The sequence below is a fragment of the Streptomyces sp. CAU 1734 genome, assembly GCF_039888735.1.
Classification (GTDB): domain Bacteria; phylum Actinomycetota; class Actinomycetes; order Streptomycetales; family Streptomycetaceae; genus Streptomyces.
Window position 1 is genome coordinate 1 of record NZ_JBDQQP010000012.1, and the last position, 53507, is coordinate 53507.

Consider the following 53507-nt stretch of genomic DNA (forward strand, 5'->3'; position numbering starts at 1 on the left):
GAGCGGCGGCGCGCCCGGCGACGAGGCCGGCGCCGGCCAGGTCCGGGCAGGGCGGCGGCCCTGGAGCGCGCCAACCCCAGCCACACCGCCTCGCCGACGGCCACACCCGCGAACACCCCGGCCGGTGTGCGAACGCCTCCGCCAGCCCGCGGACCGCGGCGACACCATCACCCCGGCAGCCGCCGGCTCGGCCCACCAGACGGCGGGCACACCCAGCACGGCCGGACCCACCAGCAGCGCGGCCGCGGCACGCCCGGCCGCACCCTCCGCGAGACCGGCACCATCCCGCAGCGCACCGATCAGAGCCACACGGCCCAAGGACCGCGAACACCAACAAACCGAGCGAACCGATTGACACATAAAACTTGACATCAATCCACCCCGCAAGGTAGACTAATTAATACCGGGCGGGGCCGTACATCCGCCCGCCGATCACTCAGAGACGGAGACCCGCATGGCACATGAGGTCCTGGAGAGCTTCCCCGCCACCTCCGACGGCCTGCTTCAGGCCCGAAAGGCGCAGCGGCGCCACGCCGAGTCGCTGACCCGTAAGGGCCTCGGCAGGAAGTACGGCGTCGGTGTCGTCAAGCGGGGCGGCTCCTACTGGGTGACGCTCGTCAAGCGCTGAACCGCCCATGCCAGCGCCCCGCCCCCAAGGAAAGTGGGGGCGGGGCGCAGCGCTGACATGGTACGAACGTCGGCTCAGCCGGCCGCAGGCGCCTCCCCGTGGGCCCGCAGGTGCTCATCCAGCGCCGCCCGGCGCTGCGCCGTGGGCCAGGCGCGGAACTCCCAGGCCCGCAGCACGCCCTCCAGCTCCAGGCCGTCATGCGTAAGAATCTCGGCCACGGCCTTCAGGCGCAGAGCCCGCGGCAACGCCTCCTCCAGGCGCACGACACGCGCCGCCAGGGCCTCCTCGTCGACCGGGCCCGACGGCCCGACCGCGCCCGCCCCGGACTCGGTCCCGGCTCCCGCGCCCGCCGCGGTGTCGTCGGCGAGGTAGGCAGTCACCTGGTCGAGCGTCATCGTGTAACCACCCACACCGCTTCCCGCGATGACGGACCCCGTCTCGGCGTCCGCGATGCGGTACAGGCCATACCCGAGCGCCTGCGGATCACGCGCACGCGACCGCTGCAACACCATCCCCCGCCGGCGCGCGACACCCCGCAGGCGGGTCTCCTCGATCTTCCGGGCAGATGTCTTCGTCATGAGGAGAATCCTAGAACTATTCCCAGAATTATTCCAGGAAGCCTTCTGGGAAGTTACGCAGGCAACAAGGCCGGCGCCAGCTCCACTCACACCGCAGCGGAGCGGGGCGCGGGCCCGGTGAACGGCGAGGACTACGGGACGGGGCGAACGGGCCGGGCGCACGTGCGCGAACAGCCGGTACCGATACGCCGTCGCCGGTCACGGCGCGGGCGGCACGACGGCGAGCGGCGGAGGACAGAACCGCCGGCAGCGGGCAGGGCCGAGAGGGGCGGCACCCGGCAGCAGCCTCGGCGAGGCGGAACGCGCCAGGCTCCGGCAGCCTGAGAACGGCCAGGACGACGGAACGGACCGGCTGTCCGGGCGACCGGGTCGGCGGCCACGAGGCGGCGCAGGACCACCGCGCAGCCGTCATTGCCCGCGTCCCCGGCCAGCGCCACGGCGGCCGCGGGCGGCGGTCAGAGCGGCCCTCCCCCTGACCGGCACGAGGGCGGGGGCGGTGCGCGGGCCGGGCGGGCCGGCGGACTTCAGACGCCACACCGCATGAAGCACCGGCCCGCAGCCGGCCAGAACGCCCGCAGGCAGCACCGGCGACCAGTCCCACACCCGCAGCCACGAGACGAGCGGCCCCGCGAAGCCGTCCACCTGCCGACGTCGGCGGGAAGAACCTCCTCCACCCCGTCGGCCGCCGCCCGCGTCCACCTCCGCGGCATCGGCCGGGAGGTGGCGCGCGGAGCGGAGGCACAAATGGCGGCCGGTGCGGGGCAGGTGGTGAGGATCTACGGCTGCCGCGCGCCGTACTTGCGGTCGGTCTCCTCCACACGGGCGCTCAGGCGGGCGACGGTGTAGCGGGCGCTGTCGACGGCGTCGCGCACAACCTCCTCCATCGCCTCCCTCATGCTGTGGGCATCGCGCTCGTTCGCGAACGAGCGCGATGCGCCCACACCGACGCCTTCGAGCTCCACGGTGCCGGTCAGGACGACATCGTGTTCAACGTGATCCGTCGGCTTGCTGTAGTACCGGCCGTCATCGGGCTCGGCCCAGCGCACCTCGACCGTGACGGTGTAGCCCTCGTGAACGAAACGGGCGGTCCCGTCGAGGTCAAGACGAAAACCCGGATCAGCGGGAGTCCGAAGCTGATGCAGTTCCATGCGAAGTCTCCTAGTCGTAGGGGCGCCGTCGGCCGGTGGGTACGGGACGGACGGCAGAGCCGCGTCGGAGGGCATCCGGCGGACCGTGTGCGGGTCAGCGGTCCAGGAGCGGGCGCGGTTGGTGCCGACAGAGGCCGATGGCCTCGCGGACGCCGACCCCGGCGGATCCGCACCTCTCCGGCCTGAGCGTGACCGCCGGAGAAGCCGACGGCGATGTCCAGCAGGCCGTCGGAGTCGCGCGCGGCCGGGCGTGGCGGGCGAGTGCTCCTGCGCTCGAACCCCCGCCCCGGTTCGAAGGGCCTGTGCCCCGACGGACGCGGCCAGCGGTCACCCCGCGGTCTCGCGGCGCCACAGGCGGCCCTCGCGGCGCCTGGCTATGCGCTTGACCGTCCGGTCGTACGAGCGGCTGCCACGGCTCTTGTGACCGTAGTTCAACGTGCGGCTCCGGCGGATCACGATCGCCCCCTCTCCGATGAAACGGGGCCAGCGCAACCGCCAGGCACCTAAGCGACAACACCCCCGTTCATTCATTAATCTACCCCCAAAGGGGATACTTGTCAAGTCTTATGTGTCACGCCTGCCCAGGCGGAGCCGGAGGCCCGGCCCACGGGACGGACAACGAGCGGGAAGCCACAGGCCACGGCCGTGCACACGGCCACAGCAGATGCCGCAGAACGGAGAAAGACGTTCGGGCACCGCTACCGCAGCGCCCGAACGCCTCGAACTCTCACGCCTGGGCGGCACGACGCTCCCGCTTGACCTCGCGGGCATTGCGCCAAATCCCCACAACCTCCACAGGATGGGTCACCGCGAGGAGGGCGAACAGGATGTAGGTGCGGACACGGCTGCCGGTCCAGCGGTTCACGTTGCGCGGCGCGCACTGCTCGAACACCCATGCACCCAGCAGGTTCCACGGCCCAACGACCCCGATGCCATAGCCCAGGGCCAGAGCCGAGAGAACCAGGATGACCGTCATGGTGACTCCTTGAAGAGGGGTTGGGGTGGAAAGGCGTCGACAGCAAGCCACCACTAAGCATTAATCTACCGTTCAGGGTTATTGATGTCAAGCTATATGTGTCGCATGGCGAGTGCCCGCGCCGAACGAGGCCGCCGCACGAGCCCGCCGAGCCGCTGTGCGACACGCAAGGCGGCGGCGAGCCGGGCACGGAAGCGAGGAGCCGCCCGACCGGTACGGCCGGCCGGGGCCCGGGAAGCGATCCTCAGAGCGCGTCAGGGGTGAGATCGCGCAGGAACACCCTCGGGTAGCAGCCGAGGTCGTCGACGACCGAGATGACAGCCCGGCCGGTGTGGTGGCGGCAGGTGCCCCGGACCGTTCCGCTCTGCGTGAGGCCCGCGCCGCCGGTCCAGGTGATGCGCCTCGGCGTGCTCCGGCAGAAGCGCCAGCGGGCCCCGGGGTCCTTGTCGAGCCACGCGGCGGTGCCGGTGAAGTCCGTGAACTCCGCCTTCACCGCAGCCTCGGAGATGCGGCAGGCACACCGGACGTGCAGCACCAGGCGCTGTCGGCGAGCCTCCACACGGACCAGCGCACTGGGCTTCTCCGTGTGGAGGTAGGGGCTGGCTCCGTATACGGCGTCGCGGCGGGTCAGCGCGAGGGGGCCGTACTGGCGGCGGTCGCCGTCTACGCCCCGCACCGCCCAGCCCTGCCCCGAGGGTGTGTGCGTTCCGGGCAAGTGGAGCACGGCGAAGGCCCACGGCCGGGAGGCCGCAGCGGCGTCGGGGTCGAAGAACCAGCCGTCGACGCCGAAGACGTCCCGGACGGTCATCCGGGGCTGATCGCGCTCGCCCGCTGGGAGGGGGCGGTACTTCCTGAACGCGGGCAGAGAGGTGTGTCGTGTCTGCTGGTCGGTCGCGTTTCGCGTCAAAGGGGAAACTCCTCGCAGGTCAAGTGCCGATAGTCGGTCAGATGTGTTTCCGCCGCCCCGTGGCGGATGGGCGGGGCGGATCGGCAGGTGGGGAGACGAGTGGCCACCAGTCCCAGAACGGGCCGTAGCGGTGAAGGTAGAGGTCGATGCAGGCGAGGGCCTCCTATGGGGAGGCGTGGCCGTCGACGCCTCAGGTCGGTTGTGCAGCCGGGCGCGACCGAAGCGGTTCGGAATCCTTACCCCTACGGGCGTCGGGGACGCCCCCGGCTCCGGGTGCGAACGGCCCACAGTGGACCCGAAGGTGCTTCGCATCGTCCCGCCCCTTCCGCGACCCGCAGAGGTACGCGGATCCTGTCACCGTCGGCGGTGACGGCGGTGACGGGGCTGGACAGCTCGGCGAGACCGTCCACCCCGTCGGCGCGTGCGGGTGCCTACAGGTGCACGCACTCCGCGTTGCCCGCCTCCACACCGCTCAGCTCCGGGAGTCCGTAGGGGGAACTGGTGTGATCGGCTGAAGCCCGGATGCTGACACGCGCGCCAAGTTCACCGGCGATCCCGGCGAGCGTGCGGGCCATCGAGACGGGGTGGGTGCGAGACGGGAGGTTCGGCCGGTAGATGAGGACAACCCTGTAGCCGCAGTCGTCCACGGTGATCCCCTGCTCGGAGAAGCCGTAGCTCTTGGCGACTTCCTCGCGGTACGCGGCCGCAGCAGCTGCGGGATGGCCGCTGTAGGGCTCGCGCGTGACCAGGACATCGGTGACAGACGCCAGGGGAATCGCGCGGTAGGGCTTGGAGTTCAGCAGGTCGTCCAGGTCCGCCGCACGGGGAGTGGTGATGGTCCACACCTCGTCATCCGCCCACGGCCCACGGCTTCCGTCCCAGGCGGGCACCGGCGGGTGCCCGGGGCCGGGACGGAAACCCGCGATCACCCCGGTGCGGGTGCCGTCACCGTTGTCACGGTCCCAGTAGCGCCCGCTCCGGATGAAGCCGGGCCCAGGCGTCCAGCAGTTCACGGGCTCCGCCGCCCACTTGAGAGTGACCACGACGACGTGCGCGTTGGGGTTGAGCGAGAAGGGCACACAGGCGGCAACCCGCACAAGGCGACGCGTGAGACTGCGATTCACAGGCACTCCCATAAAAGTTCGAACAACAACACCTTTCATTCATTAATCTACTCTACAAGTTCCACTGAGTCAAGTTTTACGTGTCATACAGCCGCGCCGCCCGCAAGCGAGGCACCCCCGCCCGACAGGCGGGCGGCGACACCGAGAGGCGGGGAGCATGCCTGAGTACCGCAGGCGGGCCGCAGGGGCGGGCCGGCCCGGACCGAGCGACAGGCGGGTCCGAGGCTCGACACATAAAACTTGACCGATGAGAGCCCTTGAGATATATTAATGAATGAGGGCGGGCGCGCCGCCACCCTCCCCCGACAAGGAGCGCCGACTATGGCCGACTTCCTCGCCAGCCCAACGCACGTCCTCGCCCTGGTCAAGGGCACCGCCGAGGGCGACCCGATCAAGCACACCACCGCCTTGGGCCTGGGCACCCACCTCGGCGACGCCGTTACCTGCGGCCTGCTCACGACCACCGGCGAGTGGGACCCGGTCCTGACCGGCACCGGGCGCGCCCTGTACGAGACGCACCTCAGTAACCTCCCGGACGGCCGGGCCAACCACTGGGGCAACGCCGTCCCGGCAGCCGCCGTCGACCACGTGCGCCTGCTGCACTTGGAGGCCACCGGCCGCCTCGTCACCGTCGAAGCCGAACTGACCGGGTCGGGCCACGGCGTCGTGACCGTCCTCCGCGGCACCCGCCGCGCCCGGCCGCCCCAGGGCACCCTGGGGCGCACCCGCAACGCCGCAGGACGCGCCTCCGGCTGGTACGTGAACAACACCCTTACCCAGGGCACCCCCGCAGCAGACCGGGCAACCGGGCGTACTAAGAACGACGCCATCCGCCAGTACCTGCGCACCCTCGGCATCCGTCCCGACGCGATCACCTACGCCCGCATTCACTACACGGTGAAGCCCTGACAAGCAGCCCGGCTGACGGTCTGCCGGAGCGGAACCGGCAACAGCGGCGCAGGACGGGGACGATGCCGCGCTTAACAGCCTCGGCCACCCGTAGGCGACGCGGGCCCGGCGTCGTCACCGAGCCTGCGAACACCCCCGGCGCACCCCCAGAAGGCCACTCGCCCACGGGCCGCGCCGGATCAGACCCGGAGGACTCATGACCTGGCCCGTGGCATTGCACCCCGGCGTCGACATCCGTCTTGAGCGGCTGATCCTGCCCGACGAGGCACTGGCCGGCGGACGCCTCATCACCCCGCCCGACGTCGCTGCGGCCGCGCGCCAGCGCCGGGCTCTGCTCATGACCCTCACGGAGTGGCTCGGCCAAAACCCGTACGACGCCCGGCTGGGCACCGCGCCCGCCCGGCTTCCGGGCCACCGCGGCCCCGCGTACGCCTCCGTCGTCCAGGACAACAGCGCGGCCCTTCACGTCTGGTGGTGCTGGAGCGGCCTTCGCACATCCGTCGAGGTCCTCGACGTCGCCCTCACTCCCCGCTTGCCCTCAGCCCCGGAGCCGGGCCCGTGAGCCCCGATCCGGGCACGGGTGCGGCAAGCCTCTCTGTCGATCGGAGCGTTAGTTGAATCTCGTGCAGCAGTACGTCCACCTCGACCTCGACGCGGTTGCGGCGGTCACCCCCGAGCAGATCGACACCTACCTCTGCGGCGCCCGGTGGGTACGCGCTGAAGCGATCTCGCCGGACTTGCAGGCGTGGACGCGGCCCGCCAGCGAGCCTCTCCCCGGCCACCTCCAGGCCCTGTGCACGCTTCCGGCCCGCCAGGCACGGCTCATCTGGTCCGGGTACGTCTCCTCGCCCGTCCGCCGGCGACGCGACTATGCCGCCCGCGTGGAGGAGCTCCTTCTCGTCCTCGGCATGTTCGAGCGCCGCCTGGCCTCCGCCGTCCTCTCCGATATCGCCACCGTCCCCGTCGCCTGATCACTGCGGGGCGCCCCGCCGAGACTCCCAAGGGACATAAAACGCCCGTGTTTCCCGGCATCGCGGCACAGGTAACGAACCGGGACACGACAGACAGGCCACGTGGACGGGGCGGCCCGGACCGAGCGAATGCGACGGGTGGCCCGGGACGCGGCACCACAGCGACCGGAGCGCCGAGAACAACCTCAGCCACGGACCCGGGTCGGGGCCGGACGAAGACACGGGCGCAGCGGGAGCCGGGACGGACTGCGGAGTCACGAACGCAACGGCCGGACGGGCACGGAGACAGACCGAGCACAGCCGACGGGCACCGGCACAGCACAAACCCAGACGGCGCGGGCGGGCCCGGGGGCCGGACGGGACCAGGCGGCGCGAGCGCGTTCAAGGCAGGCCGAACGCTGCTCCACCGGTGTTCGACGCCACCAACCCCCGGGCCGCGGCTCACTTGCCGGAGACGACCAGGCGGCCGCCACCGGCGGGGTGGTCCTTCACGGTGAAGCGCTGCTCCAGATACTTCCGGACGGCGACCTGCCTCTCCTTCCGAAGCGAGCCGTCAGAGCCCCACGCCGCGCTGCACTCCACGTAGTCCACGATCACGCCGAGCACGTGCGAGGTGCGGACCTGGACACCTTCCGACCAGCGCTGCCCGGACCGGCGCCCGGTAGACGTCCTGCTCAAGGGGAACTCCTTGCCGAGGTAGTTGCGGACAGAGGCGTAAGTGGCGTTGGCCATGATCGGTTCCTTCTCTCGACGGGGGAAGCACGGCGGGCACAGACGGGCGAGACCCGGCGGACCGGGGCGGATCACGGCCGGGCCGGGCGCCGCAGGACGGCCCCGGCCCGAGGGGGCGGGTGATGCGGAGCGCGTCAACGGCGCCGCCCGGGAGTCAGAGGGTCTTGCCCCGGGGTGAGGGCTTGCAGCCGTGGGAAAGGACCGCGTCGAGCAGGCGGCGGGCGTTGTCGGGGTGATCAGTGATCTCCGCCTTCAGACCGCACCGGCCGCACGAGTACTCCATCGTCTGCATCTGGGCAGGAAGCCAGGCGCGGATCTGGCGGATCAAGTCGGTGAGCATCTCTTCCGAACTCCTCGCGTCGGCCGAATAACACAGCGACCGACGACGCGATCGCGCCACCCGCCCGCTCCATTCATTAATTTACCCTGCAAGACCTATAAATGTCAAGTTATATGTGTCACTTAGTGAGGAGTGCCCCTGTTGGTGACGCTGCACAGCGCGGCTGGCCGCGAGCGCCAGCAGGACGGGCGCCCCGGGCCGCGGCGGGCGGTGAACCGGCCGGCGCAGCAGACCCCGGCTGAGCCCAGCCGCCCCGGAAGGGGGAAGGCACTGGCAGCAGCGCGTGAACAAGAGCCCTCACGAGGGAGGCACACCTGGCATCCTGACGTCAGCCGGGCAGCCCGGCCTTCCGCCCCGCTCCCCGCCCGCCGACGAACGGACCGCGGTGCCGAGTAGCACGGAGTGGGCGTGACAGGGCCGGCCGCTGGAACCAGGCGTTCGCTGAAGTCCGTTACCGGACACCGTCGGTGCGGGGCGGGCGCACAGCCAGGCAAACGGCACGCCGGGGTCGGGAGCCCGCGGCCGGACAAGATCGGTGGGCAGGAGCGCGGGAGGAACGGACGCCGGCGACCGGAACGGCCGCGGGGCGCAGCGGCGACGCGGCCGGGAAGGAGAGGGCGGACGCGGACGGACGACCACGGGCGGGCGGATCCAAGACGCGACACCGCAAGGACCGGAGCCCGAGAACGGCAGGCACGCCGGGGGCTCCCACGCTCGGCCAGCGAACGCACAGTTCGTATGGGGACACCACTGCCCGGCGCGGGCAGACACGGACAGGCCGCTGTCGCGGCGGGCGGCCGATGGCCCGCCGGACCGGCCCCGGCGTACCGGTACTCCGAAGTGGCGCGGTGGGTGTGCGGTGCCGGAACGACGCACAGAAACGCGGCACGGCGGGCAACGGCCTCGCGGACCCCGGGGCAGGGACAACGGCCGCACTCGGCCGAGCGGGCGGTCAGGCCGGCCGGAGCGCGACGGGCGTGTTCACCCCTGCTCTCCCCCCTCTGACCGGGGCGGCGGGTGCGGGGCACCGGCCTCCTTGCTCGCCCATTCGTGGTCCCGGGCCGCACCGCACCAGCAGTGCTCCGGGCTGCCGATCGGGTAGCCGGGGAAGCCGACGCTTCCCCGTCCCCCGTCACTTCGGCGGCGGACGGCCGGGCGCCAAACGGCGAACTTGGCGGCCACCGCTCGGGCGGCACGCTCTCCTCTGGACGACGGCACGGGTGAACCTCCAGGTCGGATCTGCAACTGCGGGGCTGCGGCCCGGCGGGATAGCAGACGGTGCGGGCGGGCATCGGCCGAACCCGCGAGGCGCGGCAGGTTGCCCTGGTGGATCCCGTTGGGCAGCCGGCGCTTTCCAGGCGGGAGACCCTGAACGGAAGGGGACAGCGGGAGCGCAGCGGGGCAGACCCGCAGACACATCCGGCCGGTCCCCGGTCGGTAGAGCTCTACCAGGCCGCGACGCGTGCAATGTGCGCGAGCAGGGCGGCAGTGACGCCCTCTGAGGTCGGGACCTCCGCGTCGACGGTCATGACCGAGGCGCCGAATCCGCGGCTGGCCGCGTGCGTAATCACGGCCGTGCCGTCTTCCGGGGCCAGCGAGAAGGACGGCACACCGGGAAGGCGCTCGGGCAGCTCCGGTGCCGCAGCACCCCCGTTCGCGGGCGTCACGACGGCCGAGTCGGCCAGGTCGGCGGCGAGGTGGCGCAGGTGCCAGTCCTCGTGCGCGCACTCTCCGTGACACTTCACCCCGGCCAGGCGCCGGGCACCCGCCGCGTACAGCACGTGCCGGGTGTGGTCCCGGTACTTCTTCGTGCGCACAACCGTCTGCTCGGCACCGAGGCTGAGCCGGACGATCCAGAAGGCTTCCCCGCCCTGATCGTGGAACTGCCAGGTCATACGGATCCCGGTGGCGACTGCGAGATCCGGCCAGCCGACGACGATGCCGGTGTCCTGGCCCTGCCAGGTGTGCAGGTGGACGCTGCTTCGTCCGGCGGCCGGGTCGGCGATCCACATTCCGGGGGTACGCGGCCAGTCCCGTACCCGACCGAGCACCAGCGGAGTCCGGCCGGGCCACCTGGGCAGCGAAGGATCCGCGTGCGCGTTCTGGTGGACGGGGCAGGATCCGCACTGAACACGCGGCGTGTCCGGAGAGGCAGCCGGGGCGGGCCCCAGGGCGAGCTTGGGGTCTGCGCACCGCTCGAAGCCGCCCCAGCGCTGCCGCCCGGTACGGGCCTCGAAGAGCGAGGCGAACCGGACCGGCCGGAGCCCGCAGTGGGCAGGTGCGTCGAAGTGAGCGTTGATCGAGAGCCGGTTCCACCCCTCCCCGTCCGGCCCGCGCGAGCCGTAATCGTGGGGGTTGTCAAGGTAAACGGGCACAGGATCTCCAGTCACAGGGGTGGTTGAACCTCGGCGTCGTGCTCTCCGAGGACTGCGCCGAGACGGTCAGCGCGTCAGGATCGTCCGGGCCGTCACCGCTAGCGCGCCACAGGAGCGCTCCCCGGGAAGGGCCGCCAGGACCAGGACGCCGGGCCGGGATCATGCGGAGGCGCTGCCCACGAAGAGCCTGCCGCCGTCGTCCACCGGAATCGCCCCGGCGGGCCCCGCTTGTCGCGGATGCGCTCGCCGTCGGTTTCAGCAGGTGCACGGCGTCCTCCTCGGCGGCGTCGTTGCACGGGATTCCCCGGGCGGCCGTCCACTGAGGCTGCGCGGTGCCGGCGGGAACAGCGGGATGTCCGGCGCACCGGCGCCAGGGCTCTTCATCACGCACCGGCCCCGTCCTCGTCATCGTCATCGCCGTCCCCGGTGTCGTCGCCGGACCAGCAGCGTGCGCAGAACCAGGCCGAGGAGAGCAGCTCCGACGACCTGTTGCTCACGCCCGGATGGGTCTTCTGCGTTGCCTCGAAGAGCCGCTCGGTGCTGTGCGAACACGACTCGCACCGCGGGAGGGCGATCGACCGGTGGACCAGATTGCGACGGGTCATCTCGCGGCGCAGCGTCTGAGCGTACTCGTAGACGGCGCGGCTGTTGTCGCCCATGATCTCGATGAGCTGAAGGCCGCGAATCAGCGTTGCGCTGTCCATGCGCTCCCGGGCGGCACGGGTCATACCGTGCCGCGCGAACCGGGCCGCACTGGTGCGCAGTGCGGTGAACTCCCCTGCATCGGGAGCACGGTAGCCGTCCGGTGGCCAGAGCCGCACCCGGGGCGCGAACGTAGCCGCCTGCCGGGCCCAGGGCGCGAAGGGGTCGGCCATCACTTGGGCGTCCCGGGCATGGTCCGCCAGGGTCTGGCGCCGCGCGGCGGTCTTCGTGGTCACAGTCAAGGGGGTGGCTCCCGACAGCGTGGAGGGTGACGGTCAGCGGGCGGCGGGAAGGCTCACGCGGAGGCGTTGCCCACGAATATCCAGCTGCCGTCGTCCACGGGGATCGCCCCGGCGGGGCCCCGCTTGTCACGAATGCGCTCGTCGTCGGTGTTCAGCAGGTGCGTGGCGTACTCCTCGGCAGCGGCCAGGGACATGGGACGGTCCGCGACCAGTACGAAGCCATCCTTCTCGGCGATCGTGCCGGTGTACTGGCGGCGCCCGGACTCCAGGACCGCGTCCGCCTTGGCGTTGAAGAACGCGCGCTCGACGTCCCCGCTCGCACCAGGGGTGATGAATTCGTAGGCACCCATGAGTCGTGGCTCCTTCCAGCAGCACCGCAGTACATGGCCGCCCGCCGGCCCGGGTCCCGGACACACCGCCTGATGGCGGGGATTTCCGGGCCGGACCGGCAGACGGTGTTCATGAGGTCCGGCCTGCGGGGACGGGAAGCGAGTCAGCGCACGGCGTGGGGAATCCGTACGGCTCGCACGTCCCGCCCCGGCGGCCGGGGCACCGCTCCCCCAGGGGGGATGAGGTGAGCGGTGAGCGCTCCTGCGGGGACTTGAACCCCGTTTCCCGGACTGACAACCCGGTGTCCTACCGCATGGACGACAAGAGCCTGCGTGTGCGCTGCCCGCCGAGGAAAGCGCGGCAGGGCGGAAAGCTGAGAGCGGCGACCCCGAGGGGGTGGGGACGCCGCCGGTACCCCCGGCGGGATTCGAACCCGCGGTCTCCCCATCGAGAGTGGGGCGAGATAGCCGGACTACTCCACGAGGGCGTGGATTCCCGCCACCAGCCGGGGATCGGATCAGGTAGGGCCCGCGAAGGGTTTGCCCATCACCTTCCCCGGCCGGGGCGGGGTCGCGAAGGCCCCTCCCCAGGAGCCTTCGGCGACGCGTGCCAGCGGACCGGATCCGCCCGGGGAGGCACCACCACCCCGCTGACACATCGTGAACGAACGGGATTCGAACCCGTAACCAACCCCGCAAGGCCGCTCTGCCAATTGAGCTACCGCTCCAGAGGAAGCGTCCTCCCTCCTTCAACCCACCCGGGTGATCAACCGGGCAAGTCCGTACTGTCGTGCCGGTGCGCGCCCTCTCAATAGGGACAACGCCTCAGGAAAAACGCACACCGGCACGTCGCGATCCGAGGGGACTCGAACCCCTGCCCCTCCCCCGGCATGGGGGACGCTCTACCGAACTGAGCTACGGACCTGCCGAACAACGCGGACCGGCCGCTCCGCACCATTCGGCGCCAGCCGGGTCGATCACCCCTGCTGACACATAAAGACTAACATCAAACTCGCCTCACAGTCAAGCTATATGTGTCACGGGTCGGGGGGCGGCACACACCCACACACAAGAGGAGTCGCCCGTCACCCAGACGCCGGCTGACTGCACCCGGGGCGCTGGAGACCGGGCCGCCAATGGGCGGCGGGGGCCGGTAGGGACCGCGGAAGCGGCCCGGAAGGCGAGCAGCCGGGGTGCCCTCGGCTGGCAATCCCTTGCGGGGGCCGTTTCCCGCCCACAGCCAGGCCCCGAGGGCGAGTTCATCGGTCGCGGCGTCGCGAGCCTCCCGGGGCGATCCTTCCGAGGCGTCGTCGGCGTTAGACATCCGTCGGTCGACGGACGTGCGGGCGGCATCTCCATGAGGCGCGGTGTCACGCTGTCACGCCCGCCTGTGGCTTGCCCTGTTGAAGTCTTCTTCGCAGTTCAGGGCCACTATTGAGTCACCGTGACAGGCGGCGTGACACCAGGCTGGGAGGGACACCGCCCCTGGCTGCCGTTCGTCACTTCACGGGGGAGAACCGGTTCGTGGTCCGCTCGCGGCCTTGACGATCGCGGTAGGCGAAGGTCTGGGTGCTGCCGTCCACACGGGAGACCTTGCCGTCGTACTGCCACCGTCCCACCCGGGCGCGGATGTACTCAATCTCGATGGTGACAACCCGGTCCCCCGGGTGCAGCTTCGCCGCATTCGCAGCGTCCTCGGGCGTGGCATAGAGGACCGCAGACGTCGCAGCGTCCGGCCGGTAGACCTCCGCGAAGCGGTTGACGGACATCGCGCTGTGCGTGGTCGACGGGCTGTCCCGCCCGTCGGCGCCAAAGGCGTCGAAGGCCACGGCGGGCCCAGCCTCGGACGCCCAGATCCGCGTCACCTTGACGCGCAGCCAGCGTCCGGCATCGTTCGCACGCTCGTAGGTCAGACCCTCTTGGATGTCCTTGACGTACATGTGTTCCCTCAACTTCGGCGACAGTAGATGAGGCGCTGCGAGCGCCTGGCAGGTGAGCAGCGGTGCTTCCTACCCCGACAGGGACGAGTAGCGGATCGCCGCCCGCTTCGCTCCGCTGCGGTCGCGCTGCCGGTTGGTCCCGCCCGCGTGGAGGCCACTCGCGCCGGACCGCCGGAGGTTCTGGACCGCCAGCGCGCGGACGCGGTTCTTCGAGCTGGGGATGTGGCTGTTCTTCTGCTTCACCGATCTGCCTCCTTGTCAGGTGCTGTGCACTAATGCGAGGTGAGACGTGCGAAGACGCGGCGGCCTGCGGCCTCGTCGGGGTGCCGGTTTCCCGTGAGGGCGTCGAGCGCGATGTAAAGACCGGCGAGTTCGCCGTCGTTGCGAGCATCGGCGCACGCCGAACCGGTCCGTGCCCAGCCCTCGCGATCCCGGATGGTGTCCACAAGGGTGTTCACTGCGGTGGCGGGGTCGATCACGGTCGGCTCCTTCGTTCGGCACGCAGCAGGCCGGCAGGTGCCTGCATCGCCCGCCCCCTATTCACTAATCTACCCTCCAGGCCAGCATAAGTCAAGTTTTATGTGTCACTCAGCCGCGAGGAGCCCCGCTCCCGCGAGACACTCTCCCGCTTCATGCTGACACATAAAACTTGACTGCTATCCCTTCATGGGGTAGATTAATGAATACAGGCCGGGGTGATGCAAGCGCCCCGGACGACGCCACTACAGAACACCGCAGGACAGGAGTCGCCATGACCACCATGCTCGCCGAGGCCCCGGCCGCCACCCTCACCCGGCCCATGGAGGTCGTGGAGTTCGACAGGATCGCCTGCGACCAGTGCAACCGGAAGTCCGCCTTCCTCGACGACGAGGACGAGGGCACCGAGGCCGCGCACGACGCCGGATGGCACGTCTACAACCGGGACGACTGCGGCTGCCCCATCCTGTGCCGCGACTGCACCGAGGACTCGTGCGGCGTACGCGATGACTCGCCCCGCCTCTTCGGGATGAGAGTCATCTGACCACCCACACCGGCGGGCCGCACCTGGCGGCCCGCCCTCCACTCCCCTCCGCCGAGAAGCAAGGAGTCGACTTGCAGGCCGACCAGCGCCAACAGAGAATCCGCACGCTCATCCAGACCGCTTCCGCCGAGCAGCTCCGCACCGCACTGAAGGCCGTCCTGTCGGTCACGGCCACGGTCCAACGCGAGCGCGATCACTCCGACTTCCCCGACTTCCCCGACTACTCCGACTACGACCTGCCCGGCTCCCGATCGCAGGAAGACGGCGAGTTCAAGGCCCGCAGCTACGTAGGCCAAGACGTGGACGTCTTGGTCCTTGCAGCCCTTGAGGCTGGGACCGACTGCGGTTCCTGATCGGCCCTCCCGCCACCGCGTCCGCGCCGCGCTGGCCGCACACCGTCCACGGCTATCCGAGGAGTTCCATGTCGCACGAGACCACCAGCCCCGATCAGCCGGCTCACCCGGCAGCCGATACACGTCGCTCCACCGCGCTCGTCGGCGTGAGCGCGTCGTTCACGCCCGACGAACTGGAGTGCCTGGTCCGCACGGCGGCTGACGCGGTCTACGGGGAACCTGAAGACCTCAGCAGCCGCCAGCTCGACATGGCAGCGCGCGCCCGCGTTCTGATGGACCTGGAGATGGGGGCGGACGACGGCGAACTTCCTGAGTGAGCGGTGACGCCATTCTCACGAACGCGCTGCGTGCCCGGCCGTGCAGGAAGGCGGCGGGGTGGGCCTGTGCGCCGCCCGCTTCGCGATCTTCGAACTGCGTGCTCCCCTGTATCGCGCACCGCCTGGGCCGTCGGCGGCCGACGTGGTGGCGTTGCAGGGCATCACCGAGCGCGTGATCCACGACTCCCCCGGAACCGGCGATCAACCACCAACAACTGACACATAAAACTTGACTCCGCTTCACTGGTTGAGGTAGATTAATGATTGTCGGAACGGGGTGATGCAAGCGCCCCGAACGGCCGCTACAGAACCCATCGAAGGAGTCTCATGTCTCTCCCCGCCATCGCCCCCGAAGGCACCTACGACGTCCGCCTCCACGAGCCCGCGCCGTTCAACTACGCCGTGGAGACCAAGCGCGGCGTGCCCGGCTCCCAGGTGGTGGAGGTGGCCCGCGAGCTGATGAAGAAGGACGCGGTGGACCACGCGGCCACGTGGTCCGACGTTGAGCCCGCCTATGTCCCCTCGGCCTACCAGGTGAAGGTCTTCGATGTGAGCGGCAAGTGGCCGGTGCGAGTGGCCTTCCAGCTCTGACGGAGCGGGCCGCGCCCCAGACGGGGCGCGGCCCGGCCCCGCACACCGCTTGCCTCACCTCCTGGAGAGACTTTTCGATGGACACTCCCCGTGCCGCCCGCTCGTTCCCGCACCGCTGGTGCACCTCCGTCGGCCGCCCGGTCCTGGTCGCCGGGGTGCTGCCCGCCCTCTTCGGCGGGGCCACCTCGGTCATGCTTCTGGCGCTCGTCCTGGTCGGCGGCCTCGGTGCGCTGATGCTCACCTGCGCACTGCACGAGGGCCATACCGACCACCACCGGCCCGCACGGGCCGGGTTCGCACTGGCCACCGACGCGCTGCTAGTACTGGTGGCCGCCGGGCTTCTCCTCGGTGCCCTGCTCGCCAGCACAGGTACCGCGCCTCTCCTGTCAGCCGGTGACACCGTCATGTTCCTCGCGGGCTTCGCCATCCTGTGCGCGCTCCAGCACCTCAGCCACCGGCACTCGCACCGCCGCCGCTACCGCTGAACCACCTGCGGGTCCACCGGCAAGCACTCCTCCGACCACCCACACCGCGTGTGCCGCCTGCTCCACGGGGCGGTATCGGCAGACCTGCTCACCCTCGCCGCCCTCCTGTGTCGTGCGCACCTGGCTCGCCCCGGCCACGGCGGCCGTCCGTGTGCCGAGCCCTCCGGACTCTGCGCCGTGTTCTCGGTCCCCATCCTCGGCGCGCTGCACCACCTCGCCCACGGCCGCGCGGTGCGCTCCGTCGAGCCTGCAGCGGAGCAGGACGACGGCACCGGCACGGACCGCGTACGCGGCTCACACACCTTGACCCCGAAGGAATCCATGTCCCTCCCCACTCGCGCCCGCCAGTTCAACACGACCGCCGGCTATCTCCCGCCGGACCGTAGCGACCCCGACACCTTTCCCGTCGTCGTTCTGGCCGGGCTCCGGATCGGTGCCTTCATCACGGACGAGGGAAGCGTGTTCATCGGCGTGAGCAGCGAATTCGCCGACCCCGAGTTGCGCTCGCCCGACGCCATGATCCCCGTGGAGTTCCGCATCGACAGCCACCCCAGTCAATACGGCCGATGCGCCTGACCCTCCCCCAGGGCGACACATAAAACTTGACCAATGAGAGGATTTAAGGGTAGAATAATGATTGTTCAGGGGGTGGACCTTCCGGAGCGGAAGACCACCCGACCCCCAGGCGAAGGAGAATCGGTGCCCCATCTGCCCCGCGAAACCTCGACCGACACCGCCGAATACGTGTGGATCATGTCGCGCGGCGAGCATTACGAGGGCAGCGAAGTGGTTGAGGTGTTCACCGATCCCGCCTTCGCACTGGACGAATTCGCCGCCGAGGCGAAGCGGCAGGGCCTCCCGCGGGCGGAGAAGGTGCGCGTCATGCTCGAATTCCATCTCTTCGAGCGCGGCGTGCACTACCTGGAGCTGCGACGGCACCCGGTACGCCAGCGCACACCCCGCCCCGAGCGGGCCGAGCGAGGATAGAGCCGCAACCAGGGTTCCCCCCCTTCCCATATTTGACACATAAAACTTGCCTCCAATCCGACTCGCGCGATAGAATAATGTCAACTGATGGGGAGGCAAGCCCCGCCGGCGGACGCTACGGAAAGCCGAGAGAACGCTGTGCCGAGCACCCGACTAACCACCACCCACCTCCACGAGGCCCTGCACGAACTCCTGCTCGCCGCCCCCCTGCGGGCCGATGACGGGCATCCCGAGTTCCCCCTGTTCGTCTACCACGGCCGCCCGGCCTGCCTGAACGCCGAGCTGCTCGCCGGGTTCGGCGCGAACATCAACCAGCTCAAGTCCATGGCCGGAGCACTGGATGCCGCCGAGCAGGAATGGGAGAAGGTCAGGCATCCGCTCCGGCGCCGGTTCACCCCGCACGCTTGGTCGTGCCTGGGCCGTCTGGTCGGTGGCGGCACGGCGGGCGCGTGGGCGAACAGCCACCGCCTGGCGTTCGGGCCGACGCGGCGCTCGCTGAGCGCCGAACTTGAGTGGTCGATCGACCGGCGCAAGCGCCCCTGGCTGTACGACCCGGCGGAGGTCGAGCAGCCGAAGACCCTCCGGGAGCCCCACCCCGGCTGCTCCGAGTACGTCGTCCCTCCAACTGCACGCCGGGGTTGGATCTAGAGGTGCCCTGAGGCGCTCACGCCTCGAATCTCAGGCATCGACGCAGGTCAGAGGTGTCACGCCATTCACCGTGACACCCGCCGTGACACCCGGCGTGACACCCGGCGTGACACCCGGCGTGACACCTCTCGTGACAGTTCGGCGCCCTGCCCGGCCACCGTCGCCGGAAGGGGCCGGCCCGGCCGCGCCGCAGGCCCTGCTCCACGGCCGGACACGCTGGAGTGGTTCCCGCACCCTCAACGAGCCGGAGCGCCTCACCCGTTCGACGTCCTCTGCGCCGTCCGGCCTGTCAGACGGCGCACCCCTCTGTCCTATCTGCTGCGGCTCGGCCGGGCCGCAGCAGATAGGGCAGAGGGGTGGCCTCATCAACGCGCTGCATAGCGGCGTTTCGGAGCCGCTGGCTCGACGCGCTCCACAACCGGCGCACTCAGCCCGCTCAGACCTCGCCCGCTTCCGCGGGCGACACACCCCGTGTCCCTCCTCGGCGGCGCGGCCGGTGAGCCGGAGCGCCGTCCCAACACGGGTCTCCCGCGACCGCCGCCCCGATTCTGGCAGCCGGCGGTCCAGCTCGTTCCGCCATTCACCGCGCGCTCTCGCGCTGGAGTCTCCTGAGCACCACCACTTCCGACCCTCTTGCCAGATTAATGAATGCTGGGGCCGATCTCGGTATCCCCGCTTCCGGCACGCGCTCCCGGTCGCCGAGCCGAGGAGGATGTGTCTCGCGCCCGATCAGCGCCGCCCAGGTGACAGCTCTCGGCCGAGAGCCCCACCAATACCTTCGGCCCGGAACGGTCGAGGATCCACCCGGCCTGCTGGCAGACCTCCGACACCGTGAGGCTGTCGGGCACCGGGGACCGCTCGGACAGCCTCACGGTCACCGCCCGCCGGACCAGACGAAGACCTGCTTCAGCTTTTCGTCTGGGCAGCATCACCGCCGATCCGGAGGCGTTGCTGCCGTCCTGCGTGCCACGGTTCTCCTCGTGCAGCAGGCCGCCGCGAGTCGCCGTTCACTAAACGGCCGAGCCGGGCAGTCCCGCAGCACGACGCCCCGCACGCGACGGCAGCACGGCAGCAGCTGCACCCCCGGTGGTGCAGCTGCTGCCCGGCGAAAGTGCAGGTGAAGGGTGTGCAACACGCTGTGTTGCAGCGCGCTGCACACGCTCGCCGTACTGCCACTTCTGGTGCGCAGCATGACGAGAGCCTGCGGGCAGGAGTCCGCGTGCAGCGTGCTGCCAGCAGCGCTGCCCTGGCCCGGCGCTGCACGGCCAGCGCTGTGAGTCCGCGGCCGTGCAGCTGCTGCATGTCCGCAGCAGGCACTGCACGTCGGCCTCGCACGCGTCGACCGGGGGACACCGCGGCGGCAGCGGCTGCCGCTGGAGTCGCCTTCCACACGGCGCCGGCAAGGGCGCCGCGCTCGCGGGCCGCAGACTGCGCCCGTCATGGCACGCGAGCCCAGGCCCGGGGAGTCATCACATAGTGACACATAAAACTTGACTGCCGATCAGGCTTGGCGATAGAATAATGATCATTGAAAGGATGGGATTCTGTAGCTCCCACGCGTGCCGTACGAACTCTCGGAAAGTACGCGTTGGCCCCGCCTGTCTGCGCTCGACCGTCTCGTCCGGACCATCATGGAGAGGAACGCGTGACCAACACCGTCACCGAAACCAGCCCCGACCCCGGCTCGCTCCAGCACTACGTCCTGCGGGCTTCCACTGATCCGGTCAAGCACGACCTGGAGCTGATCCACACCACATGCGGCTCCCGCCTGTGCGACGCCGAGCACGACGACAGCCTTGACGTGCTGGTCCACGTGGCGGGTGCGCACGCCGCCAACTGCAATCGCCCCTGAGCCTCAGTCGGGCCTCCCGCGTCTCGGCCGCACCGAAGAGCGGATCACCGTTCGAGCTCTGCCAGCCGGGCCGCTCACCGACTACACCGCCGTCTGCTCGGTCCACGGCGACGTCGGCCTGCCCAACGAGCAAGAAGAGGCCATCTTCCGCCGCAAGGCCCACATCGTCGAGGCGCACACCGCGCGTCCGCTGCCCCTGGGCCGCTCAGCCTCCGCGCAGGCGCTCCCGCCAGTCGTACTGGGCCACCTGCGGGCCGCCACCGAACTGCGCCGCCTGAGCCTTTCCGACCCCACGGAGACGCTGCTGCAACTCGTCGTCGAACTGCTCGCCGACACGCGCCCTGACGCCTGACCATGCCTTCCCGGCCCGCCCACCACGCACCCGAAGGAGCAAGCACCCGTTGAGCGCCGAATGCCCCGATGAGGTCCCGGAGAAGGTCGAAGTGGACCTCCACGCGCTGACGCTGCGGGGGGACACCACGTTCCGCGACCTGCGCGAGGGCAGCATCATCCGCCTCGACCAGGACACCCTGGCAATCCCCGCCGGATGGTGGCGGGCCGGCTCCGTCTACAGCAACGGAGGAGGCAGCCACCGCTACCGCTGCCGGACCCTCACCCCCGCCGATGGCCAGCACGACGGCGCTCCGGTAGCCCGTGTCGCCGACGGCTGGTCCTCGCCCTGGCCGGTCCAGGTTCACGGCGTACGCCTGGGCGAGCTGCGGGCCAGGCTCGCCGACCTGGCCGATGTCGACGACGACGCGCTCGTCGTGCTCGCGCCGCCGGACCACTGCGCCGATGGCGGCGAGTTCTCCCCCGTGTCGTTCGTGCACACCGGCCTGTACGTCCCGGACATCACCGGCCGCGGCTCGGTCGGAGGGCTCTACGAAACGCATCCCCGCGACCCCGCCGACGCGGCGCCGCCCGGCGCGCTGCCGGCCGTCGCCCTCTACGCCTCCACCTGACCACGCAGGCACATAAAACTTGACAGTCAAGAACCTTGCGTATAGATTAATGAATATCAGGAGAGAGTGACCCGTCTTGCGTGGTCTCCCTCCACCCGCCCCCGCTACAGCTACTGGAGTCGCCATGAAGAGCCGTCAGGAGGTCATCAAGGCATTTGCCGAGCTTCCCGAGGACATCACGACCCGCGACATCGCGGGCGCCACGGGACGTGGCGTGCCCGGTGTGCAGAACTGGATCACGCATGACAAGACGTTCCCGGGCGAGTCGGCCCCGCCCCGGGGCCGCACGAAGTACCGCAGCAAGACCAAGGTGCTGGAGTGGTACCTGTCGCAGTCCTTCGCAGGGGATGACCGGCTCGGCCCGCGTGCGATGGGTGAGTCTGCCCGGCGGGTCCAGCCGGAGCTGGAGCGCATGAACATCAAGGAGCTCGCCGGCGTCCTGGGTGTCACTCCGGCCGCCGTGCGGCACCACATCACGGCCAACCAGCCGGGCGAGTGTGTAGACCCCTTCCCCGCATCTGGCGACGACGGCAGGCGGCCCTGGCCGCAGGTGCGTTCGTGGCTGCTGCGTCACGACGATCCGCTGCCCGGACCCGGTGAGTCGGGGGCGCCGGACTGGGCCGAGGTGCGCGGGTGGCTGCTGCGGAATGCCGCCGACGGCCTGGAGCATCCCGACGCGGAGGGTCTGACACTGGGGCAGCGCGACCTCATCGAGCGCGCCCGGGCAGCGAAGGCGGCCGGAGTGAAGATCCCGGCCGAGTGGCTGTCGGAGGTGCTCGGCATCGAGGACACCCGCAAGGTCGGCCGGCTCCTGCGGGGAGCTCCGGCACGCGCGCAGCCCGCGCGGCTGCGTCCTACGGCCCTGGCCCGGCACTTCGGCCTGACGGTGAGCCAGGTGAAGCATTTCGAGCGCCATTACGTCCCTGAGGAGTTCAGCGACGCCTTCCCCGGCAAGGACGAGAGCAGCACCCGGGACGTCGGGGACGTCCGGGCGTGGCTGGAGAGGAACAACAAGCTGCCCGCCGACAGCCGGTGATCGGGGCGGGGACCGTGTTCCCGCCCCGCCGTTCTCACGGCTCCAACCCCCCCGGGCTGTAGCGAGGGGTCAGGCGATCTTGCAGTCCGCTTCTCCGGAAGCGGAGGGCTTCGACCCTGTCGTCTGGCTCCGTCCTCATGTCCGCGCGTCCGCACCGTCCGCCCGCATCCGGCCGACGGTGCGTCAGCCGCGCTCGTCGGCGGCCCCGGTGGCCTTGGCCACCCGCTCCTGGTGGCGCCGGCGCCAGCCGTCCCGGGCAAGCCACACTGTGCAGACTGCCGTGCACGCCGCAGCCGCGAGGCTGAGTCCGCCCGCGTTCTTCGAGGCTGCCGCCAGGGCCGCGGCCAAGGCGAGAGTCCCCACCACGACGACTACTGAGGCGCGGGCGTTCGCCCGCTTCACAGCACGCTTGTCCATCTCTTGTCCTCCACTCGTCACGACTTGTCCGGGGGCGCGCACCCCATGCTGCGCCTGCGCATTCTCGCGAACCCCGGGCCACCCATCCATTATGACACATAAAACTTGACTCAGTCGACCCATCCGAGGTATATTATATGTGTCAGGAGGTCGGACGGGGCCTCCACTGGACGAGGGAGACGCTGTGACTGTTCTTGAGATCCCCAGCACTGAGGGAACCGCCCGCCGCGCGCCGGGCCGCCCCGACGCCTGGACCATTCTGGGCACCGACGTGTCGGCCGCCGACACCGCCCGCGAGGCCCTGGACATGGGTCACATGCGCAACTGGAACGTCCGGCTGTGGACGGACACCCGTGCCCGTCACGCGGACGAGTCCGGCGTAACCGAGCTGGCCATGCCCGACACCCGGGCGGCTATCCGCACCAACCCCTCCACGGGGGACGCCGAGTACATGGGCCGGGTCGGCAACCAGTACACCGCCGTCCAGGTAGAGGACCACGAGGAGATCCTTGACATGGTCCGCCGCGAGTCCGGCGCGACCTTCCACAAGCTCGGTGCCTACGGTCGCAACGGCAGCCGGTACTTCATCTCGATGACCCTGCCGCGCGTCGTACGCATCGGCGGCATCGACGAGCACAGGATGCACCTGACCCTCTTCGGCAGCCACAACGGCTCCTCATCCAACTCCCTGCACATCGGCTCAACCCGCCTGGACTGCGGCAACATGCAGCGCTTGATCATCTCCGGGGCCAAGCACAAGTATTCGATCCCGCACACCGCCTCGGCCCCGGTCAAGCTGCTCAAGGTCCAGCAGTCGCTCGCCACCCTCTTCGAGTGGCAGGACGCCTTCGAGCGCGAGGCACAGCGCCTGCTCGACACTCCGCTGACCCTCGGACAGTTCGAGAAGGTCGTCACCCGCGTCTTCGACGACCCGGCCCTCCCGAGCAAGACGCAGCACAAGAACATCGCCGTCCGGAACAACGCGCTGCGCGGCCTGTTCGAGGACGCCGCGACGCAGCAGACCATCCGGGGAACCGCCTGGGCGGGCTGGAACGCGATCGGCGAGTACCTGGACCACATCGCACCGGCGAAGTCCGGCTCCAGCCGCGCCGCCCGCTCACTGGCCGACTCCGGAGCCGTCACCGATCGCAAGACCGAGGCGTACAAGCTGCTGACTCTCGCCGCCTGACAGCCGACTCACCGGGGGCCGCTGCGCCCCCGGTGAGCCCGACCCACACGCAACCCGCTCCGAGAGGGTGCCGTGGCAGTCGAATCCGCTGGCCAGACAGTGGGGGCAACGCGCGGAGCTTGGACGAGATCCGGTTCGACGGTCCGCACACGGGCAAGGCGCCCGGACCGAACCAGGACCGGGGGTGTCGGAGCTACTGCCCGGCCAGCCTCCGTGACGCGCCCGCATGGGTGCGCAACCTCGCCGACGACCACGGCGTTCCCGATCCGCTGGCCGCCGGGCAGCGGCCCTGAACCGGCCGTGCGGCTGACCGGCCCGTCCCCGGAGGCCGTACGGCCCCGGTCCGGCCCGCCGTCTTCCCCCGGGGGGGCGGGACCGCTCCCGCCCCCCCTCTGCCCCTCCCTCACCCTGGAAGGACCCCGCTGCACGTGACCGCCATGCTCGCGCCCGACGAGGCGCCGCCGTCCCTCACCAAGGTCAACGGTCTTGAGGTCATCGAGGTCGAGTTCGCCGACACTCCCCTGAGCACCCCGGACCGGCCGGTGCGCTTCAAGCAGCTGGAACTGGCCCGGTCTGCCCAGATGCTGCACACCGAACTGGAGCGCACCACCCGCGAACGCGACCGCCTGACCAAGAGCCTCAATGAGGAGTGGAAGCCGCGCGCCCTGGCCGCCGAGCGGCAGCTGAACAACATTCAGCGTGCGCTGGCGCCCGTCAGGTGAACACCCCCGCTCCCCTGCCACCGACGAAAGGACACATCGTTTCCATGACGGCTTCGACCGTCCAGCTCATCACCGTGGACTCCACCGCCTACGGCCCATACCCCGGGCTGCTGCCGAAGGAACTCGGCGCTTACGACGCGCCGCTGTTCACCCGCCGCAGCACGCAGCACATCATCGACGACCTGCACCGAGACGCCTGCGGCCTGTCGGCCGTTTGGGAGGGCGAGAGCCTGCGCTTCACCTGGACGAAGGCCTACCGCGGTGACACCGGCACGGAGATCGTGCACCCCGACCGGCACGGGCGGTACGCCATCGGCGGCCTGTGGCCGTGGATGGTATGGGACGAGGCCCTGCCCCATACCGCCGGGCAGCGCGCGTTCGCCGACGGGGTACGCGAAGCCTGCTCCGCCGGTGTCCCCGTACCTCCGGAGGGGCTGCGGCACCTGTACGACCGGGGCCGCGCCGAGGCGCAGAGCCTGACGCTGCTGCCGCTGCTGACCGCCTCCCCTGCCGGGTGCGGGGAGGGGTGAGCTCACCCGCCCTCGCCAGCGCCGACGTCGAGCGCGTGGCCCGTCACTTCGGAGCCGCCGAGCACGAGGCAGCCGGCACCGGGTGGCGATTTCGCTGCCCGTCCTGCGCGGGGTGGGACTTCGGCCCCACCCTGCCGTTGGTCACCTACGTCCGCATCTGGCTGCAAGGCGGCCGGATGCCCGGCGGAGTCCTCGGCGGCGCCGCGTGCCTGGACTGCGAGTACATCACTTCGCCCGGCGCGGTGGATGTCCCGCTCCCCTGACAACCGTCCACGCGCCCCGTCTGCCCTCGACCTGTCCGACCGGCCGCTCCCCGTACCCGATCTGATCCCTCTGCCAAGGAGGCAACCGCTTCGTGTCCCCCGCTACCGTCACCGTGCCCGACGCCCCCGCCGCTCCGGTCGCCCTGGCCCCGGCCAGGCCGACCGCGCGCATGTTCCTCGACCACGGCCCGCTCACCCGCGCCCTGAAGATCGCCGAGTTTGGTGTCGGCATGAAGTCCCTCTCCGAGGCGCAGCGCGGGGTTTTCATTGAGACGGGACGCGGCCGGGCGACGCTCACCACGTTCGACTACAAGACGGCCGTGTCGGTCTCCGTGCCGGGGCGCGCCCGCAAGGGCGGCAGTCTGCTGCACTTCGGGCAGTTGCAGAAGGCGCTGGCGGCCATGGTCGCAGGGGAGACGAAGGCCCGGGCCGAGCGCACTTCGGTGTCCCTGTCCGGCGACCTGCTGTCCACTGAGCACCTGACCGTGCCCATCGCCGCGCTGGAGATGGAGGAGTTCACCCGGCCGCCAGAGCCGGTGCCCGCGATGGCGACGGTGGACGCCGGGGAGTTCTTCGCCGAGCTCAAGCGGGTCCTGCCGGCCGTCGGACGCGACGACACCCTGCCGGTCCTCACCACGGTCCATCTGACTCTGTCGGGCCAGACCCTCACCATGGCGGCGACCGACCGCTACCGCCTGGCCGAAGGCCACGTCCGGGCCGAGGCCACCGTCCGCCCGCAGGACGAGCCGCTGAGCGTCCTGTTCCCCGCCAGCGTCCTTGCCGCGCTGCTGAAGCGGTTCACGTCCTACGACGGCCCGGTCGGCATCGGCCTGCTGGACGCCGCCAGCAGCGACATCCCCCGCGCTACCCTGTCGCTGGGGGACACCACGGTCACAGTGCGCGCCGAGGAAGGGAAGTTCCCCACCTACGCCGGGTTCTTCCCGAGCAAGTTCGCCGCCAGCGTCCGCTTGGACCGGGCCACCCTGGTCAAGGCGGCCAAGAAGAGCCGGGCCATGGTGCAGGCCGTCGGCGGAACGCACAGCCCCGTCGCCCTGCGCTGGAGCGGCGAAGGTGCGCTCGTCCTCGCCCCCGTCATCGGCACCCCCGCCCAGCAGGCCCGTGTGAAGGGCATGGCCGTCCCCTTCGCTCTCGACCATGGCACTACCGCGGACGTCGCGGGGATGAGCGTCCACCTCAACCCCGCCTTCTTGCTCGCTGCGCTCGACGCCTTCGCCGGTCAGGACACGGTCACCCTGCGCATTCGCCAGTTCAAGGAGGGGCAGGCCCGCGGGCCGGTGCTGCTGGCCGACGACCCGGCCGCCAAGGACACCTACCGGCACCTGCTGGTGCCGGTCCGTATTGGCCCGCCCATGTAGCCCTGCACGGCTCCGGACCGGGGCGCCGCCCGTCCGCGGCGCCCCGGTCCGGGTCGGTGCCCGGGTGGCGGCGAGATTCTCCCCAACCCCCACGGGCTGTGCCCCGCCACCCGCGCTGCACCGGCCCCCAGGACCAGTTGGAGATCCGCCCCGACTGGACCAGCTACCGCGCCAGCCACGAGCTCTCCTCCCCCGATCTGCTCGCCGAGGACCAGGCGTCTGGAACGCACCTTCTCCCCCGGCGCGCCGCCCGCCTGAGCCAGCGCGGCAGCGGTCATCGGCCTTGGTCTCTGTCCACAGGACCCCGGACCCACCGTTTGGGACGAACGGCCGCAGCCGAGCGGCCCGGGGCGAGGAGGACCCGTGTGTAGATCGCAGGCCCAGGGCGGTCGCCGCTGCCGCGGCAGCAGCCTGGCGGTGCGGCGGGCGACATACGCCGTGAGATCCTCCGCCGCGTCCAAGGCGGTCAACAAGGCCCTCGCCGACGGCGAGCTCGACCAGAACTCCGATGCGTACCGTCAGTTCGCGCTGGCGCACTCGTCCGCGCTGCGGGCCCGGATCCTGGCCAAGGAGGGGGACCACGACGGGGCGGCAGATGCCGCACTGAACGCCAAGAACGACATGAACCGCGCCGCGCGGCTGCTCAAGGCGGACGTCGCGCGGCGGGCCGAGCAGCGTCCGCCCGCGCAGAGCGCCGACGAGCAGATCAAGGGGACGCTGGAGAGGATCAACACCAAGTACAACCGGGACGATCCGGCCTACTCCCACAACTGCACCAGCGTGGTGCAGGCCTACGAGCTATCGAGGCGCGGCCAGAGTGTGAAGGCCGGCCCGCTGGAGCCCGGCAAGACCGGGGGCCGACCGCTGTCGGTGATCGAGGAGGCCTGGGGGGCATCGTTCACCACGGCCTACAGTTCACTTCCGTCGGATTCCGACGGAGGGCGCGCCGAGGTGGAGGAGGCGTTCAAGGAGCCCGGCTCCCGGGGGGTCGTGTTCGTGGCGTGGCGGTCGGGCGGTGCGCACGTGTTCAACGTCGAGAACTCTGGCGGCACGGTGCGCTTCGTCGACGGCCAGCCCAACCCGCCGGTCACGAACGCCGGCTTCTACTTCCGCCGCAGCCTCGTCACGAAGTGGGTGCGGCTCGACGACAAGCCCACCCCCGCGCCCGGCGCGACAGCCCGCTACCTCGAGCCATGATCCACACCACACATCGACACATATAACTTGACAGTACGCACCCTCATAGTGTAGATTAATGAATAGCTGAACGATAGAGGATGGGGATTGCCATGACGCTTTCTTACGAGGACGCCCGCGCGCGGGTCATCGACACGGCCAAGCCCGGCTGGGACAACGGCACGTTCTGCCTGGACGACCGGGAGATCACGGAGAACGACGACATGTTCGTCTTCAACGTCGGGGCTCGGGAGTTCCTGGTGGACAACAACACCTCGTTCGCGGTCGTCGGCGGCGTCTGGGTGGTCTACAAGTCCGACGGGCGGGTGACCACCGTCCCCTCCGTGGAGGTGGCGATGGACCAGAGCATCCGGACCCGGCCGAACCCGGACCCGACGATGAGCTGAGGCCCCTCGAACGGGCTGTTCGAAGCGGCGGCCGTCCCCTGAACGGGACGGCCGCCGCGTTCGCCGTGGCCACCGCGCCGCTCCGTCTCTGCCTCTGTCCACTACCGGATGGCACTGTGCCGCCGGCACCTCTGGCTCGCCTGGTCCGGAGGGCAGCGGGCAGCGGGCAGGACACCGTCCGCTGAGGGACCGTCATCGACTTCCGCCCGTTCCGGCAGATCGTGGACAGCCATGCCGACACCTGGCTATGGCCCCGCGCCCAAGAGGCCCCGCAGGATCACGGCGACGACGTGGCGGCCGGTTTGCGGGCCGCGCACAGCAGTCTGCTGACCGGTCTGGCCTGGATCGAGCGGCGCCGTCCCGCGGAGATGGGGCACGCGCTGGCTGCGGCCCTCGACCACGCCGCCCGGCTCGCCGAGACGCTCGACGCCGCGGACCGCGGAGTGAACTGAGCCCCGGCGCCGGACGACCTGGCGACCGTACCTGCGCGGCGGCGGAGCACTGGTGGGGCCGCGCGCTTCTGCCGCAGCCCGCCGCGCCGGTGAGCGGGGGCCCGGCCCGCGTCCGGGCGGGGGCTGCTCGCGCAGCGTGGTGCCGCTGCGGGTCCCCTGCGCACCGCGGTTCGTGCCGTCCGTCGGGATGAGGGAGTCGGCTCTCGGCCCGACGCCTCACCCGGCGAAGGGCCCGCCGATCCGCGCAGCGACGATGCCGCCGTCCCCGCTCGCGCAGGCGCCGTGATCACTCTTCCGGCTGCGGGCCGTCGCCCTTGCCGAACCGCTGGTGCCAGCGCAGAGCGCCCAGGTTCTGCCACAGCACCCCGAGCTCGATCTGGGCCTGAGTGAGCCCGGTCTCCTCGGCCAGCTCCTCCGGGCTGATCTTTCCGGCGTGAGCGTCGATCGTTCGTCCGATCTGGCCTGCCCACAGCTCGGCGTCCACGAACTGCCGCTGTCTGTACTGCTCCACCAGCTCAGCGAGGTGTTCGCGCGAGCACCCGACGACCCAGCGCTTGCCATCGAATGTCGGTTCCACCGCGTGGATGAACGACGAGTCAGGGACGAGGGCGTACAGCTCCGAGCTGTCCGAGACCATCGCCCCGCACAGGTCACACAGCTCGGGTTGAGCCTCTTCCCCATCGCCGATTTCCGGCCGGCTGTCCGTCACCCTTCCTTCATACCGCTCAGCCGCGGCAACCGGGCACCACGACGCCCTGACCTTGGAGAAAGCACCCCGATACCGCAAACAGGTACTGGGGATTCCCCAAGTCCCAGCGCGCTGCTGACGGTGCGGGGACGGGTTCTGATGACCGGCCGTCTACTCCCTCGTGGCCCGCGCCCGGCGTCCCCGGCCGGGGCGCCGCGGGCGCGCCGTGTGGCCACTCGCCCCCCCTATGTATGACCGGCTTTCCCGCGATGAGAGGACTCACATGGACATCGACCCCGAGATCAGCACCGCCAACGGCTTCCACATCGAGGACATCCCGTCCCGGTTCGTCAGCGGCTTCACCCGGTGGATCGAGGAGCGCGCCGACCTGAGCTGCCCCGGCGCGGAGTTCCTGATCGAGATGTGCGGCTTCCTCGCCCGGACCGAGGGTCTCGACGAGGAGGCCCTGCGCATGGTCGCCGGTCTGACCGGTGCCGACCCGCAGGAGATCGTGCGCGTCTACCGCACGGACAACACGACCTGGGCACAGACGCAGGCCGTCCTGGACGCGCAGGGCCTGACCAGCCTCGACGAGCACCTCGACGAGATCGGCCGGTGGGGGTGACACCGACCCAGCGCCGGGCACACCGCCGTCAGGCGGGGTGCCCGGCGGCGCGGGCGCACCGGTCCGGCGAAGGAACGCAGCCGGACCGGGATGGGACGCGGACGGGTCAGCGGGGTCCGGCGCCCGGGCCGACGGAGAGGTGATCGGTCACGACGACGGCCAGCCGCGCGCCGGCGACGGCCTGCGGACCGCCCGCCTCGGCAAGGACGGCAGTGTTCCCGGGCAGTTCGGCCAGTTCGGCCAGCCGGGGAACGAACGTGACGCCCAGGCCGCCGCGTTCCCCCAGGACGTGGCCGACGTCGGCGAGCTGCTGCGGGTCGACGTCCCCTCGTACGCGGTTGAGGGTGATCAGCACGCGGTCTGCGGGCAGGCCGCGGTCGGGCCGTGGAAGAAGGTCCGCGACCTCGGCGGCCGGGCGCAGGACGTCGATGCGCTCGATGAGGTCCCCGTAGGGCTGCAGGAGGGGCCGGTTGGCCGCACGGGCCGTCACCCACGCGCGGCGGTGCTCCTGCCACAGTCCTGCACCCCACCGTGCGATCGCCTCGGTCTCGACGCTCTCCAGAAGCTCCTGGCACAGCTGTTCCTGTTCGGCGTCCTCCGGCTCGGTTGCCCGCAGTCCGGCCCGGTTACGGCGCCGGCTGTGGGCGGGCCAGGCGGAAGAGACCTCGGGCCAGAGGCCGGGATGGCGCCGTGTCCCCTCCGCGCCGGCGACGGTGAGGAACTCGGCTCGCCACCTGTCGAGGTCGGGTTCCTCGTCCTCGGCGGGCAGCTCCTCGATGTCGCGGGCATCCAGTTCGTCCAGCTCGGCCAGGAGGTCCCAGTCGGGTTCCCAGCCGGGGTCGCCATCGCCCCAGGTGCGCTGGAGGACCCAGTCGGCGAAGGCGACGTCGAGGAACGTGAGCAGTTCCGACGCCGGGCTCAGGTCACGGCGGGGCGGCTGCTGGAGATACTGCTGGTCGAGCCAGGCCCACATCTGGACGTGTCCGGGGCGACGGTCGATCGTCTCGGTGTCGGCAATCCAGTGCCGCTGGTCGTAGCGCGTGACCGCCAGGACGAGGTCCGCTTCCTCCGCCAGGTGCTGGTGCGGGTAGGCGCCGTTCCCGGTGTCGATGAGGACGACGTCGGCCCGCGTACGGGCGGCCTCGGCGAGGGCCCCGGCCTCCTGACGGTCCTGCGGCAGGGCGGCACCGCGCAGCGTGGGCAGGCCGGGTGCGACAGGGCGCCAGGGGGTTCCGTTCTCCCGGTCCTGACCACCGAGCGGAGACGACGGGTCGCTCGCGTCCGCCAGGAGCGCGACGCGGGTCCCGCCGCGGGCCAGGGCGGCGGCGAGCTGCAGGGCGACCGTGCTGCACCCGATGCCTCCCAGGCCGCCGGCCGGGGTGATCGCCACCGTGCCGCGGACGCTCCCGGCGAGGGGGCCGACGGCGCGGGGACGCAGCTGCCGGGGCTTGGGGCCTTCGAGTTCGGCGGCGAGCGGCGCACGGCTGGACCACGGGGCCGGATCTGCTGCGAGGGCGGGGCGGCGCAGGGCCCGGCTCCACAGCGCGCTCTCCCCCGGCGCGAAGCCGTCGGTCACCGCCTCCCAGGCGTGCCGCTCCCCCACGGCCGCGGCCTTCTGGTCCCACAGCGGTTCACGGCCGGCCGTGAGCGCTGCGGCGCGGGCCCGCTCGACATCGGCTCCGGTGGCGCGGACTGTGATGCGCGCGGCCCGGCCCAGGAGACGGACGACGAGGTCCTGGTAAGGGCCGGTGACCGCGCGCAGGGCGGGCAGTCCGGCGATGCCGTCGGCGGACCGGGTCGGCAGCAAGTGCAGCAGGAAGTCGGTCATGTGGTCCGGGTGCGGCCACAGCACAAGGCTCTCCACGCCGGGGGACGCGGCGCTCACGCCGAACGGGGCGCCGGGCGTGTGCAGCGGGCCGAGAGCCGAATGGGGGCGGGCCAGGGTGTGCAGCACGGCGGCCTCGAAAGCCTGCTGCTGCGGGTCGTTGGTGTCCGGGACGAGCCCGAAGTGCATTCCGTGGCGGCGGTAGAAGGCGAGCGCGGCCTGGCGGCCTTCGCCCGTGTACTGGCGGCGCAGCCGCACGGCGTGGCGTTCGGTGGACATGGGAGAGGTCCGTCCTGCGGCGCGACTGCCCGGACCGGCGCGCCGACAGACGCAGGTGAAGTCGGTGCGACTGACGTGGCGTTCGCCTCTTCCCGCCGGGTCGCATCCATGGGTCCGGGCCACACGATACGGACGGTGGCAGCAGTTCCTGCCGTGGGACACGATAGCGCGCCGCAGACCCGGGCCGTCACGCCGGCCGGACGGGCCGGGGCGGGAAACCCACCCCCATATTGACACATAAAACTTGACAGAAAGTGCCGCACAGAATAGACTAATGATCACAATGGCAGGCAGCGAGACCCGCAAGGAGCGCACCGGATGACCAGCAGGCGGATGCCTTTGGAGGCCAATGGCCACGTGCTCTCCCGGTCGGGAGAGGTGGAGGTCCGGCAGGTGTTCGACGACGCGGACCCCATGGTCTCGGGCGCGGCGTACGCCTGCCGGGTCTGCAACCGTCCGCCGGTCTACCGGTTCACCGATGACGCAGTCCACGTGCTGGAGCCGTGTCCCTACCCGGACGGGATCACCACGACGGTCACCATCGCCGTGCCGTCCGGGAAGCTGCTGGTCTCCGACAGCCTGCACCCCGTCTTCACCTGGGTCGACGCGGACCCGATGAGCTACGAGTCGACGTTCGGCAAGGCGGAGGCGATCCGGCAGATGGCCGACGCCGGGTGCGCCTTCGGGCCCGCCGACAACTGCGGCCTCGGCCTGTACCGCACCGGGCCGGACACCTACATCATCGCCAGCCCCCGCCTCGACGAGGACGACGAGCCCTCACTCCCGGAGAGCAACCGTCTGGCGGGCATCTGCACCGACGTGTGGGCCTACGCCTGCGCGGACTTCGAGCTCTGGAAGGACCGGGGCGGCGATCCCGGCACGCTCGGCTGGTCCGACACCGTGGTGGACGTGCCGCCCGGCACGTACCGCTTCGTCCACCGCTCCGGCGAGCGCGGCTTCGACCGCGACAGCACCGACACGGTGGTCTACGCCGACGTCGAGCGCGTCTGAGGTCGGCCCGGGGCGGCGCCCTGCGCCGCCCCGGCGGCAAGAGCCGGGTACACCGGAACGACGGCACCGACCAGTTCAGCGAGAGGTCCCCGGCGCCCTGCGGCGGGGACCACGGACGAGAGGAGCACAGGATGGGCGACAGGGTCGTCTCCGAGCAGCACGCGGGCCAGTACGTCATCGACGGCAGGCGCGTGGACGTCACGCGGCTGACCTGGCGGGACGCCAAGGGGCTGAGCTACGACATCACCGACGCCGAGACCGGCGAACTCCTGCGGGACGAGTCCTTCGACGAGTACCCCACCGAGGCACAGGTGCGCGAGGCGCTCGCCGAACACGAATAGCCGCCGCTTCCGTGGCCTCCGGCCACCTCCTGCACACTGCGCAAAGGGACCACCGAGCAGAGGAGCACGACCATGGCCAGCACCGAGTACGGCATCGCGTCCACGTCCCGTCCCGACGACATCGAACCCCTGGGGCGACTGAACCGCCGTGCCGCTGAGGCGGTCGTCGCGGACAGCCGCCTCTCATGGCCGGACGTCTACCTCGTCCGGCGCACGGGGTCCTCCTGGGCGCCCGCCGCCGGGCAGTAACCGCACAGGGCGGCGCCCCGGCTTGTGAGCACCCGCGAGTTCCGGGCCCTGATACTGCGGCGGCGGCCGGTAATCCCCGCCCGGGCCGGCACTCCCGGCCGCCGTTCATCCCGGGCGGACCCGAAGGACGCCCCCCGCTCCGTGTTCCCGGAAGGGGCGCGGACATCGAGAACACGAACGACATGAAGGAGCTCGAATGCCGTCCACCTCTTCCGCCACGCCCGGGTCCAGGCGGCCGCGCACCCGTACGGCGATGTGCGTCTCCTACGGCTACACCTCCCGGCGCGGCGGCTGCGGCCTCCCTGCCACCAAGCTGGTGACGGTCACCTTCGCCGAGCGCCGCACCGCGCGGTACCGGCTGTGCGACCGGCACGCCGCCGACGTGCACGAGGACGTGGCGAGCCCGGTGTTCGCCTACCTCCGCGCGACCGGGGTGACCGAAACCCCCATCGGCGGCGCCCCTCACACGGAGGCGGCCGACGTCGGCTGACGACCGGGCCGGGCCGTGACCGTCCGGGGAGGCCGAACACCCATCCACATGACACATAAAACTTGCCCTCTGGTACCCATTTCGGTAGAATAATGAACTATTCGGGGGTTGCTGCTCCACCCCCGGCCCGGCCGACGCCGGCATCTCCGGCCCCGCCGATGAGGCGACGGCCCGGCTTCCCCGCTTCCGCTGCTCCCGCCTCCCGGCGGGTCGCCCACTGCTGCCCCGAAGGGACATCCCTGCATGTACGAGAGCGCCACCGGCGATCACGAGGAGATCTACCGCCGCAGCCACATCCGCGTCACGACCATCCCGGGCTTCACGGTGGCCTCCGCCGCCAGCGTCGGCGCGCATCTGGCGCTGCGGGTGAACGGGCGGGCGGTCGTCACCCGGGCCCGTTCCGTCGAGGCGGCCGTGCACCGCGGGCGCCAGGCGGTCGACCGCACTCTGCTGGATGCCCGGATACTGCCGGTCCTGCGGCCTCTGGCCGCGATGCGGTCCAGTGCCGCCGGGCTGGTCGCCGCAGGCCGGGTCAGCGAGGGGGACACGGTGTGGGTCCGCAACCGGGGCATGTGGCGCCGGGGGCGGGTCACCCGCATCGTGCGGGTCAACGTGCTCGTCTCGTACGTCGACGCGTCCAGCGACGCGGTGCACCACAAGGCCGTGCCCGCTCCGAACCTGCGCCGCGACCCCTCCTCAACGCCGGCGGCCCCCGGGCCCTCCGAGGAGGAGGCCGCCGACGCCTGCCGCCGCTGCGGTGCACGCATCGGCCTGTTCGAGGGCCTGTGGTGGGGCGGGGACGACGACTTCATGTGCCCGGACAGCGAGAGCCAGCACGCTCCCCGCGGCCTGTGGGAGCAGGGCTCGGACCGCAGGCCGCCCGCCCGGACCAGCCCCGTGGAGGGCTCGTTCATGCGCTCGGTGAATGGCGGCACCCCTCAGCGCGTACCCGCCCGCGCGGCGCTGGGCGAGATCGAAGCGGCGCTCGGCGACGGCCTCCCGGTCCAGGATCTGCCCGGCGGCGGCGCCCTCCTCCCCTTCCGCGACCGGCGCGGCCGCATCACGCTGCGCCCGGCCACCGCCGAGGAGAACGCCGCGCCTGCCGTCGCCGACCACGAGGTCTACGGGCCCGGCAGCGAGGTCACCGTCCGGCCCGTGACGTGGGACCGCGCCGCGCGTCAGCACGTCGCCGGTGAGGAGTTCGCCGCGAAGGTGGCGCACGGCGTCAACGGCGGCCGCTACAAGGTGCGCGGCACCGGCGGCGAGAGCGGCGTCTTCACGCTGGACGAACTGCGCCCGGCGGGAGCCACTCGCCGGCCGGTCGAAGCGCTGCGGGCCGGGTCGCACGCGGTGTGGAACACCGGCGCCCGCACCGGGGACACCACGTCCCGGCGCTGGCCCTCCGCCCCATACGTGTACGCGTGCCGCGACTGCCGTCGGCGCGGCACCCGCGGCGACCTCGAAACCCTGCGGTGCACGCCCCGGGTCGAGACCGCCCTGTCGCTGGAACGGGCCGGAGGTCTGCTGCCGGAGGCGTTCACGCGGTGGGAGAGCCGGGTCACCACCGGCATCGGTACGGACAGCGGCGTCTTCAGCCGGGGTGTGGCGGTGGAGATGGCGGCGGCCGAGCTGCGCGCCGGTGCCTCACACGCCTGGGAAGACGACGGCCTAACGCTGCGCCGTGACGGCTTCACCACCGTCATGGAGCCCTACCGCAGCCCCCGGGAGCGCGCGGCCGAGGCTGCGGAGCGCGCCGCCGAGGACCTGCGCTGGCAGAAGATCCTCGCCGACACCGAGGACGTCGCGTTCGAGGACCTGACGGTGGGTGACGTGCTGGTGCGCGGCCACGGCGACGGGCGGCGCGCCCGGGTCGTACGGCCCGCCGAGGACTTCACCGACCGTTTCGGGCGGCCGATGCGCCGCCTGTGGTGCCGGGCCGTGGACGGCGGGGACCGTGTGGGCTGGGTCGAGTTCGGGCCCGGCGGGCGCACCCTGCGCCAGATCCCCGGCGACCGCCAGGACCCTCCGTCGCTGCCCGAGGACGGGCAGCTCTTCCGCTGCGGCCACTGCGGTGCGCCGGTCACCTGGTCCTGTGGGGACCCGGCGCCAGGCAGTGACAACGCCCTCGACGCCTGGGCGGACGGCAGCGGCGGCCAGGAGTGCCCGGCCCGCGAGGGTCTCGCGGATCCCGGCCACGTCCTGGCCGCTGCCGGGGCGCTGGGCCTCGGTGGCGTGCGGGCCCGGTTCCGTCGTGCCATGGACCGTCTCGCCTGCACCGGCTCCGACGACTCCGACGACCGTCTCGCGGACCTCCTGGTCCACGCGGCGGTGCTCTTCCCCGTGCTCGACGGCCGGGACGGCGCCGACGAGGTGCCCGAGCAGTTCCGCGCGGTGATGCACGCCGCCACCTCCGTTACGCACCCGCCGGTCCTGGCCGCGCTCGCCCGGCGCGCCGGGCGCCTGTGGCAGGGCGGCGCGGAGAGCGGCGAGGGGACCGGGGAGGCGTTCGTGGGCTGCCTGCCCGAGCACGCCGGGCACCCGGCGGTGCGGGCGGCGCTCGCACAGGCACGCGGGGCGGGCGTCCCGCTGGCGGTCATCGGCCGGGACTGGCGCTGGGGCTATGGGGAGCACGGCGCGCAGGGCCTGTTCGTCGTCCCCACCGGCGAGCGGTCCGTGAAGGGCACCTGGTTCATCGACGGGCGCAGTGAGGAGGGCGCGCTGCGGCCGGCGCAGGTCCGGCGTGTGCGCCCCGTGCGCAACGGTGCCCTCGCGGAGGTCCGTTCCGCCCTGGCGGGCGCGGGGTGGGGTGTGCTGACCACAGCCAGCCGCCGCACGCACACCCCGCGGAGGCTGAGTGTGCTGGCCGCCATGCCGGACCCGGACGGGCTGTGGGGCTGAACGGGGCCTTGGGCCCGGCAGCGGGCGGCAGCGGGTCCGGGGAGTTGTACGGCTCCCCGGACCCTGCTGGACCGGCCCGGGTCCGGTGGTGCCGAGTGGGCCGGTTCCGGCTCTTCCGTACCTGGTGAGAGGGCCTGTCGCCGGTGCCGCGTGAACCCCGTCAGCATGATTGCTCATAATTATTGACAGAGTACAGTTTTATGTGTCATCATAATTCTTGACGGCGTTCAGCAATAGGGGAGAACATGGCCAGCAAGAAGGACACCCGACAGCTCATCAAGAAACTGGAGAGCCAGGGTTTCGCCGTGACACTGCGCAACGGCCACTACCGCGTCTTCAAGGACGGCAAGTTCGTCCAGGTCATGCCGAGCACCCCCAGCGACTCGCGGGGCTTGAAGAACGCCATGGCCTACTTCAAGCGCGCGGGCTTCCAGCCCTGATCTGCCCGGGGGCGCCGGGGCAACCCGGCGCCCCGGCCGTCGCGCCGTCAACGCCCCCGAAGAAAAAGAGGAAGACATGACCGACTCCCCCTACACCGTGTACTCCGTCTATGTGGAGTTCGCGGTGCCCGACGCGGCGGCGGACCTCTACGACGCGCTGCTCGACACCCTTCTCGAGCGCCACCCGGACAGCGGGCCGGCGCTCGGCCCGGCCAGCAACGACAACCTCAGCATGCGCTTCTTCATCGACGCCGACAGCGCCCTCGACGCCGTCACCCGCGGCATCGAGTACGCCCAGGGCGCGGTCATGACCCACGGCATCCACCCCAGCACCGTCGTCGGGGCCGAGGTCGTCACCGAGGCCGAGCTGGAGCGCCGCAACGCCGCGCCGCTGGTGCCCGAGCTGGCCGGCGTCACCGAGGCCGCCGAGATCGTCGGCGTCACCAAGCAGCGCATCAGCGACCTGAGCGGGCCCCTGCGCAAGCACCTCGTCCAGGACCTCGCCGCCGGCCCCGTCTACCTCGCCGCCGGCGTCCGCGAGTACGCCGCCACCGAGCACAACGCGACCCGCGGCGTCCGCATCGCCGACCTCGGGCTCTCCCCCGCCGAGCGCGCGGTCCTGGAACTCCTGCACGCCATGACCGAGCACCTGCCCTGGTCGGCGGACACGCCCGCGCGGCAGACCGCCGACCGGGCGCTCCACGTCGAGGAGATCCTCACCGAGGGCCGTCTGCGCGTTCACCCGCGCAACGGGAGCGACTTCGACCTGGAGGCTGCCCTGGAGCGGCTGGTCACCCACCGGCTGCTGAAGACCCGCAAGCCCTACCGCGCCGAGCGGCTCGACGGCCACGACACCGACCTCGTCGTCACCATCACCGACAAGGGCCGTCGGCACGCCGGGGCGGGCACCGCCGGCAGCACCCGCTGACCCACCCACCACCGACTCCGTCCGAGGGGGACACCACACCGTGAAGGACGACACCAGGAGCGGCCGGCTCGTCGTGCCGCGGCTCACCATCGACCCGGACCTGCCCGTCGCGGCCAAGGAGATGCTGCGCGCGGCCAAGCCCGCCGAACTGCTCCGCGCCTACAGCCGCGTGGAGCGCTCCACCCTCACGAAGGCGACCGGCGACGAAGCCCGGCCCGTGCTCCAGGCCCGCCAGGCAGTCCTGCGGACCGCCCTGGACGGCATCGAACGGCGCGTGGCAGCGCTGGAGACCTACGCCGAGCAGACCGCCGAGGCCGATCGGCGCTACGCCGGACTCCTCCAGATCCAGAAGATCACCACCACCGGTGACGAACTGCTCGAACTGCTCGCCCACAGCGTCCGCGACGACCTGGCCGCGCCGGCTGCCGTCTGACCGATCGCCCCGTCCGCCGCTGATCAGCGGCGGTACACATCTCCTGAAGGAGGAAGCGAATGATCTACAAGCTGACCGCCGTCGAACTGACGGTCGTGCCCACGCGCATCGCCTCGGAGCTGAAGGGCCCGCTGTCCGTGCTCGACGGCACGGCGCCCGGCTGGAGCCCGCGTCTCCCGGGGCTCCGCCGGGCGCACACCGGCCGCGGCTCACAGACGGAGGGGTCCTCGTGACCAGGTCGGAGCCGCAGGACCCGCTCGACGAACTCGCCGTGCTCGTCAACGCGGCCGCGGCCTCGTCGCGCTCCATGGTGCTCCTGGTCGGTCCCCCGCTGTCCGGGATCACCCGGGCGATGTACGAAACCGCGATGAGCCAGCTGTCCCAGGCCCGCCTCGTCCAGTGGACCGCTGGCGAACTCGCCGAGGCCCACGCGCAGAAGCGGCTCGACGCCCGGTACGGAACCGGCCTCTTCCTCCAGTGGATGGACGACCTTTCCCCGGCGGACCTGGTCCTGCTCGGCCACGGCGCCCTCGCCGACGTCCTCCCGAGTGCGGTGGTCCTGGCCTCCGTCAACGCCGGCTGGTACGAGCGCCTCCTGGAACACCCCTCGGCCATCACGGCGCCGGCCCGCACCGTCCTGATGGAGTACGCCGACCGCGTCACGGTCCCGTTCGCCATGACATCGCGCGAGAGGTCCTGGCTCCGGGCCCAGGGCTACCTAGTCAGCAAGGGCATCGCGGAGTCCCTGGTCGGCGGCGAAGTCCTCGTCAAGCACTACCGGAAAGCGGCGCGCACCAACCCGCGCGGCCAGCTGCTGGTCCAGGCCGCGGTGGACGCGCGGCGCTGCGGAATCCACCGGCCGTTCTCCGAAGACGAGCTGATGGCCCTGTGGCTCGCGTGCGGAGGTGAGGACGCCGACGCCTTCCAGCAGGCCCTGGACTGGGCGAGCACGCCGCCCGAAGGCACCTCCACCGGTCTGATCTTCCCGGCCGGCGGTGACCCCAGCCGGGGATGGCGCCCGTTGGCCTACGCCGCCGGCGCGGACGACGGTGACCACGGCCACAAGCCGCGCCCGCTCACCAGCCGGCGGTGGCAGGAGGTCACGGGCGCTCTGTCGAAGAAGGCCGATCAGTACGCCCTGGGCATCGCTGCCCACCTGCACGGCGAGCAGGCCACCGCCGCATTCGCGTTGTGGCAGGCGGCTGGCGGGGCTGGCGCAGTGGCGCGTGCAGCCCTTCGCGCGCTGGACCGCATCGAAGACCTCGCGTGAACGCCCTGCTTCCGGCCTGATCCCCTACCCTCCGTCCGAAGGAGAATCCCGAATGCATGAAGAAGCCCTGTCGGTCACCTCGGTCGGCGACGTCCGCCTTCTCGCGGAGCGCGCCCACGCGGGCCAGACCGACAAGATCGGCGTGCCGTACATCGCCCACGTTCACGCGGTGGCCGCCGGACTCGCGCCGTTCGGCGACGAGCTCGTCATGGCAGGCCTGCTGCACGACGTCGTCGAGGACACCGGCTGGACCGCGGAGCATCTGCTCGCCGCCGGCGTGCCCGGCCCGGTGGTCGCGATCGTGGAGGTGGTGACCAACGAGGACGGCGTCCCCTACGAAGACAAGATCCGGCGCATCGCCCGCGATCCGCACGCAACGCTGGTCAAGATCGCCGACAACGCCCACAACTCCCGCGCCGACCGGGCCGCCCGGCTTCCGGCCGCCAAGCGGGAGCGCCTCGCGGCGAAGTACCGTGCCGCCCGCGGCGAGCTGTGGCCGGCCGCACGCCGCGAGGACATTGAGGCGATCGTGCGCATCGTCAATCCGGCGCTGCTCACCGAGCTCGACGATCACGGCCCGTACCGGTCGGTCAACGCCGCGGTGGTCCCGTCGGCTCCCACCGCGGCATCCACGGCCGTCACCTCGCAGAACCGGTAGAGAGGGGAGACGGTGGCCACGGTGGAGGCGGCACAGCTGCTGCGGATCGTCGAGGCGGTGCCCCCGCGCCGGGCGCGCGCGAGCGAAGGGGTGCGTCTCGTGTACGACCAGGCCCACCTGACGATGTCCGCCGAGGACCGGCCCGGGCAGACGCTCGCGCGGGCGCAGGTGCATGGGTATCGGACGGCCGCGTGGGAGCTGACCATGTACGCGGTCAGCACGATCGCCGTACGGGCCTGGCTGATGGAGATGCCCGGCACCACGCCGGTCGGCGTCAGCCCGTTCTGGAGAGGCCCCGGGCCCGTCCAGGTGGTCTTCACCGCGGGTGGTGCGTCCATGCAGTTCCCGGTCATTGCCTGCCCCTCTGCGCCCGCGTCCTGACCGGCCGGGTGTGCCGCCCATCCTCCATCCCCCCCGGTGGCGGGCAGTCGTTGGCGGCTCGGTAGACCTGCTAACCACCCGCCCGGCGCGGCGACCCGGACTCGCGTGGTGCTGAGACGGGGCAAGCGGGAGACCGCACAGCGCTTGATCGTTTTCCGCGCCAGTCCCGCAGGATCTGCCTCCTCTCTGCACCGGGCGTTCACTGACCGCCTGCGCCAGACCGGCTACGGCGACGTACCAGGCTGGAACGGGTGCGCGCGGTTCAGGAGGACCTGGCCGCTCTGGTCAACAGAGCACTCAAGAGCGTCGAAGTCGACCGAATGCCCCGCTGACCTGGGTGTCTCTCCCGCTGTAGGGGCGTCGTCAGTGCCCCGGCTGCGCTCCTCGTCTCGCCCGCAGGCCGACGGCCTCGCGGACCGGACGGCGGGCCGGGTGAACGCGCTTCGCGATCGCGAGGCTTGCTCCCTCAGTTTGAGGGCGCGACCCGGCCTGCCGACGGATGCCGGACGAAGGGAGGGTCACCGAGGGTCGGCGTGCTGGCCAGCGACGGTGGTGATCCATGCGGCGAGGTCCTGCTCGTAGCGGCGGCGGGCGACGATCGCTCCGCCGTGGAGCGCGGCCAGGGCTGGCTCGTGGGCGTGGATATCGGCGGCGAGCCAGTCGGGCATGACCGTGATGAGTTCGGCAACGGTGCGGCCGCGGCCGGGAGTCGCGCTGCGGGCGAGGCAGTTGGTGACGAGCTCGGCAAGAGCGTCGCGGTCGTGGCGGGGACTGCCTGCGACGGCCGCTGCTGCGGCGAGTTCGGCCAGGACCACGTCGTGCATGAGGCGGTTGTAGTGCGCGTCGTTCAGGGCGTGGTGCTGGGGGGTCTGCTGGTCGGGGATGGTGAGGTTGAAGTCCTCGATCAGGTCGGCGAGTTCGCGGGGCCGCCGGGGGACGCCGGCGGGCATGCGGCCCCAGTCGTGGCCCCACAGCTCGTGGATGCGGATAAGGTCGCCGGCCCCGAAGTAGGCCCACATCCGGGTGCCGGTCCGGGCGGCGTAGTAGGTGGCGATCTCCTGGCGGATATCGTCGGCCGGCTTGACGTCCGGGTGGGTCCGGTCGAGGGCGAGGTCGGCGGTGAGCGGCAGGAGCGGCCACACGTGCTGCCTGAGCCAGACGGCCGTCTCGTCGTCGGAGTGCCGGATGTACTGCTCGTCCATGTCGGCGTTGACGGCGTAGTAGTCACGGTCGGTTCGATCGGCGATGCCGACGGAGATCAGGCCATGGACGCTCATGTCGTGCCGGATGAACTCGCAGTCGGCGTAGGTGTCGTACGGGGTGGGAAGCACGGATCCTCCTTGGTCGTGGTGCTCGGGGCAGAATTCCGGACGGCACTGACGCCGACGGGCCGGCGCCGGTGAGGGCGCCGGCCCGGGCAGGGTCAGCTGGTGATGCGGCCGGTGGCGAGGTCGACGGTGAGGGTGTCGGAGTTCTCGGGGTGGTCGACGCTGGAGAGATCGGTGAGGTGGTCGGCAACCTTGTCGCCGCAGTCCAGAGCGCTGACAGTGCCGTCGGCGTGAACGAACTCGGCGTTCATCTCGGTGTAGAACACCCCGTTCTCCCAGATGCTGGTGCCGAAGCGCACCGAGGTGACGGGGCTCTTGCTCTCGCTGTCCCCGCTGGCGACGGCCAGGACAGCCTCCCAGCGGACGGACTCCAGCAGCCGGGAACTGAAGTGGCCGGACATCCGCCCCTCGCACAGGGTGCTCAGCGCGCACAGCCGGTCGACGTCCAGGGAGTTGAGCCAGGTGCCGAGCAGCCGCTCGAGTTCGCGCTGTGCTGCGAAGAACGGGTGGGGAGCGAGGACCGGGGGTTCCGGGGCCGTCGGGACGGGCGCGATGCTGGCGGGCGGGGCGGGGGCGAGGAGCGCGCAGGTGATGGGTGGGTCCTTCCTGACGGGGGCGGGAGTCAGCCGGGCCGGTCGGTGCGGTGGGAGAGCGTGCCGGGCTTGATGGGTCTGGTCCGGTGCGGTCCAGGTGGACCGGTCAGCAGTGGTGGTACACCGCCGGAAGTGGCGTCCTGGTCGAGGCGAGGCGGTGACGGCAAGCGGTCGGGCAGTCAGGAGCTGGTGGTGGCCAGCAGACGGGCCAGGGCGTCGGCGGCCTTGGCGCTGTCGGCGGCGCAGTCGTCGTCACCAAGGCCGTGTGCCAGCTCGGTCCAGTCGCCCTGATGGCTGGCGAATCCGTACCAGGCCGAGTTGTGCATCCATGCTGGGTGGTTGGCGCTGTTGCCCTTGCCGGGCCCGAGCAGCCGGTAGAACAGGGCCTCGAAGCCGGGGACGCGGTGGGCGACGTGGCTGTTGCCCGCCTCGTCGCTTTCCACCGACGCCTTCATCCCGCGTGTGGCGAGTGCCTCGATCAGCAGTTGAGAGGCCGGGCGTTCATCGACGGTCTGAAGCCCGGCTAGACGGCGGCCCAGCGCGCTGACGTAGGCGGGGTCGGCTGCGGTACCGGGGAGACCGTGGGCCGTGAGCCGGATGGCCAGGCCCTCGCGCAGCAGGGACTCCAGTGTCGGCCAGGCGACGGCGGGGGCGATGCAGCCGGTGGCCTCCGCGCCGAGCAGGGCGTTGAGCTTCGGTACGGTCAGCAGTGCGGCACGGCCCTCGGCGGTCAGGGAGTAGCGGGCCGGGCCCGGTACGCTGCCGTCCGGCTCGCGCTGAATCCACTCGCGCCGGGACATGTTGGCCAGTGACCGGGCGGGGATGTTGTCGGGCATCAGCAGGTCGGTGTCCCCGAGCGCGGTGAACATCCAGGCGCGCTGGCGGCTGTTGGGAGGTGCGGCGGTCATGTCCGTGAAAGTCCTCGCTGGTCAGTCGTGCAGGGCGACGCGCAGTACAGCGCCGAAGTCCGGTGCGCGCTCCAGCGCCTCCAGGAGTCCGGCGACCTCGGCGTCGGAGAAGTCGGCGGGGACGGTCCGGGCAGCGAAGTGGAGGGTCGCGAAGTGCGGGGCCCACTCCTTGAGCGAGTTGAGGGCGAAGGACACCGCGTCGGGGCTCTCTTCGCCGGTCGCCGTGAAGTGCCGGCGCAGGGTGATGAGGATCTCTTCGAGCTCGGCGGGGCTGACGAGGGGCGGCCTCAGGTCGCTGATGCGACGTCCGTCCGGCATATAGCCGCAGCCGTCGCACAGGTGGGTCCCGCGTGCGTTGTCGTCGCGGCAGCCGGGGTTCTTGCACTGCCACAGCAGGCCATCCCGGCGGAAGGCTTCCCGTACGACCGGTTCCTCCGGGTCGGTGGCGGCCGTCAGTGCTTCGTCGAGGACAGAGGCGAGAGTCAAGGGCGAGTCCTTCGCGAGAGTGTCACCGGTAGCCGCCACACCACCAGGCGACACATAAAGCATATCGCCAAGCGGGGATGTAAGTCAAGTTTTATGTGCATTTCTCCGTGAGGGCGAACCGGCGAGCGAAGCGGTGGATTCGCCTGCAGGACCCTCGCAAGGCTCTACGATGGCCCTCTGGCCAGACGCGTACTGCCACGGTCGCCAGCCGCTGCGTCCACATCCGCAGCGGCACTCGCGGCGGCGAGGGTTTGCGGACCCCGCGCAGTTGCCGGTGTACCTACGCTTCCGCCGCGGCACGATGTGGGCACCCCGCGCCGCGGCCGAGGAGCCGATCCTGATGACCAAACGACGGACCACAGCCCAGCAGCGCGCCCGCGAGATGCAGCACGCCCCCGGAGCCCGGATCACTTACGGCAAGGCTCTGGAGTCGGCCCGGCGGGTGCCGAGCCCGGACCAGGCGCGCTCAGTACTGCGTGAGCTCGCCGAGGCCGCCGGCGTCTCCGTCTCCTGGCGGGAGCGGATCCGTCACCACCTGGTTGGCGCGGACCGCGATGGCTGGCCAGGCCTGGTCCATGCCGCCGAACTGCGCGAGGACCTGTACCTTCTGGCCGGCGCCACCCCTCCGTCGCACGACGTGCCCGCCGTCCCCGCCGCGTTCGAGCACTTCCCGCTCGCCGTCCTGCACGAGGCCGCCCGCAGGAGCGGGGATGCCTTCGCGGCGGCGGCCCTGTGCGTTCTGGGTGGACCGCTGCGCCATCTGCTGCGGCACCCCTATGGACAGCCGCCGCGCCTGAACGATGTGGTCTACCGCTCCCGCACGGCCCCGACCACCGCGCCGCGCCGCCGGCTGACGGTCGAGAGTCCCGACGGGCTCCACATCCAGGACGTCTTCTACCCCAGGCCCTGGGGCACTCAGGACGTGGCTGGCTTCTACCGCGGCGACGAGGCCCGCGGAAGGCGCGAGGTGGCCCGGGCCGTCCTCGCTCATGCGCTGGGCGGCGCCGCGCCGTCGAGCCTGGCGGCCTGCCGGGCCTGCCAGGGCAACGGCTGGCTCCGCGCGCTGGACGGCGGCCACGAAGAGCACGCCCCGGCCTACCGTGCCGACGGCGGCCCGGTGTGCGTGTGCGCCGGCTGCCGCGGGACGGGCCTGCGCCCGCTGCCCGCGGCCAAGTTCGACGGGCTCTTCGGACGCCGACTTGAGGATGCGAGGCCCGGGACAGGCGTGACGCGCAGCGAGATCCTGGCGTGGGACGCTGCCCGGATCCCGGCCGGAGCGGGCGAGTCCGCCGGATGCGGCGAGGGCCTGCAGAGCGGGTACTCCGCCGCCGTGGTCGATGCCGTGCGGGCGGCCGGCTTCACGGTCGACACGGAGCTCTGTGGGCTCGACTTCGACGTCGACGGCGGACTGGGTGCCCACTTCTACGCCGGCGGCGAGGCCGCCGAGCGTCGGTTCGGCCGGGAGCGGGTCCTGGTCGCCTGGTATGACGACCGCGGCTGGAGCGTGACTGGCTTCGGCGGGCACCGCCCGCTCCTGCCCGGCGAACTCGTCCCCGCACCGCAGGATCTGGCCCGGGCGCTGACCGAGGGCGGCCGGGCCGGGGACGAGCGCGAGGAGCGCATCGCGCTGCGCCCGCGGGACGTCGACGTCTACACCGCGGTCCTGTCCTACCCGGTGTCGGCGGCCAGTTGACGGCGCGCGGCCCGCGCGGCGCCCGGGTTGGGGCGCGGCGCGGGCCGCAGGCGGTTCAGTGCGGGTCGTGGTCCGGCGCGCAGGCGCCGCACAGCCCGTCGGCCTCGTCCTCATCGTCGGTCAGGGCCGTGTTGCAGGAGTTGCACCAGCCTGCGGGCCAGGTGAAGCCGAGGTGGGCGAACCAGCTGGTGATCTCCATGTAGGCGTCGGCGCCGGAGAGGTTCTGGTCGGCGATGTGGACCAGGGTGACGCGGACGGCAGCGACGGGATTGGGCACGTCGCAGCGGCGGGTGACGTGGTCGGTGAGGGTGATCAGGAGCCGGGCGAGCGGGTTGAGCAGAGCACGGGTCGCGGTGTCCAGGAGGGTCGTCATCAGGCGGCCACCTCCGCGGTCTTGCCGCCGGTCGGCTGGCCGCCGAGGGAGTTGAGGAGGGGGCCGACCATGGAGCGGGCCACCGGCATGTCCGCGTCGCGCCAGGTCGGGTGGGAGTCGATCAGCTTCCACAGGGCCGGGCTCGTGGGGACGATGTCGAAGCGCTCCTCGGCGCGGACGTCCTGCGGGTCGTGGGCACCGTTGGCGTCGATGAGGTAGCCGTCGTGCGGGCGGACGGCGGCGAGGTGCGAGAGCTGGCAGATGCACAGGTCGTCGGCGACGGCGTTGCCCATGCCGCAGGTGTCGTACTCGTCGGCGCACTCGCGGTCGGCCAGGACCACGGTGGCCCAGCCGGTGGTCTCGGCGACGGCGCGGGCCAGCGCGTGGCACTGGCCTTCGGTGAACGCGGTGCGCGCGGTCTCATCGAGACTGCCGGGCGTGACCTGGAACTCGACTCCGCTGGCGCCGAGGACGGTCACGGGCCGGTCGTCGGGAAGTCCGAAGGCGTCGGTGAGGAGTTGGATGAAGGTCTCCAGCTTCTCGTCGGCTTCCAGGGCCGCGACGCGGCGGGCCTCCTCGTACGCGTCGAACTCGCCGTCCATCACGCCCTCGACGTCGCAGTGCTCCTTGAGCGCGGCGTGGTGGCGGGCGGCCATCTGGCGGTAGTCGGCGAGGATCTGGTGGACGACGGAGCGCGGGTCGGGCGTGGCGGGCAAAGGCGGTCCTCTCGGCAGCGAAGACGGCGCGGGTGCGCGTCTGCGGCGCCGGTGCCGGTGAATGGGCACGAAGACCTCCAGGTAGTAGTCGGGGTGACGGGCGGGACGTCGGGGTGCGGCAGCCGAACCTGCTCAGGCCGAGGTGGTGCTGGGGAGCGGCTGCTGTTCGTGTGTGCCTGTCGTCAAGGTTCCTGCGGAGCCTCGAAGCGTTTCAGCGCGCGGTCCCGGTCCCGGAGCAGGGATTGCCATCACGAGCTCCAGAGCCGGGACCATCACGCCTTGACACATATAATATACCACATGGGGTGGCGTTTTTCCAGGTCAGAGCCTGTCTGGGTCCGTAGTCAGCTCGGGTCGGGGGACTGCAGCAGCCTGTACGGCCGACCTTCGTCGTCGAACCCGTCCGGCTTCTCCGCCGGCGCGACCTTCCTGCGCTGCCCTCGCTTTTTCTTCTGCTCTTCAAGGGTTTCGCCGTACCAGAAGGGCCTGAACAGCTCGTCGTGCCCGTCCGGCTCCGGGATGGCACCCTTGGAGCGCATCTGTTCGAAGCTCTCGACGGTGGCGTAGCTCAGTTCCGTCGCGGCGTGCGGAACGTAGTACCGCAGCGTCGGCGTGCGGCCGCGGCTGGTCGGGTCCACGGTCGGCCGCACCGGCAGCCACCGGCCGCCGCCTTTCTGCTGGATCTCCTCCACCGGTGAACCGTCGGGGTTCATGTAGCCGACCGCCTTGAGGAAGGCCTCGACCACCCGGCGCGGATAGCGGGGGCGCTCCTCGAGAGCTTCGGGGACCTCGATCTCGAGGTCGGCCGCCACTTTTTGCAGCGCGGAGGGCAGCACCGCCTTTTTGTTCTTCGCGTGCTGCGGCGGCGCCTTGTGCCATCTCTGCGCGGTCTGCCGACTCACGCCGGCCAGTCTGCTGATCTCGGTTAGGCTGAGCAGCTCGTCGCCACGGGCCATCGAATTCTCCTGTCACTTAAAGTGTACCTCCATGAGCGTACCGGTAAGCTATACGTGTCGCGCAGTTTGTCGGTTGACCAGGCGGGCAGCAGTGCGGTGACATCCACCTGGCGACCGGGTTGCGCGGCCGCCGTCGAGTGACAGGCACAGCCGCTGCCCGGGAAGCGGGCCGGTGGGTTGAGCCTCGGCTGTCACGCCCGACTCCGAAAGGGTGATGGCCTCGGCCCGGTCCTCCAGTCCCGGCACACGGTTCGCAAGGGACACCACATCGTGGAGCATCGCGGCGGTTCGGGCACGACGGCGCTGCAGGGGCCGGGGTACTGCTGGGCGGAATCGGACAGTGACGAACTGCGGCCAACCCCGGGGCCGGCCGCAGATCTGGCGCAGCGGTTGACAGCAGCGGGGCGGCGAGCGTACAGCGCCGAGGGTGCTTGGGAGCGCCGGGCGGCTTCGAGTTCGGCGCGGTCGGCACCAGATCGCGGGTGCCAGCTCAGCGACGAGGCTGTGCACGCGCGCCTCGTCAAAAGCATGGTGACACCCAGCCGGTTCTCAGGTGGTCCTGCGCAACCGCTCGTCCCAGCAGCATGAGCCCACCCACCTGTTGTCGTGCCGGTGTGATCTGTTCCCGGACGAAGTACTGCTCCCCGCTACCTCGAACGGGTCGTGGTCGATACTACGGACGAGGACGGATCCGGGCCTTGGGGTGTTTCCCACAGCGACTACCGACTTCCCTGCCATGCCGAGGGCTGAAGCCCGTACGGCTACTGTGGGCGGTGGATGCGGTCATTCCGTTCTGCGAGGGCGCTCAGGCGGTCGACGGTGTGGCGCAGAACCTCTTCCAGCGCCTCCCTCATGCTGTGGGCGTCGCGCTGTTCGCGAAGGAGTCGGCCGCGCCCACATCGACGCCTTCGAGCGTCATGGTGCCGGTCATGACGACATCGTGAACGGCGTGATCCGTCGGCTCGGCGTAGTACCGGGTGTCCTCGGGCACGGCCCAGCACACCCGGGCCATGACGGTGTAGCCCTCGTGAACGAAACGGGCGGTCCCGTCGAGGTCAAGACGAGAACCCGGGTCAGCGGGAGTCCGGAGCTGATGCAGTTCCATACAGAACCTCTTGGGGCCTGGGGCACCGGCCCCACAATTCGTCCGGCTCGGTCTGAGGGGCAGCTCTGGTCAAGTGGCGTCGGCCGTGGTGGCCTCCGGGGCTGCGGGACGGCGACCGTCCCTGGCGCGTCCCTTGACCCGGTACATCGCGGTGTCGGCGGCCCGCATAGCGGCCTCCCGAGTCGGGGTGTCAAGCTCGGCGACCCGTACCGCACCGATGGAGGCACCGACGTTGACCTGTCCGCCCTGATAGTCGACGGGCTCACACAGGAGTGCCCGGAGCTCGTCCAGGTCGGCGGCAAGGCGGAGCCCGTCCCGGACGACCACGGCGAATTCGTCCCCGCCAAGCCGTCCGGGGACACCGCTCTCGCCGCACCAGGCAGCGAGCCGCTGACCAGCAGCCGCGATGACAGCGTCACCGGCCGCGTGACCCCAGGTGTCATTGACCGCCTTGAAGCCGTCCAGGTCGATGACCAGGACGGCCGCGCGGTCATGCCGCCGGATAATGCGGTCCGCTGCCCGATTCCAGCCGTGTCGGGTGAGCAGCCCGGAGAGCGGATCCCTGCGCACGCGGTGCAGACGCTGGTGGAGGAAGTGCGCGTGGACGATCCACCCCCCGGCCAGAGCAGGGGCCAGAAGCTGCGAGATCGAATCCTTGATGGGGGTCTCCATCTCTTCTCACGGACGAAAGGGCGTGCGCCCGGACGCGCGGGCGGGAGACCGGCGAGAGGCGCGGGAGGGCCGAGCGTGGATCAGTAGTCCCTGATCGGGCCGTAGTGGTGCTGGTGGATGTCGATGGCCTCGTGAATGTCGGCTTCGGTGAAGCCGCACGTCTCGGGCGTGAGGGTGCCGTCGGAGAAGTCGATAGAGATGTCCAGCAGGACGGCCAGCAGGTCGTTGAGGTCGCGCGGGGGCAGGGTCAGAGTGTGGCGGGGGCTGCCGGGAAAGAGCTGGGCGGTCACGAGGCGGGCCAGGTCGTGCCAGGCCGGATCACCCCAGCCGAGAAGGTCGGCGCACAGGTGGCGGGCGATCGCGGTGGGCAGGGTGACGATCGGCGCGGCGTACATGACGTTCGGCCGACAGCGGTAACGGGCCACCAGGGTGCTCCTCACATGCACGGCGAACGGGCGGGTCGCGGGTGGTGCTCCGGTAGGGGCGGCTGGCCGGGACGGGAAGCGAGCTGGTGCGCGGTGTGGGGAGCCGCGCGCTCGCGTGTCCGGTCTCGGCCAGCCGGGGTTGGGCGATCGCGTCCCGACGGGACCATCGCATCTGGGCACCGTGAGCGGCGCGGCAGCAGGGAGGAACGGCAACTGCCGCCCGCCCCGGGATCGAACCGGAGCGGGAGCAGCTCGGGCAGAGGTCCACCTCGCTCCGGGTCCGGAAGTCATAGGCCGACACCGGGCGCACCGCCTGAAAGGCGGGGAATTCCGGACCTCGGGGTCTGTAAAGACGTTCCGGGCTCGGACAGTGAAGCCGTCCGTCCGATGCCGTTCCTGGCACCGGACGGACCTGCCCGGGTGAGGCCGGGGCCGTACGACGCCGTGGGCTGGCGTGGCGCGATCCCACCCCACCAACAATTCAAGAATACTCCACTAGGCGGACTGCGTCAAATTAAAGACTCCACATGGAGGCGGGTGCCCAGCCCGACCGGGGCGGGCACCCCCTTGCCGGCGGCGGGGGGCGGCACGCGGCGGCCGCAGGGCCAAACTCTCCGGCCTGCCGGTGTCCGCCAGCGCAGCTGACCAGCAGCACTCCGGCCCGGGCGACGCGCAGACAGGCGCACTACGGAGGCGAGGGTCCGGCCGGCGCCGAAGTGACAGGCGGACAATCGGCGAATCCGGGAACGCGCCCCTGCGGCCAAGAAGGGCAGCACGCCACCCCCGGCATCCCCGGGCCTGCTCGGGCGCGGGGCACCTTCACCACCACGCACCGCCGGGACAAAGGCTCGCCCTTCGGCAAGTTCCCGCACAGCCCGGGGCAGTGGGCGGCGGGAGACCCCCACCCGGGCGAGCCTGCAGGCCAGTACCACTCCCCCGCGCCGCGCGAGCCCAGGGCCGGCCACCCCTCAAGCCCATCAAAGATTGACCAGGTCCACACATCTGAGTACACTAGAGTTTAATGAATTCAACGTCCGCCCCTCTACACCCTGAAGGAGTGCGCATGTCCGCCATGCCCCCCGCCGGAGCGCCTCCGGGCAAGCAGGCCGACGCTGACGACCGATGCCACGACCTGGTGGCGGGCTACAACGAGGACGGGCCCACCGCCTTCGAGTGCGGTGCCCCCGTGAGCCACACGGAGACGGGCTACGGATGTGCGCGCGGCCACTCCTACACCTACGCCGAGCACCGCCGGGCGGAAGGGTGGGACTACGCTAGCGACGCCGCCGAGGCCGAACTCCTGGGGCGCGCCGGAGTGATCGGTGTGCTTCCAGGCGACGGCCGCCCCTGGCTGTGACCTCCACACCCCACTGCAATTCGCTCGGCGGCCGAGTCGCAGGGCCTCCGCCCCCGCGACGAGGAAGATTCCCGACATTCGCCGGACCGTCATCGGCACCCGCTTCACGACTGGGTGCGGACACTCGTGAAAGCGCCGCCACCCCCGGTGGAGCGTCACGGAACCGAGTGGCGCAAGCACCGACTGCGGTGAGCCCCCTCGTCCCGCAGGAGCAGTTCCACGGACAGGCCGGCACCACCGTGCCCGCCGCCGTCCACGCACCACTGCTCCACAATCAGCTCGCCTTGAAAACGGACGGCGAGTAGCCCGCCGGCGGACGCAACATCTTCTGCATGTGCTTCACCACCGGCTGACGGTCACCGACCGGCAGAGCAACTCTCGGGAGGAGCCCCCCTCCTCGATGCGGGGCCGCCCGCGGCCCCGCTGGCGCCAGCACCCCTGAGACCGTGGACAGACCCGGCACTCAGACGGGGCCGGCCTGCCCCCGTCCACTCGGTGTGACGCCCTCTCTTCGTCGGGCCCTGATGCCGGTGGAGCCCGGAGAGAGTGCCCCGCCGGAGTAAGAGCACGGCGGATGCCCTGCGGTCCACCCGGGCGCCGGGGACGGTTTATCCTGCCCCGCGCCTCCAGGCGGCGGTGCGCCTGGCCATGGTGAACGGCTGCCCCGGACCGACCGCGCGCAGCTCTGGCGGGCGGCACCGGATCGCGTTCCGGGCAGCCGGGCGGCGCTGCGGGGCGAACTGCCGGGCGAGCCCGGGCCGTGAAACGGCGGGTCAGCGGGCCGGAAGGGACCACGGAGTCACGGTGCGCACTTGCCTGCGCGCTGCGGGCGGCACCTGGTGCTTACACGGCATCGACCAGCGGGTCAACGGTGCCCGGGACAACGCCGGATAACGCCGAACAACGCCCCCACCAGCGGAACCATCCCGAGCTTGCAACGACGTCCGGCAAGGCACCGGAGGCAAAGCCTCCAGGAAGGTGAGGGCGCCTCCAGACGAGGAGCACCTGGTCGAAGTCAGCCGGTGCCTGCGGTCCCGCAAGATGGCAATACCAGGTGTGACAAGCGGAGCCGGGTCGTGATCATCCGGCCCGCACCACCTCGCTGGGCTGAGGGAAGGTACGGCGGCCGCTCTCCAGGCGGATCGTCATCAGACCACCCGCGTGAACCTCCTCCACCACACCCGCCTCACCAGGTTGCGCGGTGTGTCCCAGAGCGGTCACCTCAGCCGTCAGCTTCACACCATCCCCCCGGACATAGACCCCCTTGACATGGGCGGCGTCCGAATCCCTGGCAACAACGGTGTTCATTCCAGATCCTTTCGACGTCGCACACCGCCCCTTGGAGCGGCCTTCCGGCGATCCCTCAACCATCTATTCTCTAATGTACTCCATTTGGGTTTTTTAGTCAATGATTAATCGGATCGCTGAGGGGGAAGCTGGAAACGAGAGTGTGGAGCCCGACTTGAGAGCGTGAGCCCCCAAGCGAGAGCGACAACGCCAGTGCGTCAGGGTTTGCGCTGACCTTGCAGGCTCGGCGGCTGGCGCACGAAGGGCCACGAAGGGCGGGGCGGACTCGTGGTCCCGCTCCGCTCTCAGCTCCGCTGACCCGCTTCTCCGCCTCGTCGACGAACGTCACGGTGATAGCGCGCAGGTCAGCGACCTGGTCAACTGTCGCCTTCGCTGTCGGCTCTCAA

At 71.0% G+C, this 53507-nt stretch carries 68 protein-coding genes and 4 tRNA genes; 41 read left to right on the plus strand and 31 right to left on the minus strand.

The features are described from left to right. Positions 1-454: 454 nt before the first annotated feature. The gene (locus tag AAFN69_RS22750) at positions 455-628 is read left to right on the plus strand and encodes a hypothetical protein (RefSeq protein WP_347730524.1); all 174 of its coding nucleotides are present in this window, start codon (positions 455-457) and stop codon (positions 626-628) included. Positions 629-702: 74 nt separating this feature from the next. Here AAFN69_RS22750 and AAFN69_RS22755 read toward each other — a convergent pair whose 3' ends face one another. The 5 genes from AAFN69_RS22755 to AAFN69_RS22775 all read right to left on the minus strand — a co-directional run bounded on the left by AAFN69_RS22755 (position 703) and on the right by AAFN69_RS22775 (position 5316). Continuing rightward, entirely contained in the window at positions 703-1206 is a 504-nt protein-coding gene (locus tag AAFN69_RS22755; RefSeq protein ID WP_347730525.1) for a hypothetical protein, read from the minus strand. Positions 1207-1982: 776 nt separating this feature from the next. Beyond that, on the minus strand, positions 1983-2354 hold the full coding sequence (locus tag AAFN69_RS22760; RefSeq protein ID WP_347730526.1) for a hypothetical protein: 372 nt from the start codon (positions 2352-2354) through the stop codon (positions 1983-1985). Positions 2355-3081: 727 nt separating this feature from the next. Further along, entirely contained in the window at positions 3082-3330 is a 249-nt protein-coding gene (locus AAFN69_RS22765; protein WP_347730527.1) for a hypothetical protein, read from the minus strand. A gap of 244 nt (positions 3331-3574) precedes the next feature. Then, entirely contained in the window at positions 3575-4237 is a 663-nt protein-coding gene (locus AAFN69_RS22770) for a hypothetical protein (RefSeq protein ID WP_347730528.1), read from the minus strand. 431 nt (positions 4238-4668) lie between these two features. Next, complete coding sequence (locus AAFN69_RS22775; protein ID WP_347730529.1) at positions 4669-5316, minus strand: hypothetical protein; 648 nt, start codon at positions 5314-5316, stop codon at positions 4669-4671. Between the two features lie 366 nt (positions 5317-5682). Between AAFN69_RS22775 and AAFN69_RS22780 the strand changes: the two genes are divergently transcribed. From AAFN69_RS22780 to AAFN69_RS22790, 3 genes are all read left to right on the plus strand, one after another. Continuing rightward, the gene (locus tag AAFN69_RS22780; protein ID WP_347730530.1) at positions 5683-6270 is read left to right on the plus strand and encodes a hypothetical protein; all 588 of its coding nucleotides are present in this window, start codon (positions 5683-5685) and stop codon (positions 6268-6270) included. A gap of 196 nt (positions 6271-6466) precedes the next feature. After that, on the plus strand, positions 6467-6832 hold the full coding sequence (locus AAFN69_RS22785) for a hypothetical protein (RefSeq protein ID WP_347730531.1): 366 nt from the start codon (positions 6467-6469) through the stop codon (positions 6830-6832). Between the two features lie 52 nt (positions 6833-6884). Further along, positions 6885-7241 (plus strand): hypothetical protein, encoded by a 357-nt coding sequence (locus AAFN69_RS22790; protein WP_347730532.1) that lies wholly within the window; start codon positions 6885-6887, stop codon positions 7239-7241. Between the two features lie 441 nt (positions 7242-7682). On the opposite strand, the gene AAFN69_RS22795 is transcribed toward AAFN69_RS22790, so the two are convergent. The 12 genes from AAFN69_RS22795 to AAFN69_RS22850 form a co-directional block, all read right to left on the minus strand. Further along, positions 7683-7973 (minus strand): hypothetical protein, encoded by a 291-nt coding sequence (locus tag AAFN69_RS22795; RefSeq protein ID WP_347730533.1) that lies wholly within the window; start codon positions 7971-7973, stop codon positions 7683-7685. A gap of 154 nt (positions 7974-8127) precedes the next feature. Then, positions 8128-8313, minus strand: a complete 186-nt coding sequence (locus AAFN69_RS22800; protein WP_347730534.1) for a hypothetical protein — start codon at positions 8311-8313, stop codon at positions 8128-8130. A 1445-nt stretch (positions 8314-9758) separates the two neighbouring features. Then, positions 9759-10688, minus strand: a complete 930-nt coding sequence (locus tag AAFN69_RS22805; RefSeq protein WP_347730535.1) for a hypothetical protein — start codon at positions 10686-10688, stop codon at positions 9759-9761. Positions 10689-11071: 383 nt separating this feature from the next. Next, a complete protein-coding gene (locus AAFN69_RS22810; protein ID WP_347730536.1) occupies positions 11072-11632 on the minus strand; it encodes a hypothetical protein in 561 nt (186 codons plus the stop codon). Positions 11633-11685: 53 nt separating this feature from the next. Continuing rightward, positions 11686-11982, minus strand: a complete 297-nt coding sequence (locus AAFN69_RS22815) for a hypothetical protein (protein WP_347730538.1) — start codon at positions 11980-11982, stop codon at positions 11686-11688. Positions 11983-12218: 236 nt separating this feature from the next. Beyond that, positions 12219-12290, minus strand: a tRNA-Asp gene (locus AAFN69_RS22820). Between the two features lie 84 nt (positions 12291-12374). Next, positions 12375-12449 (minus strand) — tRNA-Glu (locus AAFN69_RS22825). Positions 12450-12620: 171 nt separating this feature from the next. Next, positions 12621-12689: transfer RNA gene (locus AAFN69_RS22830), tRNA-OTHER, on the minus strand. 122 nt (positions 12690-12811) lie between these two features. Continuing rightward, a tRNA-Ala gene (locus AAFN69_RS22835) sits at positions 12812-12888 on the minus strand. A gap of 572 nt (positions 12889-13460) precedes the next feature. After that, positions 13461-13901 (minus strand): hypothetical protein, encoded by a 441-nt coding sequence (locus AAFN69_RS22840; RefSeq protein WP_347730539.1) that lies wholly within the window; start codon positions 13899-13901, stop codon positions 13461-13463. Between the two features lie 69 nt (positions 13902-13970). Continuing rightward, positions 13971-14144: a hypothetical protein gene (locus tag AAFN69_RS22845; protein WP_347730540.1), complete on the minus strand. Its 174-nt coding sequence runs from the start codon at positions 14142-14144 to the stop codon at positions 13971-13973. Between the two features lie 29 nt (positions 14145-14173). Then, positions 14174-14380 carry a hypothetical protein gene (locus tag AAFN69_RS22850; RefSeq protein ID WP_347730541.1) on the minus strand — a complete coding sequence of 69 codons (207 nt, stop codon included), beginning with the start codon at positions 14378-14380 and terminating at the stop codon, positions 14174-14176. Between the two features lie 272 nt (positions 14381-14652). Here AAFN69_RS22850 and AAFN69_RS22855 point away from each other — a divergent pair, with 272 nt between their 5' ends. The 12 genes from AAFN69_RS22855 to AAFN69_RS22910 all read left to right on the plus strand — a co-directional run bounded on the left by AAFN69_RS22855 (position 14653) and on the right by AAFN69_RS22910 (position 22153). Then, entirely contained in the window at positions 14653-14922 is a 270-nt protein-coding gene (locus AAFN69_RS22855; protein WP_347730542.1) for a hypothetical protein, read from the plus strand. 71 nt (positions 14923-14993) lie between these two features. After that, entirely contained in the window at positions 14994-15275 is a 282-nt protein-coding gene (locus tag AAFN69_RS22860) for a hypothetical protein (RefSeq protein WP_347730543.1), read from the plus strand. A 68-nt stretch (positions 15276-15343) separates the two neighbouring features. Beyond that, a complete protein-coding gene (locus AAFN69_RS22865) occupies positions 15344-15592 on the plus strand; it encodes a hypothetical protein (RefSeq protein WP_347730544.1) in 249 nt (82 codons plus the stop codon). A 327-nt stretch (positions 15593-15919) separates the two neighbouring features. After that, entirely contained in the window at positions 15920-16183 is a 264-nt protein-coding gene (locus AAFN69_RS22870; protein ID WP_347730545.1) for a hypothetical protein, read from the plus strand. A 77-nt stretch (positions 16184-16260) separates the two neighbouring features. Further along, positions 16261-16668, plus strand: coding sequence for a hypothetical protein (locus tag AAFN69_RS22875; RefSeq protein WP_347730546.1), 408 nt, complete (start codon positions 16261-16263; stop codon positions 16666-16668). A 177-nt stretch (positions 16669-16845) separates the two neighbouring features. Next, positions 16846-17244 carry a hypothetical protein gene (locus tag AAFN69_RS22880; RefSeq protein WP_347730547.1) on the plus strand — a complete coding sequence of 133 codons (399 nt, stop codon included), beginning with the start codon at positions 16846-16848 and terminating at the stop codon, positions 17242-17244. 123 nt (positions 17245-17367) lie between these two features. Beyond that, a complete protein-coding gene (locus tag AAFN69_RS22885; protein ID WP_347730548.1) occupies positions 17368-17655 on the plus strand; it encodes a hypothetical protein in 288 nt (95 codons plus the stop codon). Between the two features lie 138 nt (positions 17656-17793). Continuing rightward, on the plus strand, positions 17794-18303 hold the full coding sequence (locus AAFN69_RS22890) for a hypothetical protein (RefSeq protein ID WP_347730549.1): 510 nt from the start codon (positions 17794-17796) through the stop codon (positions 18301-18303). A gap of 1645 nt (positions 18304-19948) precedes the next feature. Then, complete coding sequence (locus tag AAFN69_RS22895) at positions 19949-20155, plus strand: hypothetical protein (protein WP_347730550.1); 207 nt, start codon at positions 19949-19951, stop codon at positions 20153-20155. After that, complete coding sequence (locus AAFN69_RS22900) at positions 20124-20507, plus strand: hypothetical protein (RefSeq protein ID WP_347730551.1); 384 nt, start codon at positions 20124-20126, stop codon at positions 20505-20507. The genes AAFN69_RS22895 and AAFN69_RS22900 overlap by 32 nt, the downstream gene beginning before the upstream one ends. A gap of 49 nt (positions 20508-20556) precedes the next feature. After that, on the plus strand, positions 20557-21117 hold the full coding sequence (locus AAFN69_RS22905; RefSeq protein ID WP_347730552.1) for a hypothetical protein: 561 nt from the start codon (positions 20557-20559) through the stop codon (positions 21115-21117). Positions 21118-21241: 124 nt separating this feature from the next. After that, positions 21242-22153 (plus strand): hypothetical protein, encoded by a 912-nt coding sequence (locus AAFN69_RS22910; RefSeq protein ID WP_347730553.1) that lies wholly within the window; start codon positions 21242-21244, stop codon positions 22151-22153. A 183-nt stretch (positions 22154-22336) separates the two neighbouring features. Here the strand turns inward: AAFN69_RS22910 and AAFN69_RS22915 are convergent, their stop codons facing one another. Next, positions 22337-22570: a hypothetical protein gene (locus tag AAFN69_RS22915; protein WP_347730554.1), complete on the minus strand. Its 234-nt coding sequence runs from the start codon at positions 22568-22570 to the stop codon at positions 22337-22339. A 184-nt stretch (positions 22571-22754) separates the two neighbouring features. Between AAFN69_RS22915 and AAFN69_RS22920 the strand changes: the two genes are divergently transcribed. The 9 genes from AAFN69_RS22920 (at position 22755) to AAFN69_RS22960 (ending at position 28685) form a co-directional block, all read left to right on the plus strand. Next, positions 22755-23759: a DUF932 domain-containing protein gene (locus AAFN69_RS22920; protein ID WP_347730555.1), complete on the plus strand. Its 1005-nt coding sequence runs from the start codon at positions 22755-22757 to the stop codon at positions 23757-23759. Between the two features lie 119 nt (positions 23760-23878). Then, positions 23879-24052, plus strand: a complete 174-nt coding sequence (locus AAFN69_RS22925) for a hypothetical protein (RefSeq protein ID WP_347730556.1) — start codon at positions 23879-23881, stop codon at positions 24050-24052. 135 nt (positions 24053-24187) lie between these two features. After that, on the plus strand, positions 24188-24481 hold the full coding sequence (locus AAFN69_RS22930) for a hypothetical protein (RefSeq protein ID WP_347730557.1): 294 nt from the start codon (positions 24188-24190) through the stop codon (positions 24479-24481). Between the two features lie 44 nt (positions 24482-24525). Further along, positions 24526-25011 carry a hypothetical protein gene (locus AAFN69_RS22935; RefSeq protein ID WP_347730558.1) on the plus strand — a complete coding sequence of 162 codons (486 nt, stop codon included), beginning with the start codon at positions 24526-24528 and terminating at the stop codon, positions 25009-25011. After that, positions 25008-25274: a hypothetical protein gene (locus AAFN69_RS22940; protein WP_347730559.1), complete on the plus strand. Its 267-nt coding sequence runs from the start codon at positions 25008-25010 to the stop codon at positions 25272-25274. The genes AAFN69_RS22935 and AAFN69_RS22940 overlap by 4 nt, the downstream gene beginning before the upstream one ends. Positions 25275-25366: 92 nt before the next feature. Next, positions 25367-26650: a DNA polymerase III subunit beta gene (locus AAFN69_RS22945; protein ID WP_347730560.1), complete on the plus strand. Its 1284-nt coding sequence runs from the start codon at positions 25367-25369 to the stop codon at positions 26648-26650. Positions 26651-27013: 363 nt separating this feature from the next. Beyond that, complete coding sequence (locus tag AAFN69_RS22950) at positions 27014-27847, plus strand: toxin glutamine deamidase domain-containing protein (protein WP_347730561.1); 834 nt, start codon at positions 27014-27016, stop codon at positions 27845-27847. Positions 27848-27939: 92 nt separating this feature from the next. Then, positions 27940-28233, plus strand: coding sequence for a hypothetical protein (locus AAFN69_RS22955; protein ID WP_347730562.1), 294 nt, complete (start codon positions 27940-27942; stop codon positions 28231-28233). A 221-nt stretch (positions 28234-28454) separates the two neighbouring features. Beyond that, positions 28455-28685 carry a hypothetical protein gene (locus tag AAFN69_RS22960; RefSeq protein WP_347730563.1) on the plus strand — a complete coding sequence of 77 codons (231 nt, stop codon included), beginning with the start codon at positions 28455-28457 and terminating at the stop codon, positions 28683-28685. A 286-nt stretch (positions 28686-28971) separates the two neighbouring features. On the opposite strand, the gene AAFN69_RS22965 is transcribed toward AAFN69_RS22960, so the two are convergent. Next, positions 28972-29322 carry a hypothetical protein gene (locus tag AAFN69_RS22965; RefSeq protein WP_347730564.1) on the minus strand — a complete coding sequence of 117 codons (351 nt, stop codon included), beginning with the start codon at positions 29320-29322 and terminating at the stop codon, positions 28972-28974. A gap of 334 nt (positions 29323-29656) precedes the next feature. Between AAFN69_RS22965 and AAFN69_RS22970 the strand changes: the two genes are divergently transcribed. Continuing rightward, entirely contained in the window at positions 29657-29998 is a 342-nt protein-coding gene (locus tag AAFN69_RS22970; RefSeq protein WP_347730565.1) for a hypothetical protein, read from the plus strand. Between the two features lie 106 nt (positions 29999-30104). Here AAFN69_RS22970 and AAFN69_RS22975 read toward each other — a convergent pair whose 3' ends face one another. Next, positions 30105-32102 (minus strand): hypothetical protein, encoded by a 1998-nt coding sequence (locus tag AAFN69_RS22975; RefSeq protein WP_347730566.1) that lies wholly within the window; start codon positions 32100-32102, stop codon positions 30105-30107. Between the two features lie 318 nt (positions 32103-32420). On the opposite strand from AAFN69_RS22975, the gene AAFN69_RS22980 reads away from it, so the two are divergent. The 12 genes from AAFN69_RS22980 (at position 32421) to AAFN69_RS23035 (ending at position 41201) form a co-directional block, all read left to right on the plus strand. Then, a complete protein-coding gene (locus tag AAFN69_RS22980; RefSeq protein ID WP_347730567.1) occupies positions 32421-33113 on the plus strand; it encodes a hypothetical protein in 693 nt (230 codons plus the stop codon). Between the two features lie 131 nt (positions 33114-33244). Further along, positions 33245-33454 carry a hypothetical protein gene (locus AAFN69_RS22985; RefSeq protein ID WP_347730568.1) on the plus strand — a complete coding sequence of 70 codons (210 nt, stop codon included), beginning with the start codon at positions 33245-33247 and terminating at the stop codon, positions 33452-33454. A 72-nt stretch (positions 33455-33526) separates the two neighbouring features. Continuing rightward, positions 33527-33703, plus strand: coding sequence for a hypothetical protein (locus AAFN69_RS22990; RefSeq protein ID WP_347730569.1), 177 nt, complete (start codon positions 33527-33529; stop codon positions 33701-33703). A 196-nt stretch (positions 33704-33899) separates the two neighbouring features. Further along, the gene (locus tag AAFN69_RS22995; protein ID WP_347730570.1) at positions 33900-34193 is read left to right on the plus strand and encodes a hypothetical protein; all 294 of its coding nucleotides are present in this window, start codon (positions 33900-33902) and stop codon (positions 34191-34193) included. Between the two features lie 243 nt (positions 34194-34436). Then, positions 34437-37091, plus strand: a complete 2655-nt coding sequence (locus tag AAFN69_RS23000; protein ID WP_347730571.1) for a hypothetical protein — start codon at positions 34437-34439, stop codon at positions 37089-37091. Between the two features lie 245 nt (positions 37092-37336). Beyond that, positions 37337-37531, plus strand: coding sequence for a hypothetical protein (locus AAFN69_RS23005; RefSeq protein ID WP_347730572.1), 195 nt, complete (start codon positions 37337-37339; stop codon positions 37529-37531). Positions 37532-37607: 76 nt separating this feature from the next. After that, a complete protein-coding gene (locus tag AAFN69_RS23010; RefSeq protein ID WP_347730573.1) occupies positions 37608-38459 on the plus strand; it encodes a hypothetical protein in 852 nt (283 codons plus the stop codon). A 40-nt stretch (positions 38460-38499) separates the two neighbouring features. Continuing rightward, positions 38500-38892: a hypothetical protein gene (locus AAFN69_RS23015; RefSeq protein WP_347730574.1), complete on the plus strand. Its 393-nt coding sequence runs from the start codon at positions 38500-38502 to the stop codon at positions 38890-38892. Between the two features lie 59 nt (positions 38893-38951). Further along, complete coding sequence (locus AAFN69_RS23020) at positions 38952-39125, plus strand: hypothetical protein (RefSeq protein ID WP_347730575.1); 174 nt, start codon at positions 38952-38954, stop codon at positions 39123-39125. Next, a complete protein-coding gene (locus AAFN69_RS23025; protein WP_347730577.1) occupies positions 39122-40162 on the plus strand; it encodes a hypothetical protein in 1041 nt (346 codons plus the stop codon). Before AAFN69_RS23020 ends, AAFN69_RS23025 begins: the two co-directional genes overlap by 4 nt. A 52-nt stretch (positions 40163-40214) precedes the next feature. Then, on the plus strand, positions 40215-40820 hold the full coding sequence (locus AAFN69_RS23030; RefSeq protein ID WP_347730578.1) for an HD domain-containing protein: 606 nt from the start codon (positions 40215-40217) through the stop codon (positions 40818-40820). A gap of 12 nt (positions 40821-40832) precedes the next feature. After that, on the plus strand, positions 40833-41201 hold the full coding sequence (locus tag AAFN69_RS23035) for a hypothetical protein (protein ID WP_347730579.1): 369 nt from the start codon (positions 40833-40835) through the stop codon (positions 41199-41201). Positions 41202-41719: 518 nt separating this feature from the next. Here the strand turns inward: AAFN69_RS23035 and AAFN69_RS23040 are convergent. The 4 genes from AAFN69_RS23040 to AAFN69_RS23055 form a co-directional block, all read right to left on the minus strand. Beyond that, on the minus strand, positions 41720-42532 hold the full coding sequence (locus AAFN69_RS23040; RefSeq protein ID WP_347730580.1) for a hypothetical protein: 813 nt from the start codon (positions 42530-42532) through the stop codon (positions 41720-41722). 92 nt (positions 42533-42624) lie between these two features. Continuing rightward, positions 42625-42930, minus strand: a complete 306-nt coding sequence (locus AAFN69_RS23045; protein ID WP_347730582.1) for a hypothetical protein — start codon at positions 42928-42930, stop codon at positions 42625-42627. A gap of 371 nt (positions 42931-43301) precedes the next feature. Beyond that, entirely contained in the window at positions 43302-44030 is a 729-nt protein-coding gene (locus AAFN69_RS23050) for a hypothetical protein (protein ID WP_347730583.1), read from the minus strand. Positions 44031-44051: 21 nt separating this feature from the next. Continuing rightward, positions 44052-44516, minus strand: coding sequence for a hypothetical protein (locus AAFN69_RS23055; protein WP_347730584.1), 465 nt, complete (start codon positions 44514-44516; stop codon positions 44052-44054). Positions 44517-44856: 340 nt separating this feature from the next. On the opposite strand from AAFN69_RS23055, the gene AAFN69_RS23060 reads away from it, so the two are divergent. Further along, positions 44857-46209: a hypothetical protein gene (locus AAFN69_RS23060; RefSeq protein ID WP_347730585.1), complete on the plus strand. Its 1353-nt coding sequence runs from the start codon at positions 44857-44859 to the stop codon at positions 46207-46209. 55 nt (positions 46210-46264) lie between these two features. Here AAFN69_RS23060 and AAFN69_RS23065 read toward each other — a convergent pair whose 3' ends face one another. From AAFN69_RS23065 to AAFN69_RS23090, 6 genes are all read right to left on the minus strand, one after another. Next, positions 46265-46582: a hypothetical protein gene (locus AAFN69_RS23065; RefSeq protein WP_347730587.1), complete on the minus strand. Its 318-nt coding sequence runs from the start codon at positions 46580-46582 to the stop codon at positions 46265-46267. Next, a complete protein-coding gene (locus AAFN69_RS23070) occupies positions 46582-47298 on the minus strand; it encodes a hypothetical protein (protein WP_347730589.1) in 717 nt (238 codons plus the stop codon). The genes AAFN69_RS23065 and AAFN69_RS23070 overlap by 1 nt, the downstream gene beginning before the upstream one ends. Before the next feature lie 344 nt (positions 47299-47642). Beyond that, positions 47643-48254, minus strand: a complete 612-nt coding sequence (locus tag AAFN69_RS23075) for a hypothetical protein (RefSeq protein WP_347730590.1) — start codon at positions 48252-48254, stop codon at positions 47643-47645. An 850-nt stretch (positions 48255-49104) separates the two neighbouring features. Further along, positions 49105-49359, minus strand: coding sequence for a hypothetical protein (locus AAFN69_RS23080; protein ID WP_347730591.1), 255 nt, complete (start codon positions 49357-49359; stop codon positions 49105-49107). A gap of 69 nt (positions 49360-49428) precedes the next feature. After that, entirely contained in the window at positions 49429-50031 is a 603-nt protein-coding gene (locus tag AAFN69_RS23085; protein ID WP_347730592.1) for a GGDEF domain-containing protein, read from the minus strand. An 80-nt stretch (positions 50032-50111) separates the two neighbouring features. Continuing rightward, entirely contained in the window at positions 50112-50456 is a 345-nt protein-coding gene (locus tag AAFN69_RS23090; RefSeq protein ID WP_347730593.1) for a hypothetical protein, read from the minus strand. A gap of 1063 nt (positions 50457-51519) precedes the next feature. Between AAFN69_RS23090 and AAFN69_RS23095 the strand changes: the two genes are divergently transcribed. Continuing rightward, the gene (locus AAFN69_RS23095) at positions 51520-51813 is read left to right on the plus strand and encodes a hypothetical protein (RefSeq protein ID WP_347730594.1); all 294 of its coding nucleotides are present in this window, start codon (positions 51520-51522) and stop codon (positions 51811-51813) included. 167 nt (positions 51814-51980) lie between these two features. Then, positions 51981-52118: a hypothetical protein gene (locus tag AAFN69_RS23100; RefSeq protein WP_347730595.1), complete on the plus strand. Its 138-nt coding sequence runs from the start codon at positions 51981-51983 to the stop codon at positions 52116-52118. A gap of 775 nt (positions 52119-52893) precedes the next feature. Here AAFN69_RS23100 and AAFN69_RS23105 read toward each other — a convergent pair. After that, positions 52894-53121: a hypothetical protein gene (locus AAFN69_RS23105; protein WP_347730596.1), complete on the minus strand. Its 228-nt coding sequence runs from the start codon at positions 53119-53121 to the stop codon at positions 52894-52896. Between the last annotated feature and the right edge of the window lie 386 nt (positions 53122-53507).

Bases quoted from the DNA above. Each gene is read 5' to 3' on its own strand.
- AAFN69_RS23065 (WP_347730587.1), bottom strand. From the start codon at position 46,582: ATGACGACCCTCCTGGACACCGCGACCCGTGCTCTGCTCAACCCGCTC.
- AAFN69_RS23060 (WP_347730585.1), top strand. From the start codon at position 44,857: ATGACCAAACGACGGACCACAGCCCAGCAGCGCGCCCGCGAGATGCAG.
- AAFN69_RS22875 (WP_347730546.1), top strand. From the start codon at position 16,261: ATGGACACTCCCCGTGCCGCCCGCTCGTTCCCGCACCGCTGGTGCACC.
- AAFN69_RS22815 (WP_347730538.1), bottom strand. From the start codon at position 11,982: ATGGGTGCCTACGAATTCATCACCCCTGGTGCGAGCGGGGACGTCGAG.
- AAFN69_RS22855 (WP_347730542.1), top strand. From the start codon at position 14,653: ATGACCACCATGCTCGCCGAGGCCCCGGCCGCCACCCTCACCCGGCCC.
- AAFN69_RS23020 (WP_347730575.1), top strand. From the start codon at position 38,952: ATGATCTACAAGCTGACCGCCGTCGAACTGACGGTCGTGCCCACGCGC.
- AAFN69_RS23105 (WP_347730596.1), bottom strand. From the start codon at position 53,121: ATGAACACCGTTGTTGCCAGGGATTCGGACGCCGCCCATGTCAAGGGG.
- AAFN69_RS22995 (WP_347730570.1), top strand. From the start codon at position 33,900: ATGCCGTCCACCTCTTCCGCCACGCCCGGGTCCAGGCGGCCGCGCACC.
- AAFN69_RS22840 (WP_347730539.1), bottom strand. From the start codon at position 13,901: ATGTACGTCAAGGACATCCAAGAGGGTCTGACCTACGAGCGTGCGAAC.
- AAFN69_RS23010 (WP_347730573.1), top strand. From the start codon at position 37,608: ATGACCGACTCCCCCTACACCGTGTACTCCGTCTATGTGGAGTTCGCG.
- AAFN69_RS22910 (WP_347730553.1), top strand. From the start codon at position 21,242: ATGAAGAGCCGTCAGGAGGTCATCAAGGCATTTGCCGAGCTTCCCGAG.
- AAFN69_RS22765 (WP_347730527.1), bottom strand. From the start codon at position 3,330: ATGACGGTCATCCTGGTTCTCTCGGCTCTGGCCCTGGGCTATGGCATC.
- AAFN69_RS23050 (WP_347730583.1), bottom strand. From the start codon at position 44,030: ATGACCGCCGCACCTCCCAACAGCCGCCAGCGCGCCTGGATGTTCACC.
- AAFN69_RS22985 (WP_347730568.1), top strand. From the start codon at position 33,245: ATGGGCGACAGGGTCGTCTCCGAGCAGCACGCGGGCCAGTACGTCATC.
- AAFN69_RS23085 (WP_347730592.1), bottom strand. From the start codon at position 50,031: ATGGAGACCCCCATCAAGGATTCGATCTCGCAGCTTCTGGCCCCTGCT.
- AAFN69_RS22970 (WP_347730565.1), top strand. From the start codon at position 29,657: ATGGACATCGACCCCGAGATCAGCACCGCCAACGGCTTCCACATCGAG.
- AAFN69_RS22955 (WP_347730562.1), top strand. From the start codon at position 27,940: ATGACGCTTTCTTACGAGGACGCCCGCGCGCGGGTCATCGACACGGCC.
- AAFN69_RS23095 (WP_347730594.1), top strand. From the start codon at position 51,520: ATGTCCGCCATGCCCCCCGCCGGAGCGCCTCCGGGCAAGCAGGCCGAC.
- AAFN69_RS22865 (WP_347730544.1), top strand. From the start codon at position 15,344: ATGTCGCACGAGACCACCAGCCCCGATCAGCCGGCTCACCCGGCAGCC.
- AAFN69_RS23080 (WP_347730591.1), bottom strand. From the start codon at position 49,359: ATGGAACTGCATCAGCTCCGGACTCCCGCTGACCCGGGTTCTCGTCTT.
- AAFN69_RS23000 (WP_347730571.1), top strand. From the start codon at position 34,437: ATGTACGAGAGCGCCACCGGCGATCACGAGGAGATCTACCGCCGCAGC.
- AAFN69_RS22800 (WP_347730534.1), bottom strand. From the start codon at position 8,313: ATGCTCACCGACTTGATCCGCCAGATCCGCGCCTGGCTTCCTGCCCAG.
- AAFN69_RS23030 (WP_347730578.1), top strand. From the start codon at position 40,215: ATGCATGAAGAAGCCCTGTCGGTCACCTCGGTCGGCGACGTCCGCCTT.
- AAFN69_RS22915 (WP_347730554.1), bottom strand. From the start codon at position 22,570: ATGGACAAGCGTGCTGTGAAGCGGGCGAACGCCCGCGCCTCAGTAGTC.
- AAFN69_RS22975 (WP_347730566.1), bottom strand. From the start codon at position 32,102: ATGTCCACCGAACGCCACGCCGTGCGGCTGCGCCGCCAGTACACGGGC.
- AAFN69_RS22980 (WP_347730567.1), top strand. From the start codon at position 32,421: ATGACCAGCAGGCGGATGCCTTTGGAGGCCAATGGCCACGTGCTCTCC.
- AAFN69_RS22965 (WP_347730564.1), bottom strand. From the start codon at position 29,322: ATGGTCTCGGACAGCTCGGAGCTGTACGCCCTCGTCCCTGACTCGTCG.
- AAFN69_RS22750 (WP_347730524.1), top strand. From the start codon at position 455: ATGGCACATGAGGTCCTGGAGAGCTTCCCCGCCACCTCCGACGGCCTG.
- AAFN69_RS23075 (WP_347730590.1), bottom strand. From the start codon at position 48,254: ATGGCCCGTGGCGACGAGCTGCTCAGCCTAACCGAGATCAGCAGACTG.
- AAFN69_RS22990 (WP_347730569.1), top strand. From the start codon at position 33,527: ATGGCCAGCACCGAGTACGGCATCGCGTCCACGTCCCGTCCCGACGAC.
- AAFN69_RS22935 (WP_347730558.1), top strand. From the start codon at position 24,526: ATGACGGCTTCGACCGTCCAGCTCATCACCGTGGACTCCACCGCCTAC.
- AAFN69_RS23005 (WP_347730572.1), top strand. From the start codon at position 37,337: ATGGCCAGCAAGAAGGACACCCGACAGCTCATCAAGAAACTGGAGAGC.
- AAFN69_RS22785 (WP_347730531.1), top strand. From the start codon at position 6,467: ATGACCTGGCCCGTGGCATTGCACCCCGGCGTCGACATCCGTCTTGAG.
- AAFN69_RS23045 (WP_347730582.1), bottom strand. From the start codon at position 42,930: ATGTCCGGCCACTTCAGTTCCCGGCTGCTGGAGTCCGTCCGCTGGGAG.
- AAFN69_RS22755 (WP_347730525.1), bottom strand. From the start codon at position 1,206: ATGACGAAGACATCTGCCCGGAAGATCGAGGAGACCCGCCTGCGGGGT.
- AAFN69_RS22870 (WP_347730545.1), top strand. From the start codon at position 15,920: ATGTCTCTCCCCGCCATCGCCCCCGAAGGCACCTACGACGTCCGCCTC.
- AAFN69_RS22795 (WP_347730533.1), bottom strand. From the start codon at position 7,973: ATGGCCAACGCCACTTACGCCTCTGTCCGCAACTACCTCGGCAAGGAG.
- AAFN69_RS22780 (WP_347730530.1), top strand. From the start codon at position 5,683: ATGGCCGACTTCCTCGCCAGCCCAACGCACGTCCTCGCCCTGGTCAAG.
- AAFN69_RS22760 (WP_347730526.1), bottom strand. From the start codon at position 2,354: ATGGAACTGCATCAGCTTCGGACTCCCGCTGATCCGGGTTTTCGTCTT.